The sequence below is a fragment of the Edaphobacter sp. genome, from assembly GCF_028283685.1.
Lineage (GTDB): Bacteria > Acidobacteriota > Terriglobia > Terriglobales > Acidobacteriaceae > Edaphobacter.
Genome location: NZ_JAPWKF010000008.1, coordinates 57,672 through 115,342 on the forward strand (window position 1 = coordinate 57,672; position 57,671 = coordinate 115,342).

Sequence of the window (57,671 nt, forward strand, 5' to 3'; positions counted from 1 at the left end):
ATGCACCATACTCCTGTACCGCGACCTTCATCGTGCCTAGAGACGCGCCAAACGACTCGTCAATCGCGCGCATTAGCTCGCGCCATGTGCTTGGCTCATCCGAAATGGCATGGATGGGAACCCTGAGCTCTCGCAGTGCCGTCGAAGGCTTCGCTCCGCGCGCGGCGATCTTCACCTGGCGTAGTGCGTCGAGAAATGCCTCCTTGTCGAAGCGTGTCTGAACGATATCCAACATGGCACGGACGCCAACGCCCGTCAGGAACACCACAAGATCAAACTCACCGGCGATCAGCTTTTCAGCAAACTGCAGCGTCTCCTCGTTTGATTCGAGGCCAACCTCACGCATCGAGGGCACAACGATCGCCTCGCCGGCGTACGTGCGAATGAGCTTCTCGATCTCCTTCGCGCGACGGGACTCCAGAGAAAGTACGCGGAGTCCTTTGAAGCTTGCGTGTGCCACGCTTCCTCCCGATCAAAGTATTTCTGGTTGTGCCCTGCCGCGATAACGGCGACAAGATCAATAAAGCTGTTGGGGCAGGACACAACTCGATTCTATTCTGTCCTCCTGTCAGAACAAACGGTAAACTACTCTGCCTGCGTGACAGCTGTTTTGGCAGATGGCGGAATCAAAATACGAGCCGCCCTGTAAGAACAACACTGTGGTTGTAGCTATGGAAATGTGATGTGGCTATCTGAAATCCGCCTCCCAGCACAAGCCCCAGCCTGTCTTTTGGATCGCTCCGAAGCTTGATTTTGCTGACGATGACTCCCGGCGTTAGGAAGACCTGATTCCTGCCGCTGTTCGGTCCACCGCGAAAGTAGCTCGCATTCGCCTCCAACTCCGGCCAAAAATATTTGCCTACCTGATACTGCGCCACCGTGTTCCAGGCAATGGTGCGGCCTATCGTGTTCGAGGAGCTGGTGGGAAGTACTCCGCCAAGTGCTGACTGGATATCGAATTTGCCGAAGCCCTTGCCGCCAACGAGCGTGGGCGTGATTGTCGAGACCGCAGTGCCATTTTTGTAGCTTCCTGTAGGAACGGAGAAGGCAACCTGTACTGCGGTCGAGTAGTTTCCCCCTTCATTCGCTGCGAACATCCGATACTTGGCTACGAATGACATATCGCCTGCGCCGTCATGCACCGTCCGGGTATTGTGCTGAATATACGGCGGCAGATTGATATCGAATTCCGTCCGTGCAAAGGGAATGAAGTTTACGCCTTTGCCGTTGTCGTAGTTCCACGTCTCGGTATGCGTCGACGTGTACTGATGAACGAAGTCCACCCGTGCAAGCTGTACGATCACCGCAGACGGAGCGACCACTGGAACCGCCCACGAAGGCTGACGCGCCGACGTCGCGCGTACGCGATCTTCCCATGATTTGAGAAATCCGCTCTGGGCAAAAGCGGCCTGACTGATGATGCATAGAAAAATGCCGCACCTGACTGCTGACTTGAACATGATGTTCTCCTGAGAGGTTTCAGCAGGCTCCTGCTCGATGTGTTTGTCCCGACAGGCAAAAAGGCCTATCCGCCTTCCGTACGCTCAAGATGCTGGTTTCTCAGGGAACCACATCTCCTGCAAGCGACAGATGGACCAGGAACGACACACAAATTCTCGAGAGAGAGATCGACCGGCGGCAGCAGTTCGACGCACAGAGGGTGCGATCGAATCTCTGTCGCGTTCTATGACACATCCAGGTGTCAAAACGATGTAGAGGGTAGCGGTATCGTGCCACGGTATCTGCTTTCCCCGCAACACAATTCGCCGCCAAAGATTTCCACTTGCTAAACCGGCCGCCTGCGGCTACTATCGTCTCCAACGCCACCGATGGCGTTATTTGCAGCGGCTACGTACCTCCTGACGTACGACAGCCCGCTCGAAGCTCCCTTTTTATCTTTATCAGCTCCTTGAAGAGCCCGATTGTAGGTCGCGGTTTTGTGTGCTCCGCGATGCTTCTGGCCTGTGCGTCTCTGTCGCTTTCATTACAGATCGCTCTGGCGGTGGTTCTATACGGCTTGTTTCACGAGAAGGTGCCGGTTCAAGGAGTTTTAGAGAATGAGCAGCAACGCAATCATCCATTCGGAAGAGTTCACGACGGAGCAGAAAGAGTATCTTCAGGGATTCTTTGCCGGCGTCGTGCAGCGCGGCTTCACGCTGCCATTCGTCGGCCACACAACCGACGGCCGTATCACCGCGGACCCTGCATCACAGCTCGTCAATCAGGCATCTCCCGAAGAAGAACCAACCTGGTTCGATACACCCGTCTCCGACCTCTCACGGGAAGAGCAATGGAAGTATCAGCAGGATCCAGTCGAGATCTGGGACAAGCTTCTCGAGTACAGCAACCAGGACCGATTTCCGAACGAAGAGGATCGTTTCCGCCTGAAGTATCACGGCCTCTTTCACGTCGCTCCTGCACAGGACTCCTTCATGCTGCGCCTTCGTGTCCCGGGAGGCATCCTTAGCTCCCACCAGATGCGCGGACTCGCCCGGATCTCGGATGACTACGGTGTCTGCCGAGCCGATCTGACCACGCGCAGCAACATTCAGTTACGCGGCTTTGCTCCCCGGCACATCGCCTCTACCCTCTACGAGATCCAATCGCTGGGGCTCACCTCGAAGGGCTCTGGTGCCGACAACATCCGCAACATCACAGCCTCACCCATCACCGGCCTCGACCCGAGGGAACTTATAGATGTCGCCCCTCTCGCGGGCGCCATGCAGGCATACATCACCAACACCCGCGCCATGTATGATCTGCCCCGCAAGTTCAACATCGCCTTCGATAACGGCGGCACCATCACCGCACTCGCCGACACCAACGACATCGGCTTCCTGGCCGTCCGCGTTACTGAGGGGCACAGCATCCCGGCCGGCATCTACTTCCGCGTCGTGCTCTCAGGCATCACTGGACATCGCCAGTTCGCCAGCGACTGCGGACTTCTGCTGCGTCCCCAGGAAACCGTCGCCGTAGCCGCTGCCATGATCCGCGTCTTCGTCCAACATGGCGATCGCACCAATCGAAAGAAGGCGCGACTCAAGTACCTTCTTGATCGGTGGGGAGTTGAGCGCTTTCTTGAGGAGACTGAAAAGGTTCTCGCCTTTCCACTTATCCGAGTCCCCATCGCCGAGTGTGAACCTCGCGGCCCGATTGATCGTCATGCCCATCTTGGTATTCATGCCCAGCTGCAGCCTCAGCTTCGCTACATCGGTATCTCGGTTCCAGTCGGCCAGCTCCCATCCGACAAGATGCGTGCCATCGCCGAGATTGCCGACCGCTTCGGCTCCGGCGAGCTGCGCCTCACGGTATGGCAGAACCTCATCATCCCCAATATCGACGCTGACAAACTCGATGAAGCGTGCCACGCGATCCTGGCTGCCGATCTCAGTTACGAAGCAGGCACTGTTCTGAGTGGAACCGTTGCTTGCACGGGCAACAAGGGGTGCCGTTTCGCTGCCGCCGACACCAAATCGCATGCTGTGTCTCTTGCTCGGCACCTCGATGAACGATTTCCCATTCTCGATCAGGCCATCAATCTGCACGTCACCGGCTGCAACAACTCCTGTGCGCAACACTACATCGGTGACATCGGCCTGATGGGCGTGAAGGTCGGCGGAGAAGAAGGCTATCAGGTGCTCATCGGAGGAGGAGCCGATAACGACCAAGGACTCGGACGCGAGCTGATCTCTTCCATTCGTTTTAGCAATCTTGCTCCAAAACTCGATGGCTTGTTTCACGCTTATCTTTTCCGGCGCAAAGAGAGCGAGACCTTCCTCGAATTCACTCGTCGCCACGACATCGAAGAGCTTCGATCCTTCTGCCATCAGGAGGTGGTGTAGTCATGCAGACCGTACCGTTCATTCCAGACAATGCACCCTTCACTCCTGAGCAGCGCAACTGGCTCAATGGCTTTCTCGCAGGGCTCTTTTCGCAGACCATCGCAGCAGCTCCTGCCCTCGAACCATCGCACTCGCTGAAGATTGTCGTCCTCTATGCCTCGCAGTCGGGAACGGCAGAAGGGCTGGCCCGTAAGCTCGTCAAAGAGCTAAATGGCAAAGGGCACGTCGCTTCTCTCAACTCGCTCGAAGGCTATACGCCAGCAGCACTCTTTGCCGAACGTTATGCCATCATCATCGCCAGCACGTATGGCGAAGGCGAACCACCTGAATCGGCGAAGCCCTTCTACGACCAGCTTTGCCTCCAGCACTTTCCATGCGCGGAAAATCTCACCTACGCCGTACTCGCACTCGGCGATCGCAGCTACGAGCACTTCTGCCGCTTTGGCGTCGAGCTCGACAAGAGGCTGGCTTCTCTTGCAGGCACCAGACTCTGCGAGAGGGTGGATTGCGATGTTGATCTTGACGAGAGCGTTGCGGCCTGGAAAGGCATCCTCTACCAATCGCTTGATGGACTGGCGAACCCGAAGAGTGGGCAGGCGCGTGTTTCGGCCTCGGCCGTTGGCTCAGCTCTCCCTGTGAAGAAGGACGGGCCGCCGGCTCCTAGTCGCGAGAATCCTTACCTGGCTTCGCTGATCGAGAAACGTCCTCTCACCAGCGAGATCTCGTCCAAGCAGACACTTCACATTGCATTCGATATCCGTGACTCTCCCATGAGCTACGAGGCTGGCGATGCCTGCGGTGTCATCGCACAAAATGACCCGTCGCTGGTCGAAGAGCTTCTCCACACTCTGAAGTTCGAGGGAGCCGTCGATGTTCAGCTGCCCAGGGACGGAGCAACGCCGCTTCGTCATGCTCTACTCCAGCATCTGCAAATTACGCGCCTGAGCCGGAGGATGGTCGAGGCTTACGCGACGATCGGCAACTGCCGCCTGCTCTTCGACCTGCTCTCTCCCAGCCAGCTGACAAACTTCGAAGCCTACACCTACGATCGCGGCCTGATCGACCTGCTTCACGACTACCCTGGAATTCTTCGCGAACCGGCGGATCTCGTAGCGATGCTTCCTCGCCTCAGCCCGCGTCTCTACTCCATCTCCTCCAGCCCCGCAGCGCACGCCGGCCAAATTCACACCACCGTTGCTGTCGTCCGCTATCAATCGAATAACAGGCAGCGCGGCGGCGTCTGCTCCACGCTCCTGGCCGACCGCAGACAGACAGGGGAATCGCTTCCTGTCTATATCCAGGCCAACAAACGTTTTCGTCTTCCCGCCGATCAAGAAGCACCGATGATTATGATCGGCCCCGGAACAGGCATCGCTCCCTTCCGCTCCTTCCTGCACGAGCGCCGCGCGCTGCAGCACGGGGGGCGCAACTGGCTCTTCTTTGGCGAACGTTCCGCCGCAACAGATTTCCTCTACCGCGATGAGCTGGAAGCCATGCACAAAGATGGCCATCTCTCCCGGCTCGATCTCGCGTTTTCACGCGATCAGGAACGAAAGATCTACGTGCAGGATCGCATGCGCGAGCAGGGGGCCGCATTCTTTCGCTGGCTTGAGGACGGCGCCACTGTCTACGTCTGTGGCGATGCCTCGCGCATGGCTAAAGACGTCGATAGCGCTCTGCACGAGATCGTTCGCGATCACGGTTCGATGACCGCAGATGCGGCCAGCGAGTACGTTGCAGAGCTCAAAGACCAGAACCGCTATCACCGCGACGTTTACTAAATCGCTTTACGTAACGAGGAAGCCATGTCTCTCCCGCTCCACGAGATCGCAAGTTCAGGCATACAGCCCACGCTCGTTCGCCTGACAGAGCATGGACTCAGTATTGGACCGATGCCGAATGAAATCGCGCCAGCGCTCGAAGCGAAGCCATCCCTGATCCCTGCACGCGCTCTCAAGCACGGCGAGCAATATCGCTTTCACTTCGACATGACTCGTTGCATCGGGTGTCGCTCCTGCGAGGTTGCCTGCAATGAGCAAAACGGAAACCCCGCAGACATCCACTGGCGTCGTGTCGGTGAGATCGAAGGCGGCACCTGGCCTCTCACCAGCCGCTTTTACCTCTCGATGGGATGCAACCATTGCCTCTCCGCTGACTGCCTGCGCGGATGCCCCGTCGATGCCTACAAGAAAGATCCTGTTACCGGCATCGTTCTGCACTCTGCCGAGGCCTGCATTGGCTGCCAGTACTGCGTTTGGAACTGCCCTTACTCTGTACCGCAGTTCAATCCGGAGCGCGGCGTCGTGGGCAAGTGCGATATGTGCCACGGACGCCTGACCACCGGTCTCGAGCCTGCCTGTGTCAACGCCTGCCCCGAGAATGCAATTGAGATTGAGATCGTTGACCAGCTCGGTTGGCGCTGCGATCACGCCAGCGCGGATGCTCCCGGCATGCCCAACGCCGGGCAGACACTATCCACCACCCGCATCACACTTCCCGCCAGAGCGAGTGCACCGCTCGAGAAGGTCGACATCGAAACCCTGCGCCCCGAGCACCCGCACTGGTCGCTCGTTTGGATGACCTCACTGATTCAGCTTTCCGTCGGAGCTTTGGTCACAGCAGTCGTAACTCACCGCACCGATCCTATTCTGCTCTCTCTAATTTTTGTGCTGACGGTCTTCACTCTGAATATCTCCGTGCTCCATCTCGGCCGTCCTGCCTATGCGTGGCGCGCTCTGAAGATGTGGCGTCGCTCGTGGCTATCCCGAGAGGTGCTTCTATTCGGACTTTTCTTCAGCTCTCTTACCGTGCTCACCGCACTTGCGTGGCTTCGCTCCACGAACTTTTGGCTTGTCTCCGATAGCGTCTTCACACTCGCTCAGATCCTTGCATCCCTGTGCGGCATTGCGGGTATCCTCGCCAGTGCGCGCATCTATCTTGTCCCCGCAAGACCAGCGTGGAACATGCGCCACACGCCCGTTGATTTCCTGCTGAGCTCGGCAGTTCTTGGAGTCATCGCCATCTCCGCACTCAGCCATCTCGCATCTGCTCTCTCTCGCCTGCCCCAGTTGGCCGCATTCCAGCCGACGCAGAGAGCATCATCCATACCTGCTACAGCGATCGTAGTGGTCTCCGTTCTATGGATACTCAACCACATCCTTCGCACCATCGTTCTTCACAACTCCAATATTTATGAACGCCGGGCAGCGGCTTCACTGCTCAATACCGAAGACCTGCGCGGAACTTTTCTCGTCAGCTTCGCCTTCCTTGGCCTCGCTCTCTTCCTGTCGCTCACTGGACAGCCGCTGCTCGCGCTTCCCGCTGCACTCGCGGCCGTCATGGCCTCACGCTACCTCTTCTTCGTCTCCGTTGTTCCTCTGAATATGGCGCTAACCTTTATCCGGCAGGTGCATGCATGAGCCTCTCTCCTTTCAAGCGGCTCAAACGCCTCACCGGTATCGACACGCAGCGCGAGAAGTACGCCTACGCACAGGATCCCGTCTACGGCCATATCTCCGAGTCGCGTGTCGCCGAGCGCTGGGTCAAGACCACCTGCGGCTACTGCTCCGTCGGCTGCGGCATGCTTCTCGGTATACGCGACAACAAAGCTGTTGCCGTCCGTGGCAATCCTGACCATCCCGTCAACCAGGGCAAGCTCTGCCCAAAAGGACTTTCAGAACATCACATCCTCAGCGCTCCAGGGCGAGCGCGCCAGCCTCTCCTGCGCAAAGATGGCCAGCTCGTTCCCGTCTCATGGGACGAAGCACTCGACACCATGGTTGCGCGCATCCGTGACATTCAATCACGTCACGGCAACGAAGCTCTCGGAGTCGTCGGAACCGGACAGCTGTTGTCTGAAGAGACCTACACGCTGGGGAAACTCGTTCAACTCGGATTCAAGACCCGCAACAACGACGGCAATACCACACTCTGTATGGCCTCAGCTGTCTCTGGCTACAAGCTCTCTTTCGGCTCAGATGGCCCTCCTGGCTCCTACGCCGATATGGAGAACGCCGACGTTATCTTGCTGATCGGGGCCAACATCGCCGACAACCATCCCATTCTCTGCCATCGCGTCGATCGAACGTCACCAGGCACCAAGCCCCGTACACTCGTTGTTGTCGATCCGCGCGTAACGAAGACTGCGATGATGGCCGACACGCATCTGGCGATCAAGCCGCGTTCCGACATAGCTCTTCTTAACGGCATCGCGCATATCCTCATCCGCGAAGATCTCATCGACCACGACTACATCGCTCAACACACCGTCGGCTTCGAAGAGTTATCGCAATTCTTATCGCCGTTCACACCCTCGCACGTGGCCGCTGTTACCGGCCTCACCGAACAACAGATCATCGACTTAGCTTTGCTCTACGGACGTGCCAGGTCCGCCTTCATCGGATGGACGATGGGTGTCAACCACTCGACACAGGGTTCGGTGACTGTCGCGGCAATCAACAATCTTGCGCTTATCACCGGCAATATCGGCCGCAGCGGAGCCTCTCCCTTCTCCATCACGGGGCAGTGCAACGCGATGGGCACGCGCGAAACCGGCTTCACCTCCTCTCTGCCCGGCTACCGCAAGTTCGATAACGAAGCCGACCGCGAAGCTCTTGCAGAGATTTGGAATATCAACGCCGATCGCATTCCTGTCGCACGCGGCCTTGCATATCCAGACATGATCGAGGCCGCTGTCCAGGGACGCATCAAGGCCATGTGGTTCATCGCCACAAACCCCGCCGTCTCTTTTCCTAATTACAAACTCCTCGAGCACGCCTTTCGTTCCCTTGAGTTTCTCGTCGTACAAGATGGCTTTCATCCCACGCCCACCACAGAGTTTGCAGATCTTGTTCTGCCCGCTGCCATCTGGGGCGAAAAAGAAGGGACCTACACCAACTCCGAGCGTCGCGTCTCGAAGGTGAATGCCGCTGTCTCGCCGCCGGGCGAGGCAAGAACCGACTTCGAGATCTTCCTCGACATCGCATCGCGCCTCGGGGTAAGAGAAGAGCTTTATCCCGGTTGGACCACCACACACGATGCCTTTCTCGAGTGGCAGCGCGTCTCCAAAGGGCGTATGTGTGACTACTCCGGCTTCACCTGGCAACAGATCGAAGATTCCGGCGGACTGCAGTGGGGCGGAACATCCCTTTACCGCGATGGTGTCTTCGCCACGCCCGATGGGCGAGCCCGTCTCCACGCCGTTCCCTGCGATCCTTTTGCCGAGCAGCCCGACACAGACTTCGACTTCATTCTCAATACCGGTCGCACCGTCGAACACTGGCATACGCGCACCAAGACTGCGGAGGTTGCAGTGCTAAACAGCATGGTGCCCAATGCATGGCTGGAGATGAATCCGCTCGACGCCAAACGTCTTGATCTTCGGCCGCACGATCGCGTCACCGTAAAAAGTCGACGAGGGTCCGTCTACGACGTCGAGCTCCGCATCACTGGAATCGTCGCGCCTGGTCAGGTCTTTATGCCCTTCCACTTCTCTGAGTCCAACTCGAACATCGTCACTCTCGGTGCCTTCGATCCTATCTCGCGAGAGCCCAACTTCAAACAGTGTGCCGTCCGCATTGAACGAACACCGCTGCGTAACCGTCGGCCATCTTCCTCAAGCCGTCACGCGTAGTCGCTCGCCCCACATCATTCAGGAGAAAAAACCATGGCCAACTTGAGAACCTTTCTGAAGTCCGGACACCCGCCAACCCTCTTCAGCGCGTTTCTCTACTTCGACTTCTCGTTCGCGGTATGGGTTCTCAATGGCGCGATGGGGCCGTTCATCTCGGACCAGTTTCACCTCACCCCGGCACAGATCGGGTTGATGATATCCATTCCCACTCTTGCCGGCGCGCTCATGCGATTTCCCCTTGGAGTGATCTCGCAATACATAGGACGCAAAAACGCTGCCATCGTCGAGATGTCTGCCATCGTGCTCGCGCTGGCCTATGGCTTCTTCTTCGTCAACACGTTTCACGACATCCTCGCGATGGGTGTCCTGCTCGGTGTTGCTGGTGCAAGCTTTGGCGTCGCACTCTCACTCGGTTCAGGATGGTTCCCCAAAGAACACAAGGGGCTGGCCATGGGGATCGCTGGAGCTGGAAACAGTGGGACAGCTCTGGCTGCTTTGCTCGCTCCGCGATTGGCACAGCACTTCGGGTGGCAGACGGTCTACGGCTTCGCCGCCTTGGCGATGCTGCTTCCTCTTACCGTCATGATCGTCTTCGCCAAGGAGCCACCGGACATCGAACACCAGAGCCTGCGCGACCACCTCTCCTGCTTGTGGGAGAAGGACGGCTGGGCCTTCAATCTGATCTATGTCATCACCTTTGGCGGCTTCCTCGGACTCGCAACCTTTCTGCCATCGTTCTATTACTCCCAGTTCCATGTTTCAAAGATTCAGGCCGGTTCGCTTACCGTTCTCGCTACCCTCACCGGCTCACTCACGCGCGTGGCAGGTGGTTACCTCGCCGATCGTTTCGGCGGCATCACCACACTGTCTGGCGTATTCCTTGTCGTTATCGTCGGCCTGCTCGGCCTTCTGGCGTCGCCGTCGCTCGCCGCGACTACGCTGCTCTTCATGCTCTGCTTCGCCGCCCTGGGGGCAGGCAATGGCGCGACCTTCCAGCTCGTCCCTCTTCGTTGGCCCCTGACCACTGCAGTAGCAGGTGGCATGATCGGTGAGATCGGTGCTCTCGGCGGAGGGATACTTCCCAATCTGCTCGGACAGGCCAAGCAGCATACCGGCTCGTACGCGATAGGCTTCGTCATCTATTCCGGACTTGCCTGCTGCATCTTTGTCATGATGAGGATCGTTTCGCGCCGTTGGACGAGAACCTGGGCTGGAACGGGCGGCCGCGCTCTCAAATCACAAGACCAATCACATGCAGGTGCGCTGCATCCGATAGTAGAAGGTAATGCTTCCTTTGAGATGTGACCGGTCTCTTGGGCAGCCTTTCTGCCTACACGAGCACGGGTATCCTTGTAACGCTTCTTTTCCAGTAGATATAAAGGACTCGTTTGGTGACCCTCAATTCGTTTGAGAGCCTTCCATCTGGTTCTGAGGAGCAGAGAATCGGCGATCCGACTTAAAGTCGTATCGCCACCAAATACCTGTAGATTCTGGCGAATCGCTATTTTGAGCTTGGTTTTAGAGGTTTTGAAAGGGTAGTAATGGCGGAAGAGGAGGGATTCGAACCCCCGATACCCTTTCGAGTACGCCAGTTTTCAAGACTGGAGCCATCAACCACTCGGCCACTCTTCCGTTCCTTCAAGCTTAATACGCCGCGATGCGCTTCGCAAAAGCTAATTGCCTCTGGCCTCGGCAAAAACTGCTGCGGCTGCACCTGCAAACTCTTCACCCGAGTTCGAGTGAGTGGCTTCTCAATGCAGGCCGTCAGCTCGAAGGGCAGGGAAATGACCATCGGTGACGTCTCCAACGCACGTCATCCTGCGATCGCGTGATCTGCCTTAAGATCTTCTCCGTTCCACACCTTCACCTCGGTCCACGGTTTCGCCGGACCCGACCAGAATGCATCGCTCTCCGGCAGGCCAAGCGGCAGCCATGCCGCGGCGCAAAGATAGAGGCTTCCCGTCGAGATATACGCCTCGCCCATACCCGGCTGATGCCCGGCAAATCCAATGCGCAGCCAGCCGCTCTCGTCGAAGGTCCCCGGCCGCTCGATCATCCTGCGCATCACCGCCGTCAGTGCGCAGCGAACCTGCTCCGGCGTCACCCCTTCCGGCAGCTCTTTACGCAGCGAAACGTCGCTCAGCAACTGGAACGCGCCGAAGCGATACGTGATCGAACGCCCTATCGCCGGAAACGTACCCTCCGGGCTGATCAGCCTCTCCTGGATCGCCGCATACCGCTGCGCGCGCTCCCACACCACCGGCTTCATCGTCGTCCACATCGACGACTTCGCAGGTACCGTCTCCAGCACCTTCATCATCAGCGGCTGAATCACGTAGCTGTTGTAGTAGTCCCAGTGAAAATTTCTGCCGTCGCCATACACGCCATCGCCCAGATACCACTCCTTATGCATCTCCAGCGCATAGTCCACGCGCAGCGAATCCCACCACGCGCCCATAAAGCACAGCCCTGCTTCGACCATCGCTGAAAACAACAGCCAGTTCGACTGTCCCGGCAACACCTGTCGTGTTGCTTCCAGCGCTTTGATTACATTAGTCTTCGTCGTCGCATCCAGCGGCTCCCATAGCTGTTTCGGCGCTCGCAGAATGCCCAGCACGAAAAACGCAGCGTCCACGACCGACTGCGAGGTCATGCCAAAGTTCATGTAGTCGGCCGACTTCGGATTCGTCCCATGCTGAATCCCCAGCCGCGCCCACTCGCGATATTTCGACTGCAGTGCAGCTTCTTTCCTGTTCGCAGCCGTTCCCTCCAGCCACGGCGCGATGCCGCACAGCAGGCGTCCAAATGCCTCCAGGTGGGTCGACTTCCGCCGTTCTTCCACGACTCCCGCCACGGCCTCCACCGGCATCTTTGCGCGCAGCTGCTCCCTGCTCACGGCCTCCAGCACCGGGTCCGAGACCCTCTGCATCACATCGATCCAGTACGCTCGATCGTCCTTCAGCTCTCCGGCCGGCATCTGCATCTCCGCCCGCAGCGGCATCGCAACTCCCGCGCCTGCTGCAAAAGCACTCTTAAGAAATCTCCTGCGACCGCCTGCGTCTCCTGCTGATGGCATCCCGCCCCACTCTCCTGTTTCTGAAAAAATCCTTGCCGATACGAAGCGAAATTATAGTGCAGCTTCCTCTAACCCTGATGGGTCTTGACAATGCCCATGGGTAAACCGGTTAATGGTGGGCGCTTTTGCGAACAGTTTTTTACGGTGACAGAAAAATCTTCTGTTCACGCATTCATTGTGCGTCAGGTATTCAGCGAGGGCAGCTTCGATACGACCTTCGCGACGCACATAGTTCGTTCATGAAATTAATGGAGGCAACCATGCAGTTCAAATTTTCACGAGTGATCGGTGCGCTTATGCTCACCATCGCCCTTGCCGTTACTTCTCTCTCTGCCAACGCCCAAAGTAGCTTTGGTCAGATCTCAGGTTCTGTCGACGATCCCACCGGAGCAGCCGTCCCCGAGGCCCAGATCACCATCACTGCCAATGGCACGCAGAACAAGCGCGTCATCACCTCTGACGCAGGCGGCGGGTACATCGCCACCAACCTTCCCATCGGCGAGTATTCAATCTCCGTCACCAAGACCGGCTTCCGCACCGCGCAGCAGTCCGGCGTCTACATTACCGCCGATGCCAAGGTCACCTCTAACTTCATTCTGCAGATCGGTCAGGCCAACGAGGTCGTTGAAGTTCAGGGCGGCGCCATCGAGACGCTCAACACCACATCCGGCGAAGTCGCCCGCGTCATCGACTCCAAGCAGGTCGAAAACCTCGCTCTCAACGGCCGCAACTACACCCAGCTGCTCACCCTCATCCCCGGAGCCGTCGTCACCAACCCCGACATCTTCTCCGTCACTACTTCGCTGGCTTCCACCAACCAGACCATCAACGGCAACCGTGGCGATACCGGCAACCTCACTGTCGATGGAGCGTTCAACCAGGCCTCCGGCTCCAATGGCTCGCTCATGAACAACGTCGGCCCCGACTTCATCAGCGAGGTCAAGATCGATACCTCGAACGCCTCCGCCGAGTACGGACGCAACTCCGGCCCGACCTTCAACATCGTCACCAAGTCCGGCACCAACGCCTTCCACGGCGGCGCCTTCGAGTTCCTTCGCAACAACTATCTCGACTCCGCCAACTACATCGCACGCAAGAAGACACAGCTCATCTACAACGACTTCGGCTTCTTCGTCGGCGGTCCCATCATCAAAGACAAACTTTTCTTCTTCGTCGGGGAAGAGTGGAAGCGTCTCCGTCAGCAGGCCACCGCCACGACCTATACCGTGCCGACAACCGCCATGCTCAACGGTGACTTCTCCGCCCTCTGCACCGGTGCAGGCGGCAGCTTTAACTCATCGGGTACCTGCTCCAACGCCTCCGGCCAGCTCTACCAGCCCGGCACGGCAACGCCCATCGCCAACAACAACATCGCGTCGCAGATCACTCCCGACGGCCGAGCCATCGCCAATGTCTACAAGACCATCAGCGCAGCTGGCCTCAGCTTCCGCGATGGCGGTATCCCCAGCAACAACCTCACCCTGGCTCCCTCCAATCCGTTCGACTTTCACCAGGATCTCGTCCGCTTCGACTACGTCATCAACCAGAAGCACAGCATCTATGGTCGCTGGATCCATGACAAGAACTCCCTCATCGATCCCTTCGGCACTTTCTCCAACAGCGGCATCCTCAACACCACGCCCACGCAGCGCAATCGCCCCGGACAGAGCTATCTCGTCTCCTATACCTGGGCCGTATCGTCCAACCTCATCAACCAGGCGCAGGCCAACGCCAGCTGGGCTGCACAGCGTATACCTCCCGTCGGCGACAACTGGAAGCGTGAGACCTATGGCTTCGAGTTTGCAAAAATCTATCCCAACGCCGGTACGTATCCCAACGGCATTCCCCAGGTAAACACCACCAACTTTGCCGGGATGCAGGGACCCAACTTCGCCCTGCTCTCACCGACCACCGACATCCAGGTGGGCGACACCCTCACCTGGATCAAGGGCAACCACACGATGAAGTTCGGTGCTGTGGTCATCCGCGACCGCGTCGACCAGAACGGCCGCGCCAACTACACCGGCACTGCCAACTTCCAGCCCGCGAACTGCGGCGCCACAGGAAGAGCCTCCAACGTAAATACAACGTGCTATGCCCTTGCGGACTCCTTCCTCGGAAACTTCAGCAGCTACTCTGAAGCCAGCGCCGATCCCATGGGTCACTTCCGCTTCACCCAACCTGAAGCCTTCGCGCAGGACTCGTGGCGCGCCACCCGTAAGCTGAGCCTCGAGTTCGGCATCCGCTGGCAGGGTATCTTCCCCTGGTACACGCAGGGCAACAACATCGGCAACTTCGATCCTGCCGTCTACGCAAGGAACACCCCCGTCACCCTGCTCACCAACGGACGCATCGATACCACCAAGGGAGGCAATCCCTACGCCGGTCTGGTGCGCGCTGGCAGCGGTGTTCCTGCCGATCAGCAGATCCGCGTTCCCAACGTCAACACCTCGCTCTTCCCACTCATCCCCGCCGGCGCGCCGCGTGGTCTCTTCAACTCTCACGGCTCCTTCGGTCCCCGCTTCGGGTTTGCCTACTCCATGGACGACAAAACCGTCATCCGCGGTGGCGTCGGCATGTTCTACTACCGTGCGCAGGGCAACCTGATCTTCTCGCAGCTCAACATCGCACCCTTCCTCTCCAACACCAACCTCGACTTCGGCAATCTGGCCACGCTCAACAGTGTGCCAGCAGCCGCCACAACCCAGGCCGGTATCAACGCGATCGATCCCAACTCGCGCACGCCGTATACCTACCAGTACAGCCTCGGCGTACAGCGCCAGCTCTCGCGCTCGATCCTGTTCGAACTCAACTACGTGGGCAGCGTCTCGCACGGCCAGCTTGCTACGCCCAATATCAACTTCCCGGCTCTCTCCACCGTGGCCGCGAACCGCGCACTTGGCATCACCAACACCACTTACTCCAATCCCTATAAGGGATTCACCTCTATTGGCATGAACCGCTTTGCCTCCAACTACAACTACAACTCGCTGCAGGCCTTTGCCTCCAAGCGGGCCGGCTTCCTCACCTCCACCATCGCCTACACCTACTCCAAGGCTCTCGGCGACTCCAACGGCAACAACCAGACCCTCGAGAACTGGAGCAACCTCAGCTACAACTACGGCTACCTCTCCAACGATCGCCGCCACGCTTTTGTGGCAACCTTCGTCGCGCAGGCGCCCGAACTCAAGGGACACAATATCGTCGTTCGCGAGGTTGCAGGAGGATGGCAGCTCAGCGGTGTTGCCCGTCTCCAGAGCGGTGCCTACTACAACCTGCAGGCAGTCTCCGCCCTTGGCGTCGGCAACGTTCGCCCCAGCTACAACGGCGGTAAGATCCTCGCTAATAACCACGCCGGACTCAACGGCTACGTCTGCGGAACCGCTGCCAGCGGCTGCGCCAACCCCTTCACCGTTCCCACCGGAGCCAACTACGGTAACGCACCCTACGGTGCGGTTGAGGGGCCCGGACTGGCCCAGACCGATGTCACGCTCTCGAAGTTCTTCCCCATCACCGAGCGCGTCCGTATCAAGATCCAGGCCGACGCCTTCAACGTCCTCAACCGCACCAACTTCAACGGTCTCAACTTGACGACCACCAACAGCAACTTCGGAACCATCTCCTCTGCCTTTCCCCCAAGGCAGCTGCAGCTCGCTGCTAGGCTAGTCTTTTAGCCAAACGGCAACGCAGTGCAACAAAAGGAGCAGCCCACAAGGGCTGCTCCTTTTTGTTTTGAATCATCCGCGCAATCGCCACGAAAACATCATCAACGCAGCGGAAGATCGCTTCTCTCCCGAAGCGCCACCCGACCATCGGGCAGCGCTTCTAGCCTTTACTCCGCCTTGCCGACCGCCCTCTCCTTGTATGTCTTCTGGAACAGATAGAAAGCCATCTTCTTCTCACCCTTCTCCGAGAACAGCCCCTTGCGGTTATACCCATCCTGCAGCTTGGGAATATTCCTCGTCGGCGATCGGAAGTCCATCAGCACCCACGGCACCAGCCCGCGCACCTGGGGGATCTTGTTGATCATCACGAACTGGTGCTCGTAGACGTTCACCTGCTGCTCCTCGGCCCAGCGTTCCGTCTTGCCGCCATGCACGCCATACTTGGCCTCTGCGCCAAACTCCGACATCAGGATCGGCTTCTGCGGCAGCGTCCACACCATCGTATCCGCGTCCTCCGGCTTGCCCTCGTACCATCCCACATACTCGTTCTGCCCTATGATATCCAATGCATTCGCCAGCGGATCGTCCTGCACCATCTGGTTGCCCTTCGCATGCGGCCCAATCAGCGCCGAGGTAATCGGTCGCGTCGGATCCAGCGTCCGCGCCTCGTTCGCCAGGTTTGTCAGGAACTTTGTACGCTGCGGCTCATTCGGAGTTTCATTCGATACCGACCACATAATTACTGAAGCCTTGTTCCTGTCCCGCCGGATCATCTCGTGCAGCATGTTCTCAGCCTTCGCATACACCTCCGGCTTGTCGTACGAGATCCTCTGCCAGATTGGAATCTCCGACCAGATCATCACGCCATCGCGGTCCGCCTCACGCTCCATCCGCTCATCATGCGGATAGTGGCACAGCCGCACAAAGTTCGCGTTCAGGTCGTGCAGAAAGCCGAAGATCGCCTTCACGTCCTCGTCGTTATTCACGCGCCCGCCGCGGTATGGAGCCTCCGCATGCATATTCGCGCCCTGCAGAAAGATCGCCTTGCCGTTCAGCATGATCTTCGTGCCTTCCACGCGAATGTCGCGGAAGCCGATATCATCCGTCAGCGCATCCTGACCCGAAGCCAGCTCAACCTTATAAAGCTTCGGCGTCTCCGGCGACCACAGCGTCAGACCCTTCGCCTTCACCTCGAAGGCCGCACGCCCTTCGGCATCCGTCTTTGCCGTCGTCGTCACACCGGCCTCGGGAACCTTCACCGTCACCGTCGTACCCGCAGCCGCTCCCTCCACATGCACATAGCCCGTCAGCGTATCGGCATTCGCGGTAGAGAACGTGGCATCGTGCTTCAGGTGCACATCGTAGTCGTCGATGAATTTGTCCGGCACCGTCACCAGCGACACATCGCGATGAATGCCTCCATAGTTGAACCAGTCAATTCCGATCCCCGGAATCTGATCCACATGCCGAGTCGAATCCACCGCGATCACCACGAAGTTCGCCCCTGGCTTCAGCGCCTGCGTTACGTCGCAGTCGAACGGCGTAAATCCGCCCTCGTGATCGCAGATCCTCTTCTGGTTCACCCACACGTACGACATGTAGTTCGCCGCGCCGATATGCAGAAACGTCCTTGTCCCCGGCTTCGGCTGGAAATCGAAGTCCCTCTGAAACCACACCACGCCCTCGTAGTGAAACAGCGTCGGGACCTGCGTATTCCAGTCGCCCGGAATCTTCATCGTCGGTGCGGTCGAAAAGTCGTACTCCTCGTTGTGCGGTCCGCTCGTGATGTTCGGATGCGTGTTCATCGCATAGCCGTTATCGCGAACCGTGCCGTTCAGCGTGTAGAGTCCGCGCGCAGGCGGCTGATCCACCAGGTAATGCCAGTCGCCGTTCAGCGACGTCACATTGCGGTGATCGACACCCACCAGCAGCGTCTCTAAGGGATGCTGCGCCACGGCAGGCAGTGTCGCGGCAAACGCCAGCACTGCAGCCATGCCGCAGCGGCGGACAGACGTCTCTCCAAGGCACGTCAGAAATTGATTCATCATGCGCGGTCTTCCCGGAATCTATAAATTTTGGTGAGAAAGAGCTGGTGTCCTGAATCTCATCGCACTGGCCGGACCACCCGCTCAATCGGCCAATGCTATCAAAGCCGCACAACACCCCGCGAGCTTGGCCGCTGCCGACGTACTGAGGCATATGCCATAAGCACTCACCCCATGCGCGCATGTAAGATGTCTCGTGAAACCTGAGCACTCTCGCCGCGCGTGCTCAACCACCGCATGCGGCGGCGCATCAACTGCCCCTTGGAGAAGACTGTCATGACCAATCTGAGTCGCCGGCGCTTCCTGCAGAACTCTTCTGCTGCCGCCGCCCTCGCCACGACGCTGCGCCCTCTTGCTTTCGCGCAGTCGCCTTCCCGCACCCTCGGCCCCAACGATAAGATCAACGTCGCGCTCATCGGCGCCGGCATTCGCGGACAGGGCATCACCTCCACCGCCCTCCAGGTCCCCAACATCAAGCTCCTCGCCGTTGCCGACTGCTACGACGGCCGTCTCACTCACGCCAAGGAGCTCTGGGGAGCCGATATCTTCACCACCCGCGACTATAAAGAGATCCTCGCCCGTCCCGACATCGACGCCGTCATCGTCGCGACCCCGGATCATTGGCACATGCAGGCCGCCTGCGACGCCATGAACGCGGGCAAGGACGTCTACTGCGAAAAGCCGATGATTCACGCTTACTCTGACGGTCCCAAGTTCATCGAGACTGCGAAGAAGAACAACCGCATCCTCCAGGTCGGCAGCCAGCGCGTCAGCTCGATCCTCTATGCCAAGGCCAAGGAACTGCTCGCCTCCGGAGCCATCGGCAAGCTCAATATGGTCTCCGCCCACTGGGATCGCTCCACCGCGCAGGGCGCATGGGACTACACCGTTCCGCCGGACGCCAACACCACCACCTGCGACTGGCCGCGTTTCCTCGGCTCCGCCCCCAAGATTCCCTGGAACGGCGAACGCTTCTTCCAGTGGCGCAAATGGTCCGACTACGGCTCCGGCGTCGCAGGCGATCTCTTCGTTCACCTCTTCAGCGGAACTCACTTCATCACCGGCTCCACCGGCCCCACCCGCGCCATGTCCACCGGCGGGCTCCGCTACTGGAAGGACGGCCGCAACGCGCCCGACGTCCTGCTCGCGCTCTTCGACTACCCGCAGGAGTTCAACCTCAGCCTGCGCGTCAACTTCGTCGCTGGCGCCGACGACAACGAAGGCTTCCTCTTCACCGGCTCCGACGGCCTCATCGAGATCGCTGGCAACTCCGTTATCCTCACCCGCAAGCCCATGTCCAAGGAGCCCGGCTACAACGTCGGCACCTTCGCCAACGCCATGCAGAAAGAGGCGATCGCCGACTACAACAAGAAGTACCCCAGCACCACGCAGACCGCAGGCGTCTCCCCGTACATCGAGCGCTTCGACGCTCCCCACGGCTACAACGATACCTACGACCACTTCGTGAACTTCTTCAACTCCGTCCGCACCCGCCGCCAGCCCATCGAGGATGCCACCTTCGGCTTCCGCGCCGCAGGCGCCGCGCTCCTCTCCAATCTCTCACTCGAAAAGGGCAAGATCATGGAGTGGAACCCCGACACCATGAAGCTGGGTTAATCACGCTCTCAGCGCAACGAACTGCTAATCAGAAACAAAAACGGCCATACACCGCAAAGGGTATGGCCGTCGTCTCTCTCCCAATAAACTAAAGCGCTTTCAGATAATCCGCATCCACCTTCAACGATTCCTTCCAGGGAATATCGAAGGCCTCCTGCTCTACAAACGCATGCGTAATCTTCTGGTTCTTCCCCGCCGCCGCAAAGATCGGCTTGTAATCGATCGAGCCGCGCCCCAGCTCCGTCACCTTCGCCTCTTCGTGGTTCGCAGGCGAGGGATTTGACGGCAGCTTGAAGTCCTTCACATGCAGCATCGAGAAGCGATGCGGATACTTCTTGAACAGCTCTGCAGGATTGTGTCCCGCTACCATCGCCCATCCGCAGTCCAGCTCGAAAGTCGTCTTGCTCGGATCGCAGATGCGAAGCAGCTCCTCGTAAGGAACCTTGCCATCCACCGGCTCAAACTCCAGCCAGTGATTGTGGTAGCCAAACGTGATGCCCTCAGACTTCAGCTTCGCGCCCGTCGTGTTGAACGACTCTGCGTTGTACTGCCAGTCCTCGATCGTCAGTGGCCCTGCCTTGGTTCCCGGCGCAGGCGGATTCTTCCGTCCCGGCCCCGGGCAGATGATGTAGCTTACGCCCATCGTCTTTTCAAACTCAATCGTCTCGTCCAGGTTCTTCGTCACATCCACAAACGAGCGGTGTGAACTCACGCACTTCAGTCCCGCCTTATCCAGAGCTGCGCGAATCTCCTTCGCCGGCTTCTTCGGCAGCGACGCCGACTCCACCTGTACGAATCCTGCCTCACGTACCGCCGCCAGTGCACCCTCAAAGTCCTCGGCCATCTGCTGGCGCACGCTGTACAACTGGATTCCCGGCTGTAACCCAAACGGCATGCCAAAGGAGAACCGCGTTGACATGCTGGCAGCCACCGCCGCCGCTCCACCTAGAAAACTCCTGCGAGTTACAGCCATTCTTTCTTCCTCCTCAACCTGTCTCGATCTCCGCCCGCGGTCGTGCACGCACGCATTCCCAGCCGCGCACCCACACGCAGGGCACGCGCCCAAGTCTACTGCACTCCCTACATCCTCTGTCTACAAGCAGGGGCATTTATCGCCCACCCGCCACGCGGGGCGTGCAATATTTACACTGCTGCCAGCCGTGCCAGCGTCCCTGCCAGCACTGCAACGCCGCGCGTAATGTCTTCCGGCGACGCATACTCATCCGGCCGATGACTCACCCCATCACGGCACGGGATAAAGATCATCCCCATCGGCGCCATCCGCGCCATAAACAGCGAGTCGTGATACGCCCGGCTCACCATCTTCTTAGCCGCTACACCCAACTCACCGGCAGTGTCCGCAATCGCATTCACAATCGCAGGCGAGGCCTCCGCCGGGGCATCCGCATTTACCTGTTCGATGCTGATCTTCACCCCGCGGCGTTCCTCTACCTCGCGACACGCAGCACCAATCTCCGTCAGAACGCCATCCCGCCGCGCCTCATCCGTATCGCGAACATCTACCTCCATCACTACGCGGCTCGGCACGCTGTTTACCGCTCCGGGATAAATCGCGCACTTACCCACCGTGCCGCACGTGTCGATTGCTCCTGTGCCCTTCGCCGCCTTCTCCACCGCGAGCACAATCTCCGCCGCCGCACAGAACGCGTCTTTGCGATAGGGCATCAACAGTGCACCCGCATGGCCACCCTCGCCCTCAAACGTGATCCGCAACCCCGAAGGCGCGGCAATATTCGTCACGATGCCAATCGGGATTCCTTCACGCTCCAGCAGCGGTCCCTGCTCGATATGCAGCTCCACAAATGCGGCATAGTAGTCCTCGCCGAGACGTACGCTCTCGATGGAACCGGTGAACCCCGCTGCCGTCCGCAGCTCTTCGAGCGACCGTCCCTCTGCATCCTTCAGCCTCTGGTCCGCACCTGCATCCAGCGCACCCGAAAGCAGCCTGCTGCCAAAACATCCAATCCCAAACCGCGTCGGCTCCTCCGCCGTAAACAGCAGCAGCTCGACCGACCGCCGAGGCTGATACCCGCTCTCCTTCAGCGAACGAATCGCCTCCAGCCCGCCCAGCACGCCAACGGTACCGTCATACGCCCCGGCATAGGGGATCGCATCGATATGCGATCCCGTCCCGATCGCAGGAAGTGAAGGCTCCAATCCCTCCCAGCGCACAAACACATTGCCGACGGCGTCGTTACGCACCGCAAGCCCAGCCTTGCTGCACAATCCCGCGAACCACTCCCGCGCCAGCCCGTCCGCATCGCTGTATACAACGCGGGTGATCGCCGGTGGCTCCACCTCTGAGATCGTTGCGAGATGCTCCAGCTCCCCCATCAGACGTTGCGTGTTGACCGTGACCGCCATCGCGTTACACCTCACCCAGTGGATGCCGGTTCGTATCCTTATAGATGAGATACTTCGCAGGCGTCTTCCCCAGCGCACCAAACCATTGCGGGCAGTAAGGGGCCATCCATATAAAGTCGCCCTTCGTCACCGGCAGCCACTCATCGCCCAGCCGATAGATGCCGCCGCCCTCCAGCATCAACAACCCATGCTCCATCACATGAATCTCCACCATTCCCAGCGCCGCGCCCGGCTGGTACGTCATCAGGTTCACCGCAAAGTCATACTGCGGCTGATCGGGAATCAGTGTCTGGACCCGCAGGTCCTCATCCCCCATCAACGCCGTCGAGGCCACATCCTTCTCATTACCCGAGACCGCAAGCCCCGCGGCAACTCCCGAAGTCGGGACATATCTCTTCTCAATCACCACCACACAGCTCTTCTCCGTAGCGGCAACATTGTGCACGTTGCCCTCCGGAAAATACGCATAGCCCCCCGGGCCGATCAGGCCGGCGACGCCATCCGCCTCCAGCGCCCCTTCCAGCACATACACAAACCTCTGCCCCGGAGTCGGCCCCAGCATGCCACCCGCCTCGAACTCCGCCGTGTACTGCGTGAACCCCGCGCCCATCTGCGGTGCCGCATGCACAATCGCCACCGCGTTCTTCATCCCCGGCAGCGTCGTGCGAACAAACGTATCCGGCGTCTGCAACAGATGTGTCGGCTTATAGCTGCTGCGTGTCACTCCCAGATTATGCATGTGTGTCCTTTGCCTGATCGAACATCTTCAAAAACTCCATCCCCACCGCCAGCGCCTTTGCCACATCACCTTCATACACCAACTCGTCGGGATGATGACTGATTCCTCCCGGGCTACGAAGAAAGATCATCGCGGTCGGCAACCGCTCCGCGACAACCATCGCATCATGTCCCGCTCCGCTCATCATCCGCAACACCGCCACCTCCGCCGCACTCGCCGCGTTCTCCACCATGTGCGTCAACGACGCATCCATTGCCACTGCCCTCTGCTCCATCGAAGAGCTCCAGGCCATACCCAGTCCTCGTCCGTCCGCAATCTCCTCTGCCTTGGAGATCAGCGCATCGACCGCGCTCCGTCGAATCGTATCGTTGGCATGGCGAACATCCAGGCTCGCCCTCGCCTCGCCCGCAATCACATTCCCCACGCCCGGCACAGCCACAACCCGTCCCACCGTCGCCACCAGCCCATCCTTGCCACGAGCCTCCCGCTCCACCTCGACGATCCATTCCGCCATCGCCGCAACCGCATCGCGCCGCAGCCGCATCGGCGTCGTGCCTGCATGATTCGCCGTGCCCATAAACACTATTTCGCCGCGCGTCTGCCCCGCAATCGTATCCACCAGCCCCAGCGAAAGATCCTCGCTCTCAAGCACTGGTCCTTGTTCGATATGGAACTCGAGATATCCGCGCGCTGCCCTGTTGAAGCGGGCCTCCACCATCCGCCCCGGATCGAGCCCGAATCCTCGAATCGCCTCGCCGACGCTCACGCCATCCGCATCCACCGTCGCAAGCAGTTCATCATCCACGCGTCCCACCAAAGCCCTGCTGCCCACAAACGGTACGCGAAAACGAACGCCCTCTTCCTCAGAGAACGCGACCAGCTCCACCGCGCAGCGCAGTTTTTGTCCCTGCAACATCTCCACCAGCGCCAGGCCAATCATCACGCCCAGCACGCCGTCGAACGCACCAGCATTCGGCACTGTATCGAGGTGCGACCCAATCAACAGCCGCGGGGCATCGTCGCTCATCCCCGCGTAAAGGCCACGCAGATTGCCTGCAGCATCGATTGTGACGCTGCACCCGGCGGCCTCCATCAACGACTGCACCCGTACCATCGCCACACGCATCGCCGGCGAAAGAAACGTACGTGTCGTCTCACCCGCAACATCCGTGATCGCCGCCAGTTCGCGGCATCGGTCCACTGCCCGGGCAGCAGTATGCAGCAATATCTCGTCCGGCTCAGTCTTCGCGCCGGATGGTTGCCTCAATATATCCATAGGGCTCCTCCGTCGGAACAAAGATCTCGTTCTTATTCGTCTTGCCGAACCGGCTCAGGTCCACCAGCAGACAGTGCTTGTTCGGCATCGTCAGCGTCATCTCGTCGATCGCCGCGTGCGACTCCAGTGCCGCTTTTGCCATTGCATACAACGTGTGCTGCACCGACCTGCTCTCATGCTCCGCAAACACCGTCAACAGCACATCCCGCGTCGTCCTGCGAGCGGTAGCAAAGTCCACTTCGTCGCTGATGTAGTTCCACTGCGCCCGCAACGCCGTGCCGAACAACCTGTCCGCCGTCTCCGGCAGCGTCGTATGTACATCGCGAAGAAACCCCTCGAACCCCGAGTTTGCCGTCTTCATGATCACCAGGTTATCCAGTCCCGACAACACCGTTACGGCTGCGCGTTCGCGCCGCACGGTTGTTGTCTCTACCTCGCCGCCATCTTTCGCAAAGGCCGAAGGCGCCGCAATCCCACCGACCGTCAGATGACTCCACGGCACACCCGTAACATTCACCGTCGCGGAATCGATCTGCGGATTCGTCGCAATCAGGTAGCCGCTCAGCTCCAGCGCAAACTCCTCAATCGTGGTCGCCCCCGTATCCTTCGCCAGCGAGTAGACCGTGTTCTTCATCGAGTCCGTTGCCATGATGCGCGCGTTATCGCCCTCCTCGAAGCAGTCGAGAAAGTCCCCCGTCAGCAGCACCTCGACGTTCCATTCCTCGAAGCTGTGCACCGGCCTGTCGCGTTTCACGCGAACCACGCGCACGCGATGCTTGCCATACCTGTTCTCTGCCAGTCTGATCATCGCTGCCCTCAACTCCCTCGGTAGGTCGTATACCCGTTCGCCGTCAGCAGCAGAGGGATATGCAGATGCTCCTCGCCCTCGCGCACCGTGAACGTAATCTCCACAAACGGATACAGTCCCGTCAGCGCATGCGCCTCATAGTACGCCGCCGTCTCGAAGCGCACGCGATACTCTCCAGCGAGCAATGCAACTCCATCCGGCAGCATCTGCCTGCATCGTCCATCACTGTCCGTCTCCTTCGTTGCCAGCGTCTGCCACGCGCCGCCATCATCCAGCCGCAGCAGCGCCACGCCGACGCCCGCAGCAGGCCGTCCGGCCGTTGTATCCAGAATGTGCGTCGAAATGCCGCTCATGCTCCCGCCTCCGTCCTCAGCCACTTCGCCAGCCGAAGTTGCATAATCTCCTCCTGCTGCGCCGCGGACTCGCGCATCTCCATCGCCTCATTGTTCGCCAGTCGTCGCTCCAGAATCGACAGGATCTCCTCCGGCTTCTTGCCCGTCGCACACACGATAAAGATCCTGCCGAACCGCTCCTCGTAGCGGCGATTGCCTTCAGCGATCGCGCGCTTCACCGCATCCTCGCTCTCCGCTACGCCGCGCTGCTCGCCCTCCGACCACTTCGCGGAAGCAGCCGTCGTCGCGCGATCGGCATGGCGCTCGCCAATCCGAGGATGGCTGCGAAACGCCTCATCCCAATCGCTCTCGCTCATCCCGCGCCAGATCTCGCCAGCTCTCTCCAGGACAGACGCCTCATAGGCGAACGGCCGAGCTGCCACCATCGCCTCCGCCCACGCCGTGGAGCCGCAGCAGGAGAGCATGGTGCGCACCGCTTCTGCTGCTGGCGATACATTCCAGCGCGACAGCGTATCGTTACTCGTCACTCCACGCAGAAACTCCTCCAACAGGTTTCCCGCAACCGCAATGCGATAAGCCCGCGTCGAGCGAATGTCGTCGATCGGCGAGACCTCTGCCTCCAGCGCTCGCCGCGCCTTGCGAATCGTCTCACTGCTAATCTGCTGGCCATTCAACGAACTCTCCACCCCGCGCATCCGCAGCGGCATCGGTGCCATACTGCCGAAAGCCACGCGAATCTCTGCAATCCGTCCGCGATCCATGCGTGCCAGCGCGGCCATACACAGCTTCGAGATCGCCTGCGCATTGCGCGGCCCCACCTTGCGTGCCACGCTCAGCCAGCCCACATAACGCCGCGGCAGCACAATCGTCCGAATCAACTCATCCGGTGCCAGCAGCGTCTTCTTATATCCGACATGAAAATCTCCGTAACGCACACGCCTCTCGCCGCGCACCGAGACCAGCACCAGCTCGGCCTCATACACCAGCAGCGCGGGAAGGGAATCGGCCGCCGGCGAGGCGTTCACAATATTGCCGCCCAGCGTACCGCGATTCTGATTCGCTATGCTCCCTGTCCACGCTGCCGCCGTGCTCAGCAAAGGAAAATCCGTGCCGACAATCGCATCCCGCCGCAGGTCGGCATACGTACATCCCGCGCCGATACGCAGCTCTGTCTCCGTCTGCGCAATACCGCGCAGTTCGTCGATCTTACGGATACTCACAAAGCGCGTCGGCATCAATCTACCCGCACCAAACTGCACCATCACTTCGGTGCCGCCCGCCACCGGCGTCCACAACCCCGGCTCCTTCGCCATCAGGCCAAGCGCGTCGTGCAGCGAACGCGGCGCCACCATCTCGTAGCTCGAAGGCATCGACCTCATCGGCGCGCGGCCTCCTCGCCCGTCAACACCTTCAGCTCCTCATGCGTCATGCTCTCCGCCGCGCTCTTCACCGCTTCGAAGATCCGCGTATAGCCGGTGCAGCGGCAAAGATTGCCGTTCAATCCCTCGCGTATCTCCTCCATGGTCGGCTGCGGATGCTTCTTCAGCAGATTCACCGTCGCCACAATCATGCCGGGCGTGCAGATACCGCACTGCGCACCGCCACACTCCAGAAACGCCTTCTGCACCGGATGCAGCGCGGCACTCGCCAGCCCCTCCACCGTGCGCACGTCAGCACCATCAGCCTGCAGCACCGGTACCAGGCAGCTGTTCACCAGCTCTCCGTTCATCAGCACGGAACACGATCCGCACTCGCCCTCGCCGCAGCCTTCCTTCGTGCCCGTCAGCGCCAGCTCGTTGCGCAGCACATCCAGCAAACGCGCCATCGGATACGCCGAGACCTCGACCTCGCGCCCATTCACCGTGAACCGTACCTGTTGCTTCGCCGCGCTCACGCCGTCACCTCGTCTATCTCATGCGAACGCGACAGCACGTCAAACACATCCTCCGGCAACAAGGGAATCGAGCGGAACTCCTCGCCCGTCGCCGCCACCACGGCATTGATGATCGCCGGCGCCGGACCATCCATCGGCAGCTCGCCGATACCCTTCGCTCCATAAGGTCCATACGCGTAAGGAATCTCTTCGAAGAACACGCGAATTGGCGGCAGGTCTTCCGAGGTCGGCATGATGTAGTTCGTCATCTGGTTGTTCATCATGCGTCCCCTGTTCCACACAACCTTTTCATACAGCGCATAGCCGATCCCCTGCGCCACGCCGCCCTCAATCTGTCCCGCCGCCAGCACCGGATGCAGCACGCGCCCAATCTCCTGCAGCGCCACAAAGTCATCCACCGTCACGCTGTATGTCGCCGTGTCCACTGTTACCTCGGCCACATACACCGCCCAGCCAAACGCCGGATAGGCCTCGCCCATGTACTTCGAATCATCCCAGAAGACATTTGGCGGAGCCTCATACCGTCCGCATCCATTCAGCGCGCCCATCGTCCGCGTGTACTCGTTGCACGCCGCACGAAAGGCATCGCGCCCATCGCCCTCGTGCATCAGCCCCGCATCCACCAGCTTCTTCTGCATGTCGAACGCAGCCGTCTGCACCAGCTTGCCGATAATCATCGCTGTGCGCGAAGCCACCGTCGGTCCGCTGTTCGGCACCACACGCGTATCGATCGGAGCCATCGACACATCCTCATACTCCAGGCCCAGCGTCTCCGCGGCAATCTGCGTCAGGATCGTGTTCGTCCCCTGTCCAAACTCCGTGCTCGACACCAGCACCCGCACCTCGCCGCGCTCGTTCGCCTCCACGCCTACCAGCGCATTCAGATAGCGTTCGCCCGACCCGGTAAATCCTGCGCCATGCAGAAACGCTGCAATCCCCATGCCCTTCTTTTTCGAGCTCGTGGCATTCGTCTTCGCGAACCGTGCCATCTTTGCGTGATAGCCACTCAACTCCAGCGCACGATCCAGCAGGTGCGGCATGTCGATCGGTTCGCGAATCTCCTGCGCCGTCGCCGTTGTCTGCCCCGGCTTCAAAAGATTCCTGCGGCGAAACTCATCCGGAGCCAGCCCGATCGTTCGTGCCACAAAATCCATGTGCCGCTCCAGCGCAAACAGACTCTGCGGAGCGCCAAAGCCACGAAACGCCCCATGCGGAGGCGTGTTTGTCGCCACGGCCTTCGACTTCACACGAATATTCGGCCAGTAATAAGGCCCTCCCGCATGGATCGTTCCCCTCGACAACACCACCGGCGACAGCGTCGAATAGGCTCCGCCATCGATTACAAATTCAATCTCCGCGCCCAGCAGCTTGCCGTCTTTGTCTACGGCCGTCCGATGACGCGTGCGCGAAGGATGCCGCTTCGTCGTCGCAGCCATATCCTCCATGCGGTCGTACACGATCTTCACCGGCCTGCCCGCCTTCTTCGCCAGCAGCAGCGCATGCCCCGCAATGATCGACGGATAATCCTCCTTGCCCCCAAACGCTCCGCCCGTCTCCACCTGCAGCACGCGCACCTTCTCCGCAGGCAGTCCCGTCAGCGCCATCAGCGCTTTATGCACATAGAACGGGCACTGCATCGACCCCCACACCGTGGCGCCCTCATCTTCGCTCCACTGCGCAATCACGCCGTTGTTCTCGATGTACAGCTGCTCCTGCGCGCCGGTCGTGTACTCGCCTTCCACGATCCACGCGGCGTCTTTCCACACCTCATCCACCGCGCCCTTATCGATCGTGTACGTCTTGAAGATATTGTTCGTGCCCCAGATCACCTCGGCACAGCTCTCGCTGTCTTCCATCGAGTGAATCGAAGGCTGCGCCTCATACTCGATCTTCACCGCAGCCACTGCCAGCGGCAGCAGATGGCGATCTTCATGCGCCAGCAACAGAATCGGCTCTTCCGGATGATTGATCTGCGTCTCTGCAAGAATCGGCTGGTCGTCTGTAATCAGCGAGACGACATTCTTGCCCGGCACATCCTCCGCCGTCACCACAACAAATTCATTCCACGGCACGCCTTCGCCGAATTCGATCTTCGCAATCCTGCCGCGCGCAATCGTGCTCCGCACCGTCGCGCCGTACATCATCCCCTCAAAGCTGAGGTCGTCGATATACCGCGCCGTTCCAGTGACCTTTGGAGCGCCTTCCTTCCTCGGAACCGAAACTCCAACTACGCGCTGACTCAAGCGATCCTTTCACCAACGGCTGCCAGGCCGTTTTGCGGAATCCACGTAGCATACAAACACCCACGCGAGCGCGCTACAGAAAACTACACCTCAACACCCGCAGGGGTTCCATCTCTTGTCACCTCAATGCCGCGCAGAAACGTGTGCTCCACAACGCCATGCAGCCTCTCGCCCAGATACGGTGAAACCGGATGCCGATACACCAGCCGCTCCTTTGTCACTTCGAAGCTCGCCTCCGGATCGAACGCCACCAAGTCCGCATCCATCCCCGCCGCAATCGCGCCCTTTCGCTTATTCAGCCCTGCAAGCCGCGCAGGCGCAGACGACATCCACTCCGTCAGCTTATCCAGCGGAAGCCCCCGCATGCGCATCTCGGTCCACACTACCGAAGCCGCAATCGAAAGACTTGCCACGCCTCCCCACGCCTTCGCAAAGTCGCCCGCAGCCGCCTCCTTCATCGCCGGAGGGCAAGGCGAATGGTCCGTCGCAATCAGATCGATCGTGCCGCGCTGCAATCCCTCCCACAGCCCTTCACGATTGGCTCGCGAACGAATTGGCGGTGCACACTTCTTCAACGTCGCCGACCGCGCAATGTCTTCCGCAGCAAAGTAAAGATAGTGCGGACACGTCTCCACCGTGATCGGCAGACCCTCTGCCCGTGCCGCCTCCAGCTCTTCCAGCGCTCGCATCGTTGCAAGGTGTACCACGTGTACACGGCATCTATGCTCGCGGCATACCGCAATCAACAGGCGGATCGCCTCCAGCTCTGCCTCCTCCGGTCGAGAGCGCAGATACGTCGCATATTCGCACCAGTCCGCATCCTTCAGCGCTGGTGCAGCCGTCGCAATCGGCCCGGGCAGCTCCGCGTGCACCAGCAGCGGCAGTCCCGTTCGCGCAAGAATCGGCGCTGCCTTCCGCAGCCCCTCTTCGCTCAGCATCGTCAGGCCATCGATTCCAGGGTCGACGAGAAAGCTCTTGAATCCCTTTGCACCCGCCGCAGCCAGGCCCTCCAGATGTTCATGGTTGTCATCGGTCAGACCGCCCCACGCCGCCCAGTCCACCATGCACTTTCCCGCCGCCGCCTCGCGTTTGATCGCCAGTGCCGCCGCTGTCGTTGTCTCCGGCAGACAGTTCAGCGGCATATCTACCAGCGTGGTGATGCCGCCTGCGGCGGCTGCACGCGTCGCCGTGGCAAAGCCCTCCCACTCCGTGCGTCCCGGCTCGTTGATGTGAACATGCGTGTCCACAAAGCCAGGCATCAGCACCAGATCGTCGAAGTCGCGCACCACAGCATCCGGAGGAGCCTCCTTCGGCTCCACGACGCCCGCGATCCTGCCGTCCTCAACAATCACTGCGGCCGGCTTCAGCCCCGCCGGTGTCATCACCCTGCCCGAGACAAAGACCTGTACCATGCCTGATATTCCTGCCTCGCGCATCATATGGTCAAGTGAGGACAATACCTCCGAGGAGCCGAGCCCTATGCCCGTGAATCCCAAACGCGTCATCGCCGATCTCGAAGAGCTTCGCTCCCTCACCGCCGACGAGCATGGAGCGCAACGCATCGCCTGGGGTCCCGTCTGGCTCAAAGCGCAGGCATGGTTCGAGACCAAACTCGAAGCCCTCCCCGTGGAACGCCACTACGACGCCGCAGGCAACCTCTGGGTCACCCTGCGCGGCACCTCCGACCGCGCCCTGCTCCTCGGCAGTCACCTCGACTCCGTCCCCAACGGCGGCTGGCTCGACGGCTGCCTCGGCGTGCTCACCGCGCTCGAAGCCCTTCGCGCCATCGTCGAGGATTACAACGGCCGTCCACCCGTCACCATCCGCCTCGTCGACTGGGCCGACGAAGAAGGCGCACGCTTCGGCCGCAGTCTCTTCGGCTCCTCTGCCTTCGCGGGCACGCAGACCATCGCCGCCGACCGCGGACGCACTGATCATGACGGCGACCGTCTCGAGGATGTGCTGCGCGAGTGCGGCTTCGACATCGATCGCATCGGCGATGCAGGCAAAGAGCGCGCTAACGCGGCCGCCTATCTCGAGCTGCACATCGAACAAGGCCCCGTCCTCGAAGAGCTCGGTCTTCCCCTCGGTGTCGTCCTCGGCACCAAAGGCGTCGAACGCCACGCCATCACCTTCCTCGGACAGGAGGCCCACTCCGGCTCTACGCCCATGGCCGTGCGCCGCGATGCTCTTGCAGCGGCGGCAAAGCTGGCGCTCGAGATCCGTCCCATCGCCCGCAAACATCCGGACTCCGTCGCCACCATGGGTAGCGTGAAGACCTTCCCCGGCATCGTCACCGCCGTCGTCGGTCGCTGCGAGGCCACGCTCGATATGAGAGATCTCGATGCAGCTGTCCTCGCGCAGATGTTTGACGAGGCGCAGAGCGCCAGCCAGCGCTTCGCCGAGCAGGAGAACTGCTCCGTTGAGTGGTCGCGCATCTGGAACATCGATCCCATCCCCTTCCATCCCGATCTCATCGAACTCTGCGACCAGGCCATCCGCGAAGTTGCAGGAGTATCGCATCGCCTGCCCTCCGGCCCGTTGCACGACGCCGCAGAGGTCGCGCGCGCAGGCATTCCCACCGTCATGATGTTCGTGCAGTCGCTCAACGGCCTCAGCCACAACAAGGCCGAAGACACAAAACATGAGCACCTTGAACTGGCCGCGCTCGCCTACGCACGTCTTACAGAAAAGATCATGCACTGGATCGCACAGCCGTCGTAGTCCCCGCGTACCTCACAAATCAGCTTCACATCTCGTGGGAATCATGGATAATGAATCTCTCCTGAGCCGTTGAACCAGTAGAGCTGACCCTTTGGACAGAAGGTGCTGATGAGCGAGACGAAGTCTTTCACGCAGCAGGTCGAAACACACTCGGAGATTGCTGCGCGCTTTCAGGACCTCCATCCGCCCTTTGACAGACAGGCTGCCGTTACCGAATCCAACCGCTGCCTCTACTGCTTCGACGCGCCATGCACGGCAGCCTGCCCCACGCATATCGATGTCCCCGCCTTCATCAAGAAGATCGCCAGCGGCAACGTCATGGGCTCGGCTCGCACCATCCTCGACGCCAACATCCTCGGCGCCAGCTGCTCCCGCGCCTGCCCCGTCGATGTCCTCTGCGAAGGCTCCTGCGTCATGCATCGCTACAACAAGCAGCCTATCGAAATCGCAAAGCTGCAGCGCTTCGCGATGGAGTCGCTCTACGACAAGGGCATCCCGCATCCCTTTACCGCCGCGCCCGACACCGGCCTTCGCGTTGCGCTCATCGGCTCCGGCCCCGCATCGCTCGCCTGCGCCGCCGAGCTTCGCCGTCGCGGCATCGCCGCCACCATCTACGAGGCCAGCCCGCTCCCAGGCGGCCTCAACACCTACGGCATCGCCGAGTACAAACTCCCGCTCGCCGAAAGCCTCCGCGAGATCGACATGCTCTCCGACCTTGGCGTCGACTTCCGCTTCAACACCCGCGTCGATGCAGCCATGCTCGCCGAACTCGGCAACACGCACGACGCCGTCTTCCTCGGCATGGGCCTCGGAGCCATCCACAAACTCGGCATCCCCGGCGAACAGCTCCCGGGCGTCACCAACGCGCTCGACTTCATCGCCGGCTACAAGTCCGGCAGCATCCTCACCGCGCCAACGCGTGTCGCGGTGATCGGTGCAGGCAACACCGCGATTGACGCAGCCAATGCCGCCGTCCGCTTAGGTGCAACGGAAGTCTACATGGTCTACCGCCGCGGCCCAGAGAAGATGTCTGCCTTTGCCTTCGAGTACGAGCACGCCCGGCAGGAGGGCGTGAACTTCCTCTGGTACGCGCAGCCATCCGCAATCCTCGGCTCCACACAGGTTGAATCTCTCACCCTCACGCGTCTCTCCGTCACCGAAGATGACTCGCTTGTCCCCCAACGCGACGATACGTTCCCCCTCCCCGTTGACCTCATCATCCTAGCCATCGGCCAGGCCACCCACACCAGCTTCCTCGGCGACACCATCACGCTCGACCGCGGCCGCATCCTCACCGATCGCGCCACCGGACAGACGTCGAACCCGAAGTTCTTCGCCGGCGGTGACTGTACGAACGGCGGCCGCGAGGTCGTCGACGCCGTCGCCGACGGCAAACGCTCCGGCATCGCCATGGCCGCATGGCTGGAGGCAAGCCATGCCCAATAACCCCACCCTCGAGACCACCTTCTGCGGCATCAAATGCCTCAACCCCTTCTGGCTCGCCTCCGCACCGCCCGCCAACTGCGGCGAACAGGTCATGCGCGCCTTCGACGCCGGATGGGGCGGCGCCGTCTGGAAGACCATCGGCGAGCCCATCACCAACGTCAGCTCGCGCTACTCTTCCATCGATTGGGATGGCCGCCGCATGATGGGCCTCAACAACATCGAGCTCATCTCCGACCGCCCTATCGACGTCAACCTCGCTGAGATCGCCGAAGTCAAGCGCCGCTACCCCAGCAACGTCGTCATCGCCTCGCTCATGGTCGAAAGCCGACGCGAGACCTGGCACGATATCGTGCAGCGCGCCGAAGACGCCGGAGCCGACGGCCTCGAACTTAACTTCGGCTGCCCGCACGGCATGAGCGAGCGCGGCATGGGGTCCGCCGTCGGCCAGGTGCCCGAATACGCCGAGCGCATCACCGGCTGGGTCAAAGAGCGCGCCCGCACGCCCGTCATCGTCAAGCTAACGCCCAACATCACTGACATCCGCGCCACCGCCCGCGCTGCCAAACGAGCCGGAGCCGACGCACTCTCCGCCATCAACACCATCAACTCCATCACCGGCATCGACCTCGACACCCTCGAGCCCAACCCCAACGTCGGCGGCCTCAGCTCCCACGGAGGCTACTGCGGCCCGGCCGTCAAGCCCATTGCGCTCAATATGGTGCACCAGGTCATGTCCGATCCGCTCTCCGCTCTGCCGCTCTCCGGCATCGGCGGCATCGGCAACTGGCGCGACGCCGTCGAATTCCTCCTACTCGGTTCCAGCTCCGTGCAGGTCTGCACGGCTGTCATGCACTACGGCTATCGCATTGTTGAAGACATGGCCGACGGCATGCTCCAGTGGATGGCCGAAAAAGGCTACTCCACCATCGACGACTTCCGCGGCCTCTCCCTCCCCAAAGTCCGCGAATGGAAAGACCTCGACCTCAACTACAAGATCGTCGCCCGCATCCACGAAGACCTCTGCATCGGCTGTCAGCTCTGTTACACCGCCTGCTGGGACGGAGCCCATCAGTGCATCCATCTCGATCGCACGCTGCCCGCACCCGACATCACCCGCACCCCCGCACAGGTCACCGCAGAATCCAGCCGCCGCATCGCGATGACACCCATCCCCAAGCTCGATCTCACCGCAACCGCCAGCAACACCGTCACGCCGCTTGAGCGCATCCCGCGCGTCGACGAGCATCACTGCGTCGGCTGCAACCTCTGTTCTCTCGTCTGCCCCGTCGACAACTGCATCACCATGGAGCGCGTCGACACCGGCCTCGCGCCCGAGACCTGGGCTGAACGCACCGCAACGCCCGTCTAAAGCCGCAGTAAAAATCCGAGTAGGGAGCCGCATGGGAACACTGATTCAGAACGGCACCGTCGTCAACGCCGATGGAAGACAGCTCGCAGATGTATTGATCGAAGACGGCAGGATCACGGAAGTCCGCGCAGGCCTCGCCGCCGCCGGTCACATCACGGTCGATGCCACAGGACTCTTCGTCATCCCCGGGGGCATCGACGCGCACACCCACATGGACATGCCCTTCGGCGGCACCGTCTCTGCCGACGACTTCCTCACCGGCACCCGCGCTGCAGCCATCGGCGGTACCACCACCATCGTCGACTTCGCCATTCAGGCCCGAGGCACCCGCATGCGCGATGCCCTCGACATCTGGCGCGGCAAAGCCGAAGGCAAGGCCTGCATCGACTACGGCCTGCACATGATCGTCACCGACCTCGGCTCCGATGCCGGCAAGCAGGGCCTCGCCGACATGGACGACATGGTCCGCGAGGGCGTCGCCAGCTTCAAGCTCTTCATGGCCTACCCCAACGTGCTCATGGTCGACGACGGCACCATCTTCAAGGCTCTGCAGCAGACCTCGAAGAATGGCGCGCTCATCTGCATGCACGCCGAAAACGGCTCCGTCATCGACACCATCGTGCAGCAGACGCTCGCCGAAGGAAAGACCGCGCCCATCTACCACGCGCTCACTCGCCCCACTATCGCCGAGGCCGAAGCCGTCAACCGCTGCATCGCCATGGCCGAGATCGCAGGCACGCCCGTCTACATCGTGCATCTCTCCAGCGAAGACGCACTCAACCAGGTCCGCGAAGCACGCGATCGCGGCCTTCCCGCCTTCGCCGAGACCTGCCCCCAGTACCTCCTGCTCTCCATCGAAGACCAGATGCCCGGCAAGAGCTTCGAAGAGGCCAAGTACGTCTTCACCCCGCCGCTGCGCGAGAAGAAGAACCAGCCCAAACTCTGGGACGGCCTCGTACATGACCACCTGCAGGTCGTCTCCACGGATCACTGCCCCTTCTGCTTCGCCGATCAGAAGCAGCTCGGCAAGGATGACTTTTCGAAGATTCCCAATGGTGGCCCCGGCGTCGAAAACCGCATGCAGCTCATCTTTCATCACGGCGTCAACAGCGGCAAACTCTCGCTCGAGCGCTTCGTCGAGATCACCTCCGCCGCGCCCGCACGCATCTTCGGTATGTATCCGAAGAAGGGCGTCATCGCGAAGAACGCCGACGCCGATATCGTCCTCTGGGACCCCGCCGCCGAGCACCTCATCTCCGCCGAAACCCACAGCATGCGCTGCGACTTCTCCATGTTCGAAGGCTGGAAGGTGAAGGGCAACGCAAAGAAAGTCTTCTCGCGCGGCGAGCTCGTCGTCGACGAAGGCAAGTACATCGCTGCAACCGGCCGCGGCCAATACATCCGTCGCGAAGCTAGAGGCGGAGCCTGGAAATGATTCATCGCCACAGCTCTCAGAAACTCTTTTCCCATCAAGTGTCATTCCGAGCGCAGCGCGCAGCGCGAAGCCGAGGAACCCCCGCATTTTGCCGGAGCCGCCACGGCACTCTCATGAGCAATGTCATTCCGACCGAAGCGCAGCGCAGTGGAGGGACCTGCTTCTCGACCGTTACGTCATCCCAGCCAAAGAATCAGAACTCTTCGTCCCGCCGGAGACCGCATCGATGTCGCTAGGCCCCGACACCATCTATCACGACGTCCCACACGACCCACGCCTCTACAACGAAGACCTCGCGCCCACGCCACCCTCGCGCCGCACCTGGAGCACCTACAACTACATCGCACTCTGGTTCTCCATGTCGATGGAGGTCACCACCTACATGCTCGCCTCGTCGCTCATCGCAGGCGGCATGAACTGGAAGCAGGCCATCGGCACCATCCTCCTCGGCAACCTCATCGTCTTGCTGCCCATGATCCTCAACGCGCATGCCGGATCGAAGTACGGCATCCCGTTTCCTGTCTTCGTGCGCGCTTCGTTCGGCACCCGCGGAGCGAACATCCCGGCCCTCCTCCGTGCGCTCGTCGCCTGCGGGTGGTTCGGCATCCAATCCTGGCTCGGCGGACAGGCCATCTTCGCCATGCTCAACGTGCTTTGGCCGCAGACCTCCGCGCAGCCCGGCGTGCAGTGGATCTGCTTCCTCGGCTTCTGGCTACTAAACATGTTCGTCGTCTGGCGTGGCGTTGAATCCATCCGCTTCCTGCAAAGCTTCTCCGCGCCCTTCATGCTCATCATGTCGCTCACCCTGCTCTTCTGGATGCTGCACAAGGCAGGCGGCTTCGGCCCCATGCTCTCGACGCCCAGCCAGTTCCACTCCACCAGCTCGTTCCTCAAATTCTTCTTCCCCTCGCTCACCGCGATGGTCGGTTATTGGGCGACGCTCTCGCTCAATATTCCGGACTTCACGCGCTATGCGAAGAATCAGGATGCGCAGATCGTCGGCCAGGCATTTGGCCTTCCACTTGCGATGACGCTATACTCCTTCATCGGCATCGCCTGCACCTCTGCCTCCGTCACCATCTTCGGTGAGCCCATCTGGTCGCCCATCACGCTGCTCGGCCGCTTTCATCAGCCCTTCGTCGCCTTCCTTGCGCTCATCGCCCTGCTGGTCGCAACGCTCAACGTCAACATCGGCGCTAATGTCGTCTCCCCGTCGAACGACTTTTCCAACCTCGCGCCGCGCTACATCAGCTTCCGTACAGGTGGTCTCATCACCGGCTTCCTCGGACTCGCCATGATGCCGTGGAAGCTGATGTCGAGCTTCGGCAGCTACATCTTCGGCTGGCTCGTCGGCTACTCCGGCCTGCTTGGTCCGGTCGCCGGCATTATGATCGCCGACTACTTCCTGCTGCGTCGCACGCAGCTCGATACCGACTCGCTCTACCGCCGCGACGGTATCTACGAGTACGCGGGCGGCATCAACTCGCGAGCCATCATTGCACTGGTCGCAGGTGTCGTCGTCGCGCTTATCGGCCTCGTCGTTCCTGCACTGCGCTTCCTCTACGACTACGCCTGGTTCGCTGGATTTTTCCTCGCGGGAGCGGTCTATCTCATGCTGATGAAGGCTATTCCTGTGTCGGTCGCCATCGAATCGCTCGACTGATTACAGCTTCAAAACTTCTCTCTCATCGCCATTCAACAGCGTCAAGCAAGAATGTTCCACGCGGAGCATTTTTGTAATGAAGTACCGCTCCGATTTGCGTCCACCACGCCGGTTGTCGTATGCAGGTAGAGGTTCATAAAGAGAGGAAGCAGCGAAGCGATGAGCGAGTCATTCAGAATTCTGGTGTTACCGGGCGATGGAATCGGCCCGGAGGTGATGGAGCAGGCCGTCCGTGTCTTGAAGCAGATCGAGACGTACGCAGGAGTGAAGTTTGAGCTGGAGTACGCGCTCGCCGGAGGCTGCGCCATCGACGCGCACGGCACGCCCTTGCTCGATGAGACGATGGAGCGCGCACGCGCCTCGCACGCCGTCCTCTTCGGCTCGGTCGGCGGCCCCAAGTGGGAGGGACTAGGGTTTGATCTGCGTCCGGAGATTGCGATTCTGCGTCTACGCAAGGAGCTGAATCTCTTTGCCAATCTACGTCCCGCGACTCTCTTCGACCCGTTGATCGAGGCCAGCACGCTGAAGCCCGAGGTGATCGGTGGACTTGACCTGATGATTGTGCGCGAGTGCGCCGGTGGCCTCTACTTCGGCGAGCCGCGTGGCATCGAGACGACCGCCAGCGGCAAGCGTGGCTACAATACCGAGACCTACTCCACCGAAGAGATTGAGCGCGTCGGACGCGTCGCATTTACGCTCGCACGCGGCCGCCGCAACGAGGTCTGCAGTGTGGAGAAGGCCAATGTCACCGAGAGCGGTCTGGTGTGGCGCGAGGTGATGACGGCGCTGCATGCGCGCGAATTTGCCGACGTAAAGCTGCGCCACATGTATGCCGATAACTGCGCGATGCAGCTGGTGCGTGCGCCCAAGCAGTTCGATGTGATCGTGACCGGCAACATGTTCGGCGACATCCTCTCAGACCTGGCTTCGATGCTGACAGGAAGCCTGGGCATGTTGCCCTCGGCGACGATCGGTGCGACGCAGGCGGAACGGTTCAACCCCGCTGTTTACGAGCCGATTCACGGCTCCGCGCCTGACATTGCGGGCAAGGGGCTGGCCAATCCGATGGCGCAGATTCTGAGTCTAGGGATGATGCTGCGGCTCTCGCTGGGCATGCCGAAGGAGGCAGCCCTGGTGGAGCAGGCGTGCATCGATGCGCTGGCTGCGGGAGCGAGAACGCCCGATCTCGGGGGCACGCTGAACACGACGCAGGTGGGCGATGCGGTGATCGCGCATCTCGAGCGAATAACGGCCGTTCCGGCATAGCAGATTTGCAGGAAGGCGAAGGCGGGGTATATGCTCCAACGCATGAATCGCAGGGCGGTCAGCACGCGCTGGGTGGGGGAGAGCAGGACTTCTTTTGTGCTGCGCCCGATTGCGATTGGAAGCACGCGTGCGCCCATTAGGGGCGGCGGCGCAACGTAGCCTTCGAGAGATCGAACGAAGTTACGAGGCCCGCCACAGCGAAAGCTATGGCGGGTTTTTCATTGTTCATTGTGTGTATGGCGGTGGAGGGGGACGAAAACGATGGTGTGGACGTATCGGGTCACTGCAGCGGCGCGGCCAAGATTGATCATGCGGGTTGCGCAGATCTTCGATCAGCAGCTGGTTGAGATCGACCGGCTTGAAGTGGTGCGGGGACGAGGCACGACGACGCTGCGGGTGGAGATCCGCTGCGATGAGTATCTTGCCCGCAGGATTCACGCCAAGCTGTATCGCATGCCCGACATTCAGCACGCCGCGCTGGCCAACGCCGATGATGATGTTGTGAGCGAAGGGGAGCTGCCGAATCCGAGCGCGCCGGAGAGCTTCGATCCGCTGACGCCACAGCCTTGAGCACGATTTTTTGCGTGCCTGTTTCGCAGCTGTGATGGGTAAAACGTAGAAAGGCCACAGCGTTGTGCTGTGGCCTTTCGTGCGTGTTGTTGCAAACGGTTTACAGCGGTGGCGTAAAGCGTCCGTCGATCGCGGTCCATCCGCCATCGACGATGGTGAGGGTGCCGGTGACGAACGATCCGGCGTCGGAGGCGAGATACACGACGGCGCCAGCCATCTCGTGCGGCTTGGCCCAGCGGCCGAGTGCACTCTTGTTGGCGTAGGCGCTGTACCACTCCTTGTTGGCGGCGATGGGCGCGGTGAGTGGGGTATCGACGACGCCGGGTCCGATGGCGTTGACGCGCACTCCGTGCGGTCCGAGCTCGGCGGCGAGGGTGCGGCACATCTGCAGCACGCCGGCCTTGGTTGCGGCGTAGACGCCCTGGCCAGGCTCGACGACGTGGGCACGGATGCTGGCGAAGGCGATGATGCTGCCCTTGCCGCGTGCCTTCATGTTGCGTCCGGCGGCGGTGATGAGGCGGAAGGTTCCCTTGAGGTTGAGCGTCATGACGCGATCAAACTCTTCTTCGCTCATGTCGAGGAGCTGCTTGCGCACGTTGATGGCGGGGGTGCTGACGAGGACATCGAGATCGTCCAGGCCGGCGAGCGTGGTCTTGACGGCCTCGCCGTCGCGTAGATCGAAGGCGAGAGCTTCGGCGCTGCCGCCGGTGCTCTTGATGGCGTCGACGACCTTTTGCGCGCCTTCGACGTTGAGGTCGCCGCAGATGACGTGCGCTCCATGAGCGGCGAGACCGAGTGCTGCTGCCTCGCCGATACCACTTCCTGCGCCAACGACGAGAGCTTTTTTGCCTGCGAGATCAAAGAGTTTCTTGTAGTCGTACAAAGAGATACGTCCTTTCCAGCTTGAATGAGAGCGACCCGGAACACAGAAGAAACCACCCATGGTTCTTCTCCTCTGCGACCTGCCACTCGGCTCGTTGAGGATCTGTGCGAGACCGTCACTACTCTAAACCGCAGACTAGGGCTTTAGGCAAATCTGGTGTCTGGGAGGAGAATGCTTTGGGGCTGGGGTGAGGCATTGGTCGGAAAGCAGGTCCCTCCACTGCGCGCTTTGCGCTTCGGTCGGGATGACAACGTGGTTTTGTGGCTGGGTGGAGGAGAAGCGGATTCCTCGCCGTTGCGATTTGCAGGGTTGAGAGAGGGGGCTGGTATGCTGCATCGCAAGGCGCTTGCCGCGCCGCCGCAATCCTGACAAGAGGTGTTTCATCATGCGTTTGCTGTCGCACGTCCGTGTGTTTGCTGTCGCTCTGTTGCCCCTGTTTTCGCCTCTGCTGAAGGCGCAGGCGGCTGACCCTTCGCTTGAGATTCAACTGCATGGAACGATTGCGCCGGAGAAGAACGGCACCCACGAGACGCAGAGCTTCGTGATGCCGAAGGGGATCGAGCGCATGGATGTGGAGCTGGATTCACCGGGTTTTGCGAAGGGCATGTACGTGACGGTGGGCATGTGGGACCCGGATCGGTATCGCGGAGAGGGGCGGGCGAAGTTTTCGATTACGACGGTGACGGCGACGGGGCCATACATGCCGGGGCCGTTGGTGGCGGGGACGTGGAAGGTCTCGTTCGGCTTCAACTACGTGGCTCCGGGAGCGCATGGCGAGTACACGCTGAAGATTCATCTCTCGCAGAAGCTGGACCCGGAGCACTACGTGGTGCTGAACGCGAGGCCGGGATGGTACATGGGCGATCTGCACTCGCACACGGGCTACACGGATGCGACGTGCAAGAGCCAGTCGGGCAAGAACGTGCCGTGCCCGGCGTTCCGGTTGTTCGAGGCCGCGGCGCAGCAGAAGCTCGACTTCCTGGCGGTGACGGATCACAACACGCAGGCGCACTTCAACGAGATGGAGCATGTGCAGCCGTACTTCGACAGGCTGCTGCTGATGGCAGGCGAAGAGGTGACGACGACGCGCGGGCACGCGAATGTGTGGGGAACGATGGGGCAGCTGGACTATCGTGCGTGGGAGAAGGGCTTCACGGTGAACGACCTGTTCGACCAGGCGCATGCGCAGGGGGCGCTGGTGAGCGTGAACCACTGGTACTGGCCATGGGACGGCAAATGCCCGGGCTGCGGCTGGGGATGGATGCCGATCACGGACTTCGCGAAGGTGGATTCGATCGAGGTGATCAACGGGTATCACGAGCATGGGTCGTGGTTTACGCCGCCTGCCGGCAACGGAATTCCGCTGTGGGAGAAGCTGCATGCACAGGGGCTGCGGCCCACGGGTGTGGGGGGAGGCGACGAGCATCGCGGCGGCGAGCAGCTGGCGCAGCATGACGGCGTGGGGATTCCGACGACGGTGGTGTATGCGAAGGAGCTGTCGCAGCCGGGGATTCTGGCGGGCATCAAGGCGGGACATGTGTACGTGAAGACGCAGGGGCCGGATGGGCCGGAGCTTCTGCTGAACGCGGGCGATGCGATGATGGGCGACGAGATTGCAGCTTCGGCAGGAAGCGCGGTGGAGTTTGCGGTGTCGACGAACGACGGCTCGGGTGCGGCGCTGAAGGTGTATCTCGACGGCAAGGCGGTGGCGGATCAGCCGGTGCTGGCGGGTGGAAAGGCGAGCTATCGGTGGAGCTCGGACGGCAAGCGGCACTGGGTTCGGGTGGAGCTGGTGGACGGCAAGGAGGGGAGCGACCCCATCGCATTGACGAACCCGATCTACGTGAACTGGCGGTAGGTTACATCGGTATACCGATTGTTGACATTGCGTGATTTTCTGTCTACGCTGAAATCTCTCAAGCTTTCCAGCTCTTTTGCAGGTACTTCCGTCAGGAGACGGCATGATCAGGAGCTTTACGCGGTTTGCAGCGTCGGTGGCGGTTGCCGCCGGAATGTGCGTGTCGGCGCAGGCGAAGGGGCCGGCGACGAAGCAGGTGATCCTGATCTCGGTGGATGGCATGACACCGATGGAGTACACGGACGCCGCGGGTCATGGGCTGAAGATTCCGAACATCTCGGCGCTGAGAGACGCCGGCTGCAGCTCGCCGGGGATGCTGGGGGTGTTTCCGGCGAGCACCTATCCCAGCCACACGGCGATGATTACGGGGCAGCCTCCGGGGGTCCATGGAATCGTAAGCAACACGCCGATCGACCCGATGAACCTGGAGTTCGGCGGCTGGTATTACTACGCGGAGAAGATCAAGACGCCGACGCTGTGGGAGGCGCTGCACGATGCGCACCTGAAGACGGCGGCGGTGTCGTGGCCGGTGACGGTTGGGGCGAAGGTGGACTACCTGTTGCCGGAGTACCGTCCGGTGCGGACGGAAGAAGATGTCGACCTGATGCATGTGCTGTCGACGCCGGGGTTGTTTGCCGAGATGCAGAAGGTGAACACGACGGACCGTCCGATGACGGACGCGTGGCGTACGGATGCGGTGATCGAGATTCTGCGCACGCGGAAGCCCTCGCTGCTGGCGCTGCACCTGAGCGATCTGGACGAGGAGCAGCACAGGTTCGGTCCGCATACACCGCAGACGCATGAGCAGCTGGAGACGATCGACGCGGAGATCGGCAAGATTCGCGCGTTCGTCGAGCAGTCGGGCCGGGCGAAGGAGACGACGTGGATCATCGTCTCGGACCATGGATTTACCGAGGTGGCCAAGCTGTACCAGCCGCTGGTGGCGCTGCGCGAGGCGGGGCTGATCACGACGGACAAGACGGGGCGAGTGACGAGCTGGAAGGTGTACACGCGCAACTCGACAGGATCGTTCTTCCTGGAGGCGAAGGACAGGAACGACCACGAGAGCATCGAGAAGGCGACGAAGATTATCGAAGAGGCCGCGGCCGATCCGGCCAACGGAATTGCGCATGTGTACACGCCGGAGCAGATCAAGGCGATGGGCGGCGATCCGGATGCGTTTCTCGCAGTGGACCCGGTGAAGGGATTCGGCTTCGGCAACAACCTTGCGGGGCCGAAGGTAACGGCGTCAGCGGGTAAGGGCGCTCATGGGTTCAATCCGGAGATGCCGGAGATGCATCCTTCGTTTATTCTGTCGGGCGCGGGGATCGCGGCGTGCAAGTCGCTGGAGGGCGTGACGATCGAGGACGTGGGGCCGACGGCAGCCGCTCTGCTGGGCGCGAAGATTCCGGGCGCGCAGGGCCGCGACGCGCGTACGCTTGAGAAGCATTGAGATGGAGCGGGCCGGAAGGGCTCGCGGCGAAGAGAGATTTCGAGAAGAATCGAGGTTCATACACGATGGCATCCACAGTAGTTGCACCTGAGACGACGGCAGCGGAGACGACGCTGCGCGAGATGACGCACTGGATCAACGGACAGAAGGTCAGCGGCAAGTCCGGCCGCTTCGGCGATGTCTTCAACCCCGCGACGGGCAAGGTGCAGGCGAAGGTTCCGCTGGCCAACAGCGAGGAGCTGAACGCTGCGGTTGCCGCGGCGAAGGCGGCGTTTCCGGCGTGGTCGGCGCAGCCGCCGCTGCGCCGCGCACGCGTGATGTTCCGCTTCCGCGAGCTGTTCGAGCAGAACATGGACAAGTTTGCGGAGATCATCACGTCGGAGCACGGCAAGGTGTTTTCGGACGCCAAGGGCGAGGCGACGCGCGGCCTTGAGGTGGTGGAGTTCGCGACGGGCATTCCGCATCTGCTGAAGGGCGAGTATTCGGAGAAGGTGGGTTCGGACGTCGACAGCTGGTCGATGCGTCAGCCGCTGGGTGTAGTGGCGGGCATTACGCCATTCAACTTTCCGGCGATGGTTCCGATGTGGATGTTCCCGGTGGCGCTGGCCTGCGGCAACACGTTTGTGCTGAAGCCGAGCGAGCGCGATCCCGGCGCCTCGATGCTGATTGCGGAGCTGCTGAAGGAAGCCGGTCTTCCTGACGGCGTCTTCAACGTGGTGCATGGCGACAAGGAGTCGGTGGATGGCCTGCTGGAGCACGCGGATGTGAAGGCGATCAGCTTTGTGGGCTCGACGCCGATTGCGGAGTACGTGTATGCGAAGGGCACCTCGCACGGCAAGCGCGTGCAGGCGCTGGGCGGCGCGAAGAACCACATGATCGTGATGCCGGATGCGGATCTTGACCAGGCAGCGGATGCGCTGGTGGGCGCGGCGTATGGTTCGGCGGGTGAGCGCTGCATGGCAATCTCGATTGCGGTTGCGGTGGGACACGAGACGGCGGACACGCTGCGCACGAAGGTGATGGAGCGCATCGAGAAGCTGGTGATCGCTCCGGGCATGGACAAGACCTCCGACCTGGGACCGCTGGTGACGAAGATTCATCTCGATCGCGTGAGCGGCTATCTCGACACGGGTAAGAGCGAGGGCGCGGAGCTGGTGGTGGATGGACGCAAGGGCGCGCTGCCGCAGGGCGAGGGCTTCTTCCTGGGGGCGACGCTGTTCGACCATGTGAAGCCGGAGATGCGTATCTATAAGGAAGAGATCTTTGGGCCGGTGCTGGGGCTGGTGCGCACGAGCAACTTCAAGACGGCGTTGGAGCTGATCAACGAGCACGAGTTCGGTAACGGCACGTCGATCTTTACGCGCGATGGCGATACGGCGCGTGAGTTTGCCAGCACGGTGCAGGCGGGCATGGTGGGCATCAATGTGCCGATTCCGGTACCGATGGCCTTCCACAGCTTCGGCGGATGGAAGCGTTCGCTGTTCGGCGATCATGCGATCTACGGGCCGGAGGGTGTGCGCTTCTATACGCGCATCAAGACCGTGACGGCGCGTTGGCCTACGGGCATTCGCGCTGGTGTGGATACTACGATGCCCACGCTGGGATAAGTCGCAGACTGCATCGAAGGAAAAATATTTTGCACGCGAAAGGCCCCGGTTTGGGGCCTTTTGCTTTCTGTGAGTTGCATGGTCGCGGCTGCGCGAGTCTGTGTGCGGACGCGATATGGATAACGCGTTCGATGCAAAGAGTGCGTGCTAGAATCGTCTTCACTTCAGCCGAAAGGAAGGACCACGATGATTGATATCAAGATCTGCATGCCTCGACCTATGAGCGCGTCGCGCGTCGCCCTTCCCGGCTTCTTCGCGTAAGCGAACTCCAGCAAGCAATCTGAACGGAATACGTGGCTTCGGGCCACGCGGCCTGCGCTTCGCAGTTTAGACGGCTTGACCCCCATAACTTTTGCGCCCGCTGTTTGCGGGCCTTCCGGTGAGACGGCATTGCCGTCCGCGTGTGAGATGAGATGACTGCCTCAAAGAACAACAATGCGATTCGAGATGTGCTTGCCTTCCTGTTTCGCCACTGGCGACAGGAGAAGGCGATGGTGGCGCTGACGGTGGCGGGAATGGCCGCGGCGACATGCGCCGATCTGGTGATGCCGGTGTACTCCGGGCGGCTGATCGATGCGATTGCATCTGCCGGAGCGTCGCGTGGCGATGCCATGCATGCGGCGCTGCATGCGCTGGTGCTGATGGCGCTGCTGGGCGTGATGCTGGTGTGCGGAAGGCATCTTGGCTTCTTTGCCATCATCCGGCTGACGACGCGGCTGATGACCCGCTTCGCCGGCAATGCCTTCTGGCGCGTGCAGCGGTTTTCGACCGACTGGCATGCAAATAACTTTGCAGGCTCGATCGTTCGCCGCGTGACGCGCGGCATGTGGGCGACGGACCTGATGAACGACACGCTGCTGCTGGCGCTGCTGCCGGCGGTGGTCGTACTGGTTGGGTCGTCGGTGCTGCTGGGATTGCACTGGCCGATGATGGGCGGGATTGTGGCGGCTGGAGCGTTGCTGTATATCACGCTGTCGATTACGCTCTCGCTGCGTTATGTGGCGCCCGCGGCGCGCCTGTCGAATGCGTTGGATACGCGCATCGGAGGCGCGATGGCCGATGCGGTGACGTGCAATCCGGTGGTAAAGGCGTTTGGCGCGGAGAAGCGCGAAGACCTGCGGCTGAGCGAGATCGTGGACAAGTGGAGCCGCAGAACGTTTCGCACATGGACGCGCGGCACACGCAGCGGTACGGTGCAGCTGACGGTGCTGCTGGCGCTGCGCATCACGGTGATCCTGTACGCTCTGCTGCTGTGGTGGCGGGGTCGGGCGACGCCGGGCGATGTGGCGTTTGTGCTGACGAGCTACTTCATCATTCATGGCTACCTGCGCGATATCGGACAGCATGTGGCGAACCTGCAGCGCAGCGTGAACGACATGGAGGAGATGGTCGAGATGGAGTCGCTGCCGCTGGGTATCGTGGACCGCGAGGGCGCGAAGCCGATTCGGGTTCATGGCGGAGACATTCGTTTCGATCGGGTGACGTTCCGGTATGGAGCGCATGCGACGCCGCTGTTCGAGGACTTCTCGCTGCATATACCGGGCGGGCAGCGAGTGGGCCTGGTGGGCCACTCGGGGTCGGGCAAGACGACGTTTGTGAAGCTGCTGCATCGGCTGTACGACATCAACGCCGGGAGCATTCTGGTGGACGGCCAGAACATCGCGAGCGTGATGCAGGATTCACTGCGCGCGCAGATGGCGCTGGTGCCGCAGGAGCCAATCCTGTTCCATCGTTCGCTGGCGGAGAACATTGCATACGGTCGTCCGCACGCTACTCGCGAGCAGATTGAAGAGGCGGCACGGCTGGCGCACGCGGAGGAGTTTATTCTGCGGCAGCCGAAGGGATATGCCACGCTGGTCGGCGAACGCGGGGTGAAGCTCTCAGGCGGTGAGCGGCAGAGGATCGCGCTGGCGCGGGCGTTTCTTGCGGACACCCCGGTGCTGATTCTGGACGAGGCGACGTCGAGCCTGGATTCGGAGTCGGAGGCGCTGATTCAGGAGGCAACGGAGCGGCTGATGGTGGGGCGCACAGCGATCGTGATCGCTCATCGTCTGTCAACGGTCCGGATGCTGGACCGCATTCTTGTCTTCGACCATGGCGAGGTGGTGGAGGAGGGAACGCACGAAGACCTGGTGCGGCGGGAGGACGGCGTGTACAAGCGGCTCTTCGACCGGCAGGCGCTGGGCCTGCTGGTCGGCGATATCGAGGAGCCGCAGGAAGAGGATGCGGTGGAGTCGTTCGATTAGGCTTCACCGCATCGTTCAAGCAGACTTTACTGCTTCGTGCGGCCAGGGCTTGCGGCGTCGGACATCGAAGGCGGCGGTGCGCCGGTGTCCCAGTGCGTGGGATGGTCGGTCATGGTGAGGTGCAGCTCGCCGCCGGCCATCAGCTGCTCGTGCGTGAACCAGGCGCGATGGTAGGGCTGGCCGTTCCAGGTGGCTCTTTCGATGTAGATGTTGGTTGGTGAGGTGTTGTCGGCGACGACGGAGAAGCGTTTGCCGTTGCCGAGCGTAATGGTCGAGCTTGGGAAGGTGGGCGAGCCGATGAGGTAGACGTCCTGCGCGGCGACGGGGAAGAAGCCCATCTGGTTGAAGACGAGGAAGCTGCCCATGGCGCCGGAGTCGTCGTTGCCGGGCAGACCGGCGAGGCCGGTGTGGTAGCTCTGCGGGAGGATGGCGCGGATGGTCTTCGCGGTGCTCGATTGCTCGCCGATCCAGTTGTAGAGGTAGGGCGAGAGGAAGCCGGGCTCGTTGCCGACGTCGTAGCGGTAGCGGATGTGCGGGCCATTGGTGGTGAATACCGGCGCGAAGAAGAGGTCGAGGCGCTTTTTGAAGAGGTCTTTGCCACCGATTATTTCGATGAGGTTGTGTGTGTCCTGCGGGACGTAGAGAGAGTAGGTCCAGGTGCCGGCTTCGTAAAAGTTGTCCTGGTACCAGGTGCCGACGAGGTGCGGGTTGAAGGGCTCGCGCCAGCTGCCGTCGTCGTGCTTCATCCAGATAAAGCCCTTGATGTCGCCGTCTTCGGTGTGGTCGACGGCGTCGGCGCGCCAGAGCTTCTTCCAGTTGGAGGAGCGGTTGGAGAAGAGCTTCGCGTCGGCGGTGTGGCCGAGGCCTTTGGCCATGACGGCGACGGCGTAGTCGTTGGCGTAGTACTCCATGGAGCGGGAGCCGGGGCGGTCGGGTCCGCCGATCATGTCGCTGTTTTCGATGGAGAGATAGCCGAGCTTCTTATAGTCGGCCATGTCGCCGCGACCGAAGCGCATGGGTTCGGGTGAGTCGGCGTCGGCGTCGTGACGCATGGCTTTGTAGACGCGCTCCCAGTCGAGGCCGGGGAGGTGTTTGACGTAGGCGTCGGCGAACATCATCTCGGCGTCGGAGCCGCCCTGGGTGCGGCCGGAGTAGTTGCCTGCGCGGCCGTCGGGGAAGAAGCCATCGTGATCCTGGATGTCCATCAGCGCCTGAAGAATGTTTGTGACGCGATGCGGCGCGACGAGGGTGAGCAGAGGCGTGGAGGAGCGGAAGGTGTCCCAGATGCAGTAGAAGTCGTCGTAGGTGGGAGCGCTGGATTGCCAGAGGGGATTCTCGCCGGTGCGATCGACGGGCATCAGCATGGAGTGATAGAGGCCGGTGGCGAACTGCTGTCGCTCGCCGGTGCTGCCGCCGGTGATCCTGATGGTGGAGAGCTCCTTGTTCCACTCGGCGACGACGGCCTTGCGGGTGGCTTCGAAGTCGAAGCCGTGGACCTCGGTGAGGGCGTTCTGTTTTGCCTGCTCGACGGAGAGGAAGGAGAGGCCGATCTTGAAGGTGACGGGCTTTGCGGAGGGCGCGAAGGTGAGATAGGCGCCGGTGCTGATGAAGGGCGCGGGATGCGGCATCGTGACCAGGGTGTAGGGCATGCTGTAGCGGGCGCGTCGGCTGCCTTCGACGGGCTTCTTTCCGTCTTCCCATGTGCCGCTGGTCACGGCGGGCGTGTCGGCGACGAGGTAGAAGAAGACGCGCATGGGGACGGTCTGAATATTCCATCCCATGACGGAGGATTGCACGCCGGAGATCTCGGTGGGCGAGTCGACATGAACGTCGGTGGCGAAGAGGACCTGGCCCTCGTTGTAGCGATGGGGCGAGTCGTGGATCTTCATCAGCATGTGGCCGACGTCGAGCAGCAGTGTGCGTTCTTTGTTGTCTGGGTAGGTGAAGCGGTAGACGGGCGTGCGGCGCGCGGTGGTGAGTTCGGCATGAATGCCGGAGTTGGCGAGGGTGACGGCGTAGTAGCCGACCTCGGCGTGCTCGGCTTCACGAGGAGAGGATGCGTGGAGAGGGTCGGCTTTGCCGGACTGCGCCTGGACGAGGATGTTGCCGTACTTGGGACCGCCGCCGGTGCCGGAGACGTGGAGCTGCGAGAAGCCGTGAAGATCACCGGTGGCCTCCCACCCGGCGTTGCTCTCGTTGCTGCCGTAGTCGGGGCCGGGCTTGGCCATGCCGAAGGGAAGCGTGGGGCCAACGAAGACGTTGCCGCCCTTGTCCGCGCCGAGCATGGGGTCGATCTCGGAGGCGGTCTGCGCGTGAAGCAGGGGAGAGGCAAGCAGCAGGATAGAGATGCGGAGCAGGAGGGTTCGCATAGGCACTCGAAATCTTATCGCTTCGAGTGTTGTTTTGTGTGAGAGGCGATGGGGGCGGAGATTCGCGGTAGAGAAGCGGGTTTCTCCGCTCCGCGCTCCGGTCGAAATGACAACTGTCTTTTTATTTCAAAGGACTCAAGCTGCTTCTTAATGCAGCTTAGAGTTTGTTGAAGAGCCAGCAGCTTGAGAGTTGCTGAAGGCAAAAGCAACGTTGAGAGTTCTGGAAGACGGGTTAGAGCGTAGCTACGCTGAGTTTTGTGTCGGCGTGTTTCCATGCCTTCTGGAAGGCGGCTTCGGATCTTGCGGCTTCGGGTTTTTTCTGCGCGAGCTGGGCCTGCCATAGACCGTAGAGAGAGCGCGGATTGTTGCGATTGAGTTCGAGGTCGCGGGCGAAGATGGCCTCGGCTTCGGCGGGTTTGTTGGCACGCAGGAGTGCGCCGCCGAGGGATTCGCGCACGGGGTAGTACCAGTCGGCGGGCTCGTTGTAGGTGAAGGTGTCGTTGAGCGTGACGGCTTTATTCCAGACGTCGATGGCCTCGGGCAGCTTGCCTTCGGCTTCGAGGATGCGCGCGTCGAGGACGTCGAGCGCAAGCTGGTAGGCGGACTTTGCGGGATTGAGGAAGTCGGGTATTGCGTTGGAAGGAAGAGCGGCGGTGGCTGCGGCGAGGGCCTCGCGCTCCTGCTTTGCCTGTGACAGCTGATGCAGAGCGGCGTAGGCGTTGCCTCGGGCGTAGTGCCAGAAGGCGGTGAGGACCTTGAACTCGGGCGCGGGGAGCTGCGTGGCAAGGATCGTCTGCCACTGCTGGAAGCGCACGAGCATCCACGGCTGCGTTGGGGTGTACCACTCGACCTGCGGGGTGGCCTTGATCTCGGGGAGGACATGCGTCACGAGCTCTTTGGCCGCCTGCTGGGTGCAGGCGTTGTTGCCTTCCATGGAGCAGGAGCTGGCGAGGAAGTGCATGTTGTGGGTGTAGTACATGCTGTCGTACATGTTGGCGACGTTTTCGATGTGCTGCGCCTTGAAGTAGGCACGGTCGGCGGCGACGGCGCGGACGTTGGCCTGCGCGGCTCCGCTGAAGTTGCCGGTGCGCTGATAGGTGTGCGCGGGCATATGAACGAGATGTCCGGCGGAGGGCGTGGCGTCTTCGAGGAACTTCGCGGAGGCGATGGCGATCTCAGGATGTGGCGAAGCCTCGGTGGCGTGGATGAGGAGATGGTTGGCGCCGACGTGATGCGGATCTTTTTTGATGACTGCCTGCAGCGTGGTGACGATCTCAGTGGTGTGGGTAGCGGGGCTGCCGTCGGGATTCCAGAGCTTCCACGGGTTGAGATCCATCAGGGATTCGGCGTAGAGCGTGGCGGCATCGAGATCGTCGGGGTACTTTGCGGCGAGCGCCTTCATGGCTTCGGCGTACTCTGGGCCGTGGACGACGATGCTGTCGCCGCTGCCGGTGTAGCGGGTGGAGAGCGCGGCGATGTAATCGTGCTCGGCGGGTGTCTGCGCGAGGGCGCGAGCCTTGCTGAGTGCGGCGACGGCTTGTTGCGCGCGGATGTGGCCGATGTCGATGTCGTTGTAGTTAGGGCCGACGGCGAGGGCGACTCCCCAGAGCGGCATGGCGGCTTTCGGGTCGAGCTGCGCAGCCTCTTGAAATGAGCGGCGGGCTTCATCGTGATTGAAGGCCCAGATGTAGTCGAAGCCCTGGTTGAAGTAGCGCTGGGCCTGAGGCGACGTGGTGCGTATGGGATGCGAGGAGTTGCCGAGACCGGCGACGATGGGGACGGCTCTGCCGTCGGGCGCTTCGTTGTCGTGGGACATCTGCATCTGCGCGTAGAGCGGAGCAGAGAGCAGAACGGCGAGCGAGACGGTGCGAAGAGCGTTCATCGGCGGTCTTTCCTGTAGATGGAACAAGCCTGTAAAGAGGATGGAACAAGTATGGCGCAAAAAAAAGCGGCGATACGGACGAAATACGCCCGTGCCGCCGCTGTACAGCGGAGTGTTAGAGCAGGGCGTCGGCGAGCGAGAGCGCGTCGTCGAGCGCGGCGACGGCCTTGTCGATGTCTTCCTTCTCGACGATGAGCGGCGGCGCGAGGACGAAGTGGCTCATCCATGCCTGCATGACGACGCCTTCAGGAAGGCCGAGCATCTTGGCGGCGATCTGTTCGACGACCATGGGCTTGCCGTCGAGCTTCTCTTGCCAGGTGTTGAAGGGTGTCTTCAGCTTCTGATCCTTGACGAGCTCGACGGCCCAGAAGAGGCCGATGCCGCGCACGTCGCCGATGGAGGGATGCTTGGGCTTGAGGGCGTTGAGCTTCTCGCCGAGGTAGGCACCGATCTCGTTGGCGCGGTCGACCAGGTTCAGGCGACGCATCTCCTTGATGGTGGCGACGGCGGGCCCGAGGGTCATGGGATGAGCCTCGTAGGTGTGGCCGTGCGCGAAGTAGTTGTCCTCGAAGAAGTCGGCGATCGGCTGCGTGGTGGCGCAGAGGCCGAGCGGCACGTAGGCCGAGGTAATGCCCTTGGCGGTGGTGAGAATGTCGGGCTTGAGGCCCCAGTTATCGACTGAGAACCACTTGCCGGTACGGCCCCAGCCAGCCATCACTTCGTCGGCGATGATGAGCACGTTGTGCTTGTCGCAGAGCTTGCGCAGCTTGGTGAGGTAGCCGGGGGGCGGGATGAGGACGCCGTTGGTGCCGACGACGGGCTCGATGAGCACGGCGGCGACATCGCCTTCGTTCTCGATCATGTGCTCGAGGTAATCGGCGCAGGCGATGCCGCACTCAGGGTAGCTGTGCTTCAGGGCGCACTTATAGCAGTTGACCTCGGGCGAGAAGATGATGCCCTGGCCTTTGCCGCCCGGCTCCATGGGCCAGCGACGGGGATCGCCGGTGGCGGCGACGGACATGGAGGTCGAGCCATGATAACTGCGGTAGCGCGAGATGATCTTGGTCTTGCCCGTGTACATGCGGGCAATCTTGAAGGCGGCTTCGTTGGCGTCGGTGCCGGAGGTGGTGAAGAAGAACTTGGTCAGGCCTTCGGGCAGCACTTCGAGGAGGAGCTTGGAGAGCTCGGCGCGCGCGGTGGTGGCGTAGAAGGGCGCGGCGTAGGCGAGGGTCTCGGCCTGCTGCTTGATGGACTCGATGACGGCCTTGTTGTTGTGGCCGATGTTGGAGCACATGAGCTGCGAGGAGAAGTCGAGGTAGCGCTTGCCGTTGCCGTCGGTGAAGTAGCAGCCATCGGCGGAGACGAGGTGATTGGGGTTCCAGAACTTCTGTTTGCGCCAGGTGCCGTAGTTATGGTCCTTGGTGATCTGGATAACTTGCTGCGATGTGAGCTGGTCTGACATAGCACTCCGGAACAGGATGATGAGATGCGGTAACGCTCAACGGTTGGAAGAGAGGGGGCGCTACCCCGCGGCGACTAGGAGCGGCGCGCGCGGGAACGGGTGTTGGGAATGGTGCCGTCGAGGGTGCTGGAGGCGTCAAAGACAGCCTCGCCGAAGCGGATGGCGCTCATCAGGAGGCTGGCGCTGCGATCCATGGCCATGCGGATATGCTCGGTGGCGCGGCTGCGGGCCTCTTCGGACTTGCGCTCGCAGATGGCGTCGATAAGTTGGATGTGCTCGTTGACCAGGGCGGGGCCGTAGGAGTCGAAGGGCAGGCCGAGGTAGAAGAAGCGCATGAGGCGAATGTGGATGTTGGAGACGACATCGAAGAGGCGCTTGTTGCGCGTGGACTGCGCGATCAGCGTGTGCAGCTGATAGTTCTTCTGGATGAACTCGCGGTAGCTGGTGCGGTCGCCGACGCGGTACTCGTAGGAGGCGAGTGCGGTCATCTCCTCGAGCTCTTCGGCATTGGCACGTTCGGCGGCGAGAGCGGCGGCCTCGGGTTCGAAGATGAGCTGCATCTCTTCAAGATCATGGAATTCGGCGACGGAGAGGGGAGCGATCATGTAACCACGGAAGGGGATGATGCGGATGAGACCTTCGTGCTCGAGGCGTCGACAGGCCTCACGAACGGGGGTGCGGCTGGCGTTATAGAGACGTCCAAGCTCAGCTTCCGAGAAGGCGCGGCCCGGGGTCAGCTCGCACTCGACGATGTCCTGTCGAACCTTCCGGTACAGCGGTTCAACGATACTTTCCATGTATTACTCCACAATTGAGGTTAGAGTCGCAGGCCAAACATTAAAGATATATGGCAAATGCCATGGACAGCTGTATGGGAATAATCGTTTTCAGTATACAACTTGTTGACAGATTATTAACACCCGTATATTGTCGCTTCATCCCGTAGTGTTTGCATGCTGTTCACGCACCCGTTTTATATGGGTGTGTGCGAAATACCTCTTTGCTCGGCCGATTTGGAGGTTGTGATGCGTGACGCACAGATGTTCCGCTCTACACGAGCGTTTTTTGCGGCAATCCGCCGCGTTTTTCCAGTTTTGCTTGCTGTCGGAGTTCTCTGTGGAGGCCGCGCCATGTATGCGCAGGCCACTGGTCAGATATCCGGCGTTGTTTCCGATCCCGGCAGTCAGGTTGTGCCGGGCGTGAAGATTGATGTCACCAGCGTCTCCACGTCGCAGACGCGTAGCGTGACGACCGGAGCTGATGGAACCTACCAGGTTCCGTTGGTCAATCCGGGGATTTATACCATCAAGGCCACAGCCCCCGGCTTCAAGACGACGCTGGTGGAAAAGGTCGAAGTTATCGTAAACGGCACTTCGCGTAACGATATTCATCTGGTCGTGGGTGGTGTGGTGGAAGAGGTTACGGTCTCGAGCTCGGCTCCGCTGGTGGAGACGGGCAACGCGACGCTGGGAACAGTCGTCGGTCACGACGCCATTGTCGACCTTCCGCTCAACGGACGTAACTTTGCGCAACTGGGCACGCTGATTCCGGGCGTCATTGCGGCTCCGGCGGCGCTGGGTGGGGCCAACGGAAATGCGACGGTGGGCGGATTCGGTAACTCCACCGGAAGCTTCAACGTCAACGGTATGCGTAACCAGTCGAACAACTTCCTTCTGGATGGCGCGCCGAACAACGACTCCTTCAACAGCGGTTTTGTGATGCGGCCTCCGCCGGACGCGATTGAAGAGTTCAAGATCATGACGCATTCCTATGACGCGCAGTACGGCCGCAACGCAGGCGCCGTGGTTAACGTCGTGACGCGTGCTGGCACCAATACGTGGCACGGCAGCGTGTGGGAGTTCAACCGTGAAGCGGCTCTGGCGGCGAAGAACTACTTTTCGACCAGTAAGCCGAACTATCAGCAGAACCAGTTCGGCGGAGCGGCGGGCGGCAAGATCATTCGGGATCGCCTGTTCGTCTTCGGCTTCTACGAGGGCTTCCGCCTGAAGGACGCGACCAGCAACGTGCTGAATCAGCGCGTGCTGACGGCGGCTGAGCGCAGCGGTGACTTTTCGGGATCGGGTGTAACGGTCAAGGACCCGCTGACGGGACAGCAGTTCAACTATCTCGGAACGCCGAATCGGGTCGACCCTTCTCGTATCAGTGCAGTCAGCCAGTACCTGCTGAACACGTATATTCCTCTGCCGAATGCGGCGGGCGGCTTCTACACGGCGGCTCCGGCTAATATTGATAACCGCAACATGGCTGGTCTGCGTACGGACCTGAAGCTGGGTTCGCACTCGATCCTGGGCCGCTATATCTATAACCATACGAACCTGTATGGTCCGATTACGCCATCGAACTTCGCTCCGACGGGCAATCTGCAGATCATGACGTCTCAGGATGCGATGGCGTCGGATACATGGCTGATCGGCTCGGACAAGATCAACGTGCTGCGTTATGCGCGGCAGTGGATCACGGGCCGTCCGAACCAGACCAGCGGAATCAACCTGGCCGATGCTGGCTATCAGTTCGGCTCGTCCAACGCGCAGGCGGCCGGTCTGCCGAACGTAACGCTGACCAGCTACTTCACGACGGGCGACGCGCAGCAGCCGTTTGCGTATCGCTCGAACAGCACGGATACGTTCTCGGACGACTTCACCTGGACGAAGGGCAAACACAATATTCAGTTCGGCGGCGAAGGCCGTCGCGACGGTATCGGTCTGCTGTACATCAACCGTCCGAACGGCGCCTTCACCTTCAACTCCAACTTCACGGGATTCGCCCTGTCGGACTTCCTGCTTGGCTATCCTTATATGTTCCAGCAGGGGTCGGGCGATCCGGCGATGAACGGAACGTCGTGGACCTACTCCGGCTACGGGCAGGATCAGTTCCGCGTCAATACCCACCTAACGATCACCGCCGGCCTTCGTTACGAGGTCAACAAGCCGTATACCGAGGCGAATGGCCACCTGGCGGCTCTGCATCCGGGACAGCAGTCGACGGTGCAGCCGAACGCTCCGCTCGGCCTGGTGTACCCGGGGGATAAGAACACACCTGGGGCGACCTACTACGCGGATACGAATAACATCTCGCCGCGTATCGGTGCGATCTATGACCCGGTGGGCGACGGCAAGACGGTGCTGCGCGCTGCATGGGGCATGTACTTCGACAGTGTTCCGGGACAGGGCGACTTCTTCCAGAACGGCACGCTGGCGCCTCCGTTCCAGCCGCTGCAGGAGATCGACTTCTACACGCGGTCTTCGTCTACGGTGAGCTCGCAGTGGTTCTCGAGTCCATATACGGGTGTGGCGGCAGGAGCGGTTGGATTTCCTCCCGGCCTGACGTTCATCGGATGGAGTCTACCGCACTCCTATAAGACGCCGAACGTCGAGCACTACAACCTCGGTATCGAGCACCAGTTCACGCAGAGCATCGGCTTCGAGCTGGGCTATGCGGGAACCCGTGCCAAGTACCTGCCGATCTTCATCGAAGCAAATCCGACCAATGTGCTTGACTGCGGCGGCTTCGTCCGCCAATGCCTACCAGGCGGGTACACGTGCGGTCTTTCCGGCGATGGGTCTCGTTCGTCCGACGTTCTCGGCGGCCAAGAGCTGGTACGACTCGCTGCAGGCGCAGTTGACGATGCGCAGCTACCACCGGATGACGGCGACGGCGGCCTATACGTGGAGCCGTTCGATCGACGATGTATCGGGCCTGAATATTGGCAACGATTCGCGTCCGATTCTTCCGGTGACGATCGGCAACGACGACTCGATCGATGCAGCGATGGCGCGTGAGCGCGGCAACTCGCTGTTCGACACGCGCAACCGGTTCGTGCTGAGCTTCGGCTACGAGCTGCC

39 protein-coding genes and 1 tRNA gene (2 of these 40 cut by a window edge) are annotated in these 57,671 nt (G+C 61.0%); 20 read left to right on the forward strand and 20 right to left on the reverse strand.

What is annotated here, in order from left to right; all coding sequences use genetic code 11:
* Together PW789_RS15260 and PW789_RS15265 are read right to left on the reverse strand one after the other, a co-directional pair.
* On the reverse strand, positions 1-460 hold the 5' portion of the coding sequence (locus PW789_RS15260) for a uroporphyrinogen-III synthase (RefSeq protein WP_299378012.1). The gene continues 1,199 nt to the left of window position 1, outside the view; only the first 460 of its 1,659 coding nucleotides appear in the window; it begins with the start codon at positions 458-460; its stop codon lies beyond the left edge, outside the window.
* Positions 461-626: 166 nt separating this feature from the next.
* On the reverse strand, positions 627-1,460 hold the full coding sequence (locus tag PW789_RS15265; protein ID WP_299378015.1) for a transporter: 834 nt from the start codon (positions 1,458-1,460) through the stop codon (positions 627-629).
* Positions 1,461-2,057: 597 nt separating this feature from the next.
* Here PW789_RS15265 and PW789_RS15270 point away from each other — a divergent pair.
* The 5 genes from PW789_RS15270 to PW789_RS15290 are packed head-to-tail and all read left to right on the forward strand — an operon-like array spanning position 2,058 to position 10,779.
* Entirely contained in the window at positions 2,058-3,842 is a 1,785-nt protein-coding gene (locus PW789_RS15270) for a NirA family protein (RefSeq protein ID WP_299378018.1), read from the forward strand.
* Between the two features lie 2 nt (positions 3,843-3,844).
* A complete protein-coding gene (locus tag PW789_RS15275) occupies positions 3,845-5,623 on the forward strand; it encodes a sulfite reductase subunit alpha (protein WP_299378021.1) in 1,779 nt (592 codons plus the stop codon).
* Between the two features lie 24 nt (positions 5,624-5,647).
* Complete coding sequence (locus tag PW789_RS15280) at positions 5,648-7,261, forward strand: DmsC/YnfH family molybdoenzyme membrane anchor subunit (RefSeq protein WP_299378024.1); 1,614 nt, start codon at positions 5,648-5,650, stop codon at positions 7,259-7,261.
* Positions 7,258-9,474, forward strand: a complete 2,217-nt coding sequence (locus PW789_RS15285; protein ID WP_299378026.1) for a molybdopterin-dependent oxidoreductase — start codon at positions 7,258-7,260, stop codon at positions 9,472-9,474. Before PW789_RS15280 ends, PW789_RS15285 begins: the two co-directional genes overlap by 4 nt.
* A 33-nt stretch (positions 9,475-9,507) precedes the next feature.
* Complete coding sequence (locus PW789_RS15290) at positions 9,508-10,779, forward strand: nitrate/nitrite transporter (protein ID WP_299378028.1); 1,272 nt, start codon at positions 9,508-9,510, stop codon at positions 10,777-10,779.
* A 237-nt stretch (positions 10,780-11,016) separates the two neighbouring features.
* Here the strand turns inward: PW789_RS15290 and PW789_RS15295 are convergent.
* Both PW789_RS15295 and PW789_RS15300 read right to left on the reverse strand, forming a co-directional pair.
* Positions 11,017-11,106, reverse strand: a tRNA-Ser gene (locus tag PW789_RS15295).
* 181 nt (positions 11,107-11,287) lie between these two features.
* Positions 11,288-12,550, reverse strand: a complete 1,263-nt coding sequence (locus tag PW789_RS15300) for a DUF2264 domain-containing protein (protein WP_299378031.1) — start codon at positions 12,548-12,550, stop codon at positions 11,288-11,290.
* Between the two features lie 260 nt (positions 12,551-12,810).
* Here PW789_RS15300 and PW789_RS15305 point away from each other — a divergent pair, with 260 nt between their 5' ends.
* The gene (locus PW789_RS15305; protein WP_299378034.1) at positions 12,811-16,224 is read left to right on the forward strand and encodes a carboxypeptidase regulatory-like domain-containing protein; all 3,414 of its coding nucleotides are present in this window, start codon (positions 12,811-12,813) and stop codon (positions 16,222-16,224) included.
* Between the two features lie 158 nt (positions 16,225-16,382).
* Here the strand turns inward: PW789_RS15305 and PW789_RS15310 are convergent, their stop codons facing one another.
* Positions 16,383-18,263 carry a glycoside hydrolase family 2 protein gene (locus PW789_RS15310; protein ID WP_299378037.1) on the reverse strand — a complete coding sequence of 627 codons (1,881 nt, stop codon included), beginning with the start codon at positions 18,261-18,263 and terminating at the stop codon, positions 16,383-16,385.
* 273 nt (positions 18,264-18,536) lie between these two features.
* Between PW789_RS15310 and PW789_RS15315 the strand changes: the two genes are divergently transcribed.
* Positions 18,537-19,877 (forward strand): Gfo/Idh/MocA family oxidoreductase, encoded by a 1,341-nt coding sequence (locus PW789_RS15315; protein ID WP_299378039.1) that lies wholly within the window; start codon positions 18,537-18,539, stop codon positions 19,875-19,877.
* Positions 19,878-19,965: 88 nt separating this feature from the next.
* Here PW789_RS15315 and PW789_RS15320 read toward each other — a convergent pair whose 3' ends face one another.
* From PW789_RS15320 to allB, 10 genes are all read right to left on the reverse strand, one after another.
* Positions 19,966-20,850, reverse strand: coding sequence for a sugar phosphate isomerase/epimerase (locus PW789_RS15320; RefSeq protein ID WP_299378042.1), 885 nt, complete (start codon positions 20,848-20,850; stop codon positions 19,966-19,968).
* Between the two features lie 170 nt (positions 20,851-21,020).
* Positions 21,021-22,262 (reverse strand): M20 family metallo-hydrolase, encoded by a 1,242-nt coding sequence (locus PW789_RS15325; protein ID WP_299378045.1) that lies wholly within the window; start codon positions 22,260-22,262, stop codon positions 21,021-21,023.
* Between the two features lie 4 nt (positions 22,263-22,266).
* Positions 22,267-23,001, reverse strand: a complete 735-nt coding sequence (gene allE / locus PW789_RS15330) for a (S)-ureidoglycine aminohydrolase (protein ID WP_299378048.1) — start codon at positions 22,999-23,001, stop codon at positions 22,267-22,269.
* The gene (locus PW789_RS15335) at positions 22,994-24,277 is read right to left on the reverse strand and encodes an allantoate amidohydrolase (protein ID WP_299378051.1); all 1,284 of its coding nucleotides are present in this window, start codon (positions 24,275-24,277) and stop codon (positions 22,994-22,996) included. The genes allE and PW789_RS15335 overlap by 8 nt, the downstream gene beginning before the upstream one ends.
* Positions 24,240-25,085: a factor-independent urate hydroxylase gene (gene pucL, locus PW789_RS15340; RefSeq protein ID WP_299378054.1), complete on the reverse strand. Its 846-nt coding sequence runs from the start codon at positions 25,083-25,085 to the stop codon at positions 24,240-24,242. Before pucL ends, PW789_RS15335 begins: the two co-directional genes overlap by 38 nt.
* 8 nt (positions 25,086-25,093) lie before the next feature.
* Complete coding sequence (gene uraH / locus PW789_RS15345) at positions 25,094-25,438, reverse strand: hydroxyisourate hydrolase (RefSeq protein WP_299378057.1); 345 nt, start codon at positions 25,436-25,438, stop codon at positions 25,094-25,096.
* Positions 25,435-26,817 carry a 2-oxo-4-hydroxy-4-carboxy-5-ureidoimidazoline decarboxylase gene (gene uraD / locus PW789_RS15350; RefSeq protein WP_299378060.1) on the reverse strand — a complete coding sequence of 461 codons (1,383 nt, stop codon included), beginning with the start codon at positions 26,815-26,817 and terminating at the stop codon, positions 25,435-25,437. The genes uraH and uraD overlap by 4 nt, the downstream gene beginning before the upstream one ends.
* A complete protein-coding gene (locus tag PW789_RS15355; protein ID WP_299378063.1) occupies positions 26,814-27,332 on the reverse strand; it encodes a (2Fe-2S)-binding protein in 519 nt (172 codons plus the stop codon). Before PW789_RS15355 ends, uraD begins: the two co-directional genes overlap by 4 nt.
* A complete protein-coding gene (locus PW789_RS15360; RefSeq protein WP_299378066.1) occupies positions 27,329-29,575 on the reverse strand; it encodes a xanthine dehydrogenase family protein molybdopterin-binding subunit in 2,247 nt (748 codons plus the stop codon). The genes PW789_RS15355 and PW789_RS15360 overlap by 4 nt, the downstream gene beginning before the upstream one ends.
* Positions 29,576-29,658: 83 nt before the next feature.
* A complete protein-coding gene (gene allB, locus PW789_RS15365; RefSeq protein WP_299378070.1) occupies positions 29,659-30,987 on the reverse strand; it encodes an allantoinase AllB in 1,329 nt (442 codons plus the stop codon).
* A 67-nt stretch (positions 30,988-31,054) separates the two neighbouring features.
* On the opposite strand from allB, the gene PW789_RS15370 reads away from it, so the two are divergent.
* From PW789_RS15370 to PW789_RS15400, 7 genes are all read left to right on the forward strand, one after another.
* Positions 31,055-32,299 carry a Zn-dependent hydrolase gene (locus tag PW789_RS15370; protein WP_299378072.1) on the forward strand — a complete coding sequence of 415 codons (1,245 nt, stop codon included), beginning with the start codon at positions 31,055-31,057 and terminating at the stop codon, positions 32,297-32,299.
* 108 nt (positions 32,300-32,407) lie between these two features.
* Entirely contained in the window at positions 32,408-33,745 is a 1,338-nt protein-coding gene (locus PW789_RS15375; RefSeq protein ID WP_299378075.1) for an NAD(P)-dependent oxidoreductase, read from the forward strand.
* Positions 33,735-35,114, forward strand: a complete 1,380-nt coding sequence (preA, locus tag PW789_RS15380; RefSeq protein ID WP_299378078.1) for an NAD-dependent dihydropyrimidine dehydrogenase subunit PreA — start codon at positions 33,735-33,737, stop codon at positions 35,112-35,114. Before PW789_RS15375 ends, preA begins: the two co-directional genes overlap by 11 nt.
* Positions 35,115-35,145: 31 nt before the next feature.
* Positions 35,146-36,549, forward strand: a complete 1,404-nt coding sequence (hydA, locus tag PW789_RS15385) for a dihydropyrimidinase (protein ID WP_299378080.1) — start codon at positions 35,146-35,148, stop codon at positions 36,547-36,549.
* A gap of 226 nt (positions 36,550-36,775) precedes the next feature.
* Positions 36,776-38,212, forward strand: a complete 1,437-nt coding sequence (locus tag PW789_RS15390) for an NCS1 family nucleobase:cation symporter-1 (RefSeq protein WP_299378083.1) — start codon at positions 36,776-36,778, stop codon at positions 38,210-38,212.
* A 159-nt stretch (positions 38,213-38,371) separates the two neighbouring features.
* Entirely contained in the window at positions 38,372-39,478 is a 1,107-nt protein-coding gene (leuB, locus tag PW789_RS15395; RefSeq protein ID WP_299378085.1) for a 3-isopropylmalate dehydrogenase, read from the forward strand.
* 309 nt (positions 39,479-39,787) lie between these two features.
* Positions 39,788-40,048, forward strand: coding sequence for a hypothetical protein (locus tag PW789_RS15400; RefSeq protein ID WP_299378088.1), 261 nt, complete (start codon positions 39,788-39,790; stop codon positions 40,046-40,048).
* Positions 40,049-40,148: 100 nt separating this feature from the next.
* Here PW789_RS15400 and PW789_RS15405 read toward each other — a convergent pair whose 3' ends face one another.
* Positions 40,149-40,931, reverse strand: coding sequence for an SDR family NAD(P)-dependent oxidoreductase (locus PW789_RS15405; RefSeq protein WP_299378090.1), 783 nt, complete (start codon positions 40,929-40,931; stop codon positions 40,149-40,151).
* Between the two features lie 385 nt (positions 40,932-41,316).
* Between PW789_RS15405 and PW789_RS15410 the strand changes: the two genes are divergently transcribed.
* The 4 genes from PW789_RS15410 (at position 41,317) to PW789_RS15425 (ending at position 48,095) form a co-directional block, all read left to right on the forward strand.
* Positions 41,317-42,789, forward strand: a complete 1,473-nt coding sequence (locus PW789_RS15410) for a CehA/McbA family metallohydrolase (RefSeq protein WP_299378092.1) — start codon at positions 41,317-41,319, stop codon at positions 42,787-42,789.
* A gap of 103 nt (positions 42,790-42,892) precedes the next feature.
* Complete coding sequence (locus PW789_RS15415) at positions 42,893-44,242, forward strand: alkaline phosphatase family protein (protein WP_299378094.1); 1,350 nt, start codon at positions 42,893-42,895, stop codon at positions 44,240-44,242.
* Positions 44,243-44,307: 65 nt separating this feature from the next.
* Positions 44,308-45,849 (forward strand): CoA-acylating methylmalonate-semialdehyde dehydrogenase, encoded by a 1,542-nt coding sequence (locus PW789_RS15420; protein ID WP_299378096.1) that lies wholly within the window; start codon positions 44,308-44,310, stop codon positions 45,847-45,849.
* 413 nt (positions 45,850-46,262) lie between these two features.
* Entirely contained in the window at positions 46,263-48,095 is a 1,833-nt protein-coding gene (locus tag PW789_RS15425) for an ABC transporter ATP-binding protein (protein ID WP_299378098.1), read from the forward strand.
* 26 nt (positions 48,096-48,121) lie between these two features.
* Here the strand turns inward: PW789_RS15425 and PW789_RS15430 are convergent, their stop codons facing one another.
* The 4 genes from PW789_RS15430 to PW789_RS15445 form a co-directional block, all read right to left on the reverse strand.
* Positions 48,122-50,464 carry a GH92 family glycosyl hydrolase gene (locus PW789_RS15430; RefSeq protein ID WP_299378100.1) on the reverse strand — a complete coding sequence of 781 codons (2,343 nt, stop codon included), beginning with the start codon at positions 50,462-50,464 and terminating at the stop codon, positions 48,122-48,124.
* 232 nt (positions 50,465-50,696) lie between these two features.
* A complete protein-coding gene (locus PW789_RS15435) occupies positions 50,697-52,346 on the reverse strand; it encodes a hypothetical protein (RefSeq protein ID WP_299378102.1) in 1,650 nt (549 codons plus the stop codon).
* Between the two features lie 115 nt (positions 52,347-52,461).
* Positions 52,462-53,808 carry an aminotransferase class III-fold pyridoxal phosphate-dependent enzyme gene (locus PW789_RS15440; RefSeq protein WP_299378105.1) on the reverse strand — a complete coding sequence of 449 codons (1,347 nt, stop codon included), beginning with the start codon at positions 53,806-53,808 and terminating at the stop codon, positions 52,462-52,464.
* 74 nt (positions 53,809-53,882) lie between these two features.
* A complete protein-coding gene (locus tag PW789_RS15445) occupies positions 53,883-54,605 on the reverse strand; it encodes a GntR family transcriptional regulator (protein WP_299378108.1) in 723 nt (240 codons plus the stop codon).
* A gap of 228 nt (positions 54,606-54,833) precedes the next feature.
* Between PW789_RS15445 and PW789_RS15450 the strand changes: the two genes are divergently transcribed.
* On the forward strand, positions 54,834-57,608 hold the full coding sequence (locus tag PW789_RS15450) for a TonB-dependent receptor (RefSeq protein WP_299378111.1): 2,775 nt from the start codon (positions 54,834-54,836) through the stop codon (positions 57,606-57,608).
* On the forward strand, positions 57,562-57,671 hold the beginning of the coding sequence (locus PW789_RS15455) for a hypothetical protein (protein ID WP_299378113.1). The gene runs 508 nt beyond the window's last position; 110 of the gene's 618 nt are visible here — the first part of the coding sequence; it begins with the start codon at positions 57,562-57,564; its stop codon lies beyond the right edge, outside the window. The genes PW789_RS15450 and PW789_RS15455 overlap by 47 nt, the downstream gene beginning before the upstream one ends.

Bases quoted from the DNA above. Each gene is read 5' to 3' on its own strand.
- PW789_RS15265 (WP_299378015.1), bottom strand. From the start codon at position 1,460: ATGTTCAAGTCAGCAGTCAGGTGCGGCATTTTTCTATGCATCATCAGT.
- PW789_RS15270 (WP_299378018.1), top strand. From the start codon at position 2,058: ATGAGCAGCAACGCAATCATCCATTCGGAAGAGTTCACGACGGAGCAG.
- PW789_RS15275 (WP_299378021.1), top strand. From the start codon at position 3,845: ATGCAGACCGTACCGTTCATTCCAGACAATGCACCCTTCACTCCTGAG.
- PW789_RS15280 (WP_299378024.1), top strand. From the start codon at position 5,648: ATGTCTCTCCCGCTCCACGAGATCGCAAGTTCAGGCATACAGCCCACG.
- PW789_RS15285 (WP_299378026.1), top strand. From the start codon at position 7,258: ATGAGCCTCTCTCCTTTCAAGCGGCTCAAACGCCTCACCGGTATCGAC.
- PW789_RS15290 (WP_299378028.1), top strand. From the start codon at position 9,508: ATGGCCAACTTGAGAACCTTTCTGAAGTCCGGACACCCGCCAACCCTC.
- PW789_RS15300 (WP_299378031.1), bottom strand. From the start codon at position 12,550: ATGCCATCAGCAGGAGACGCAGGCGGTCGCAGGAGATTTCTTAAGAGT.
- PW789_RS15305 (WP_299378034.1), top strand. From the start codon at position 12,811: ATGCAGTTCAAATTTTCACGAGTGATCGGTGCGCTTATGCTCACCATC.
- PW789_RS15310 (WP_299378037.1), bottom strand. From the start codon at position 18,263: ATGATGAATCAATTTCTGACGTGCCTTGGAGAGACGTCTGTCCGCCGC.
- PW789_RS15315 (WP_299378039.1), top strand. From the start codon at position 18,537: ATGACCAATCTGAGTCGCCGGCGCTTCCTGCAGAACTCTTCTGCTGCC.
- PW789_RS15320 (WP_299378042.1), bottom strand. From the start codon at position 20,850: ATGGCTGTAACTCGCAGGAGTTTTCTAGGTGGAGCGGCGGCGGTGGCT.
- PW789_RS15325 (WP_299378045.1), bottom strand. From the start codon at position 22,262: ATGGCGGTCACGGTCAACACGCAACGTCTGATGGGGGAGCTGGAGCAT.
- allE (WP_299378048.1), bottom strand. From the start codon at position 23,001: ATGCATAATCTGGGAGTGACACGCAGCAGCTATAAGCCGACACATCTG.
- PW789_RS15335 (WP_299378051.1), bottom strand. From the start codon at position 24,277: ATGGATATATTGAGGCAACCATCCGGCGCGAAGACTGAGCCGGACGAG.
- pucL (WP_299378054.1), bottom strand. From the start codon at position 25,085: ATGATCAGACTGGCAGAGAACAGGTATGGCAAGCATCGCGTGCGCGTG.
- uraH (WP_299378057.1), bottom strand. From the start codon at position 25,438: ATGAGCGGCATTTCGACGCACATTCTGGATACAACGGCCGGACGGCCT.
- uraD (WP_299378060.1), bottom strand. From the start codon at position 26,817: ATGAGGTCGATGCCTTCGAGCTACGAGATGGTGGCGCCGCGTTCGCTG.
- allB (WP_299378070.1), bottom strand. From the start codon at position 30,987: ATGGTACAGGTCTTTGTCTCGGGCAGGGTGATGACACCGGCGGGGCTG.
- PW789_RS15370 (WP_299378072.1), top strand. From the start codon at position 31,055: ATGCCCGTGAATCCCAAACGCGTCATCGCCGATCTCGAAGAGCTTCGC.
- PW789_RS15375 (WP_299378075.1), top strand. From the start codon at position 32,408: ATGAGCGAGACGAAGTCTTTCACGCAGCAGGTCGAAACACACTCGGAG.
- preA (WP_299378078.1), top strand. From the start codon at position 33,735: ATGCCCAATAACCCCACCCTCGAGACCACCTTCTGCGGCATCAAATGC.
- hydA (WP_299378080.1), top strand. From the start codon at position 35,146: ATGGGAACACTGATTCAGAACGGCACCGTCGTCAACGCCGATGGAAGA.
- PW789_RS15390 (WP_299378083.1), top strand. From the start codon at position 36,776: ATGTCGCTAGGCCCCGACACCATCTATCACGACGTCCCACACGACCCA.
- leuB (WP_299378085.1), top strand. From the start codon at position 38,372: ATGAGCGAGTCATTCAGAATTCTGGTGTTACCGGGCGATGGAATCGGC.
- PW789_RS15400 (WP_299378088.1), top strand. From the start codon at position 39,788: ATGCGGGTTGCGCAGATCTTCGATCAGCAGCTGGTTGAGATCGACCGG.
- PW789_RS15410 (WP_299378092.1), top strand. From the start codon at position 41,317: ATGCGTTTGCTGTCGCACGTCCGTGTGTTTGCTGTCGCTCTGTTGCCC.
- PW789_RS15415 (WP_299378094.1), top strand. From the start codon at position 42,893: ATGATCAGGAGCTTTACGCGGTTTGCAGCGTCGGTGGCGGTTGCCGCC.
- PW789_RS15420 (WP_299378096.1), top strand. From the start codon at position 44,308: ATGGCATCCACAGTAGTTGCACCTGAGACGACGGCAGCGGAGACGACG.
- PW789_RS15425 (WP_299378098.1), top strand. From the start codon at position 46,263: ATGACTGCCTCAAAGAACAACAATGCGATTCGAGATGTGCTTGCCTTC.
- PW789_RS15430 (WP_299378100.1), bottom strand. From the start codon at position 50,464: ATGCGAACCCTCCTGCTCCGCATCTCTATCCTGCTGCTTGCCTCTCCC.
- PW789_RS15435 (WP_299378102.1), bottom strand. From the start codon at position 52,346: ATGAACGCTCTTCGCACCGTCTCGCTCGCCGTTCTGCTCTCTGCTCCG.
- PW789_RS15440 (WP_299378105.1), bottom strand. From the start codon at position 53,808: ATGTCAGACCAGCTCACATCGCAGCAAGTTATCCAGATCACCAAGGAC.
- PW789_RS15445 (WP_299378108.1), bottom strand. From the start codon at position 54,605: ATGGAAAGTATCGTTGAACCGCTGTACCGGAAGGTTCGACAGGACATC.
- PW789_RS15450 (WP_299378111.1), top strand. From the start codon at position 54,834: ATGCGTGACGCACAGATGTTCCGCTCTACACGAGCGTTTTTTGCGGCA.